Source organism: Tritonibacter litoralis (assembly GCF_009496005.1).
GTDB classification, from domain to species: domain Bacteria; phylum Pseudomonadota; class Alphaproteobacteria; order Rhodobacterales; family Rhodobacteraceae; genus Epibacterium; species Epibacterium litoralis.
Window position 1 is genome coordinate 398,725 of sequence record NZ_WIBF01000001.1, and the last position, 56,331, is coordinate 455,055.

Consider the following 56,331-nt stretch of genomic DNA (forward strand, 5'->3'; position numbering starts at 1 on the left):
AGCTCGCTGTTGTCCCAATCTTCAATGATCAGCAACCGCTGAGCTTCGGCCGCGTTGATCTCTGCTGCACTCGGGCGCTCAAAGTCAAATTCATACGACCGCTCGCCCCGGACCCGAATGCTGCCTGAACCATCAATGATATAAGCCTCACGCAGCCCGCGCTGCACCAGGGACTGACCTTGCGCCAGAACCTCACGCAATTCCGCATCGCTGATAAAGAAGCTGCGTTGGCGGCTGTTTTCCACAAACCGGGCCAAAGCAGCCGCATCATTGGTCAGGTCAGAGCGTTGCACCTCATGATAGGCCTGCGCCGCTGACAAGGAACTGCCAACCGCATCCCGGACGCGATTGGAAAACCATCCTTCCATACCCACGTTTACAGACAAAACCGCAAAAACGGCGACGATGATCGCAGGCACCAGCGCCAAAAACGCAAAGGTTCCTGTCAAACGTAGGTGCAACCGCGAGCCGGCCGATTTGGACCGGCGCGCCGCGCGCAAACGGACGATCTGGGTTAACACCAGAACCGCAATCGTCAGGATGTAAATAAGGTCCGCAAGCAAGACCAAACGCAATGACGGCGAAGCAGAGCCCAACCCCAGGGGACCGATGATCAGATAGGTCAATACCACAAGGATAGGTCCCAGAAGGACCAGGCCAAACGTGGTTAAATTCCGCGTACGTCGCAGTTTGCGCCACCTGTCCAGGGCGACAAACACGCTATACGCCGAACGAAGTTGTGACCGATACGCCACTGCTCGCCCTCATTCAAATGTGAGCCATTCTGGCCCAACCGCCATATCTTGTAGGCGCGTCTACGTTGCTCCGGTGCGCGCCCTTGTGATGTGGCGATATTACATCAGTTTGCGGCGGCGTGTCACCTCTATATCGAGATCAGTGATTTTTTTACGAAGTGTATTTCGGTTGATTCCCAAAAGTTCCGCACATCGGGCCTGATTTCCGCCGGTTGCGGCCAGGGTAATCTCGATCATCGGGGTCTCAACCTCGCGCAGAATACGCGCATAAAGGCCTGGAGGCGGCAACATGTCCCCGTGCAGGTCGAAATAACGCTGCAAATGACGTGCAACCGAATCTGCCAGTTTCTCATTCGGAACCGCACCGCCGCCGCCGGCAACGGGTTCCGCCGAGGTCTGCGGCCCCAATGCGTTGGCGACATCCGTCTTGGAGATCTCTTCGCCACGCGCGGTCAAGGCCAGGGAGCGGACGACATTTTCCAACTGGCGCACATTACCCGGCCAGGAGAAATGACGCAGCAACTCCCCCGCTTCCTCATCCAAGGTGCGATGCGGCGCGCCATCCGCCTCTGCGCGAGCCAAAAAGTGATTGGCCAGCAAGACAATATCCTCAACCCGTTCGCGCAGCGCAGGCACATGCAATTCTGTGCCAGAAATACGGTAATAGAGGTCCTGGCGCAGGCTTCCACGTTCCAGCATTTCATTCACGTTGCGCTGGCAGGTCGCCATAAACCGCGGAGCATGTTCACCCGGGTTATCAATCATCCGCACCAGACGCGCCTGAACCTCATCCGGAAGATCGGCAACCTCGTCCACCAAAATGGTCCCACCTTTGGCCTGCGTCAAAAGGCGCGACGGGCCATCGATGGCGGTCATCATGCTGGGGCTCGCGGTCACAAAGGGCAGCGTACGCCGATCCGAGAAGTCATGAATAGCGCGCGCAATCAGCGACTTACCGGTACCGCTTTCGCCGGTCACCAACAGCGGCATATCCGAATTCATGACCCGCGCAATCAACCGATACAGCGCCTGCATTACCTCGGTCCGGCCAACCAATGGCAACTCTTCGGGACGGTCATCGGATTCGATTTGGATCGCCGTTGGTGCAGAACGCTTTTCCGTCAACGCCTTTGCGGTACGCTTCATCAGCTCTGGCAAATCAAAGGGCTTTGGCAAGTAATCATAGGCGTCTGCTTCCGCCGCCTTGATCGCCGTCATAATCGTATTTTGCGCCGAGATCACAATCACGGGCAGGCCAGGGCGATCTTCTGAGATTTTTGGCAACATTTCCAGGCCATTGCCGTCGGGCATCATCACGTCCGAGATCACAACGTCGCCTTTGCCCTCGCCAACCCAACGCATCAACGTGGTCAAAGACGAGGTGGCGTGCACCTTGCACCCGGCGCGCGTCAACGCCTGGGTCAGAACCGTGCGGATCGTACGATCGTCGTCAGCAACAAGTACAGTTCCATCCATCGGCTTACTCCTTGATTTTGCGTCCGCGCGGCTCGCGCGGCAGCGACAGTCTGAATTTGGTTTCACCAGGCTCGGAATGGACAGAGATCCAGCCGTTATGGTCGGCCACGATCTTGCTCACCAAGGCGAGGCCAAGGCCCGTCCCGTTTTCTTTTCCCGAAACAAAGGGGTCGAAAATGTCATCCTTGATCTGCGGCGGCAGACCTGGACCGTTGTCGATAATTTCGATCTGCAACGGCAAGGCACCGCCCTGCCCGTCCCGGCGTCGAAGATTAAAAGAATGCTCATAAAACGTCCGAATACGAATGACGCCACCATCCCGCCCGCAGGCCTCTGATGCGTTTTTCAGAAGGTTCAGCACCACTTGCAGCAACTGATCCCCGTCCCCCCATGCGGGCGGCAACGACGGGTCATATTCTTCGACAATTGTCATATGCGCCCCAAACCCAAGGATTGCAGATCGTCTGGCTCGATCCAGAATATCGTGCACATTCACAGGTTTAAACGCGGGTTCTGTCAGGTTTCCAAACTGCTCGACTTGTTCCAGCAGTTTCACGATCCGACGACTTTCGCTGACGATCAGCTCGGTCAGCTCCAGATCTTCGGGGTTGAGGTTCATGCTCAGCAGCTGCGCGGCACCGGTGATGCCCGCCAAAGGGTTTTTGATCTCATGCGCCAGCATTTCGGCCATGCCTATCGCAGATTGCGCCGCAGATTTGGCAGATTGGTTGCGCGTCAAACGCCCAGCCAGCTCGCGCGGCGACAGCATCAAAAGCATGGTGCCAACGCTGCCCTGCAATGGCGCCACCTGCACACCACATTGCAACGGAGAGCGGTTGCGGGTTCCAACATCCAGATCATTGACAAAAAGCGTTGTGTTATTCTCTCTGGCGCGCTGAAACGCCTCCTCGATCGGCGCATCAACTGCCAAAAGCTGCCAGATCTTTTTGCCTTCCAGAACCTTTTGCGATGCGTTCATAAAGCCTTCGGCGGCGGAATTCACCTCGACCACGCAATCCTCGGAATCCACCAGGAAACTGGGGACAGGAATGGAGGACCAAACAGATGCATCTGTGGGACTCATGCGGCCTGCTCCTCTGGGCGGGTGCTGAGCGCGTCTGGCAAAAGACGCAAAACCTCTTGGGGATCGCGCGCCGTCAGAACGCGTTTACGCAACACAGCGCCCGTTCCAACCGTGTCCATATACCAGCCAAGGTGTTTTCGTGCGACGCGCACGCCAAGATCCACCCCATAGAATTCCAACATCGCGTCATAATGGCCGCAGACAAGATCGCACAGCGCCTGCCCTTCTGGAATATCCGGCGCATCGCTGCCCCAGATCGCATGGGCCACCTCAGCCAAGACCCAAGGACGCCCCTGGCTGCCCCGGCCGATCATGACCCCATCCGCTCCGGATTTTGCCAAAGCCTCTCCAGCGGTTGCAGCATCAACGATATCGCCATTGGCAATCACTGGGATGGTCACCGATTCTTTGATCGCTCGGATCGCAGCCCAGTCTGCTGAACCTTTGTAAAATTGGCACCGGGTCCGCCCGTGGATCGTCACCATCTGAATGCCCGCGTCCTCAGCCCGGCGCGCCACATCCGCAGCGTTCAGGGTTTTGCCGTCCCAACCCAGCCGTGTCTTGAGCGTCACCGGAACCGGCGATGCTTCCACCACCGCCTCAATCAGCCGCAACGCGTGATCCGGTGTCTTCAACAAGGCCGACCCAGACAGGCCATTTGTCACCTTTTTTGCGGGGCAGCCCATATTAATATCGATCAAACGCGCCCCGCTGTCAGCCACACGACGGGTGGCCTCGGCCATCCAAAAGGCGTCGCGGCCTGCAATTTGGACACTTGTGTTTTCAACATCCGCGCTCAATTCAGCGCGCTCGCGAACGCCGGGCTTTGCCTGAACCATTTCTTGGCTGGCGACCATTTCGCTCACCATCAGGCCAACCCCAAAGGAGCGGACCAGATCGCGAAACGGGCGATCCGTGATTCCAGCCATCGGCGCGAGCGCGATTGGCGGGGCAAGTGACGTGGTTCCGATGTCGAATGACAACTGCGTAATCCTTGTGCAATTGGGGCTAAAATAGCCGAAGCTCCCGCTATGCCACAATGAAAGGCAGTTTAAAAACGCTTAGCAAAACGGCTACCGCTTATTTTTTAATCATTTTCACCTGGGTCATTGCCTCCTCCTGCGCCACCTCATAAACAACAGCGACTTGCGACGGAGTATAAAATGACCATTGCTGCACTTATTGTTGCTGCGGGAACGGGCGCCCGCGCAGGCGGTGGATTGGCAAAACAATGGCGCCCTTTGTGCGGACAGCTGGTGATCGACTGGTCCATCGCGGCATTTCGCAACGCAGGTGTGTCCACGATCTATGTGGTTCTTAACCCGGATGATCCCACCGGATGGCAGCATTTCGCAAACGATGCGGCTGTTCATCTGGTTGCTGGAGCCAAAACGCGCAGCGGCTCGGTGCGCAACGGTTTGCAGGCACTATCCGCGCACGCGCCAAGCAAGGTTCTGATCCACGATGGCGCGCGCCCCTGCCTTTCACCCAAGTTGATCGCCGACATTACAGCAGCGCTTGAGCATTCCGTCGCTGCTGCCCCGGCTGTGCCAGTTACGGATGCTTTGTGGCGCGGGTCCAATGGGCAGGTCACTGGAACCCAGGACCGGAGCAACCTTTTTGCAGCCCAAACACCCCAAGGCTTTGCCTTTGAAACCATCCTGGCGGCGCATGATACGCACAGCGACACAGCCGCGGATGATGTAGAAGTGGCACGCGCCGCAGGTCACAACGTCCACATCGTCGCTGGGGACACCGACAACATCAAAATCACCCAGCCTGAGGATTTTGCCCGCGCTGAGCGGATCTTGGGCTCGCAGCAGGAGAAAAGCGCCATGGATATCAGATTGGGCAATGGCTATGACGTGCACCGGTTTGGTGACGGCGATCATGTGGTGCTCTGCGGGGTAAAGATCCCACATGATCGCGGCCTGCAGGGACATTCCGATGCGGATGTGGGCATGCATGCGGTGACCGATGCGCTGTATGGCGCACTGGCCCGCGGTGACATCGGACAGCATTTCCCCCCGTCTGACCCCCAATGGAAAGGCGCGGCATCGGATATCTTTCTGCGCCATGCGGCAGAGCTTGCGCGTGAAATGGGGTTCCAGATTAGCAATGTAGATTGCACTCTTGTCTGCGAATACCCAAAAGTCGGCCCGCATGCTTTGCAAATGCGCCAAGTGATGGCCGAAATTCTTGGGATGGATATTGATCGCGTCTCGATCAAGGCCACCACCTCTGAACGTCTGGGCTTTACCGGACGCAAAGAAGGGATTGCGGCTATCGCCACTGCAACCCTGATCAAACACAGTTAAACCCAAAGGATCCGCCCATGCGCCGCACCGCCACCTGGATTGCCACCCTCGCAGGCACCGGTTACTTGCGCCCCGCTCCTGGCACCTGGGGATCTGCGGTCTCTTTGCCCCTTGCCTATGGTCTGTTCCAGCTTGGCGGTTTCCCCTTGGTCGCTTTCAGCACCTGCGCGGCCTGTGCAATCGGATGGTGGGCCACGGCCGAAGCAACCCGGGGCGCTGCGGACCACGATCCATCCGAGATTGTGATTGATGAACTTGCGGGCCAGTGGATTGCGCTTTTGCCGCTGCTATATGCGGCTTGGGCGCATGACATACCCGCGCTTGCACTCTATCCGGGCTGGATCAGCGCGTTTGTTCTGTTCCGACTGTTTGACATCACCAAACCGGGCCCGATCGGATGGGCAGATCGGCGCGGCAATGCGCTGGGTGTCATGTTGGATGACATAATCGCGGGTATCTTTGCAGGCATCGGCACCATGATCCTGGCTGGGATCGCACATGGAGTTCTGGGATTATGACCACCGACCTCACCGCTTTGATCACTGCCGCGCGCGAAGCAGACGTGGTGATCGCAACCGCCGAAAGCTGCACCTCAGGCATGATTGCCGCGGCTCTGACCGAAGTTCCCGGCAGCTCAGCCGTCTTGGATCGCGGGTTCGTCACCTATTCAAACGCCGCCAAAATGGAGATGCTGGGCGTCCAAAGCGCGACCCTGGACCGGGTCGGCGCAGTCAGCGAAGAGGTCGCACAGGAAATGGCCGAGGGCGCCTTGCAGCATTCAAACGCCAATCTGGCGGTATCGGTCACGGGAATTGCAGGCCCCGGCGGGTCAGAGTTCAAGCCCGAAGGCCGTGTCTGTTTTGGCCTGGCTCAACGCGGCACTGACACCCAGACCAAGACCATCGATTTTGGCGCGCTCGGGCGGCAAAACGTGCGCGCTGCCACGAGGGACGAAGCGCTCGCTTTGCTTTTCAACGCCATATCCCGGTGACAGACCAATAGACCAAGCTGCGGAGGCGGCTTTTACCCTTTGGGCTGCAAATACCAGATCTGCTCGTCAGCATCGACGCCATCGGCAAATGGACCGCCAACCTTGATGCTTTTCAGCAATTCGATCGTATATTGCGCGCCATAGGCCTGCATGATCAGCTCTTGCGCCAGTGAAAACGGCGGGCCATCTGCAGCATTCTGGTCGTAATCAAACCCGATCAAAAGCTGCTGTGCGCCACCTGTCAGTTCAACAACATGCGCCGCGTAGTTCGCGCGCGTTTCTGGCTGGATCGCAACCATCGCGGCCCGATCGTATACCGCATCCACCGGCCCCAGCAGATCCGAAGTCACGGCATAGAAATCGCCTGCAAACAATGTCAATGCACCACTGCGATAACGGCGCAACGGGCCAATCTCGTCGACCTCAGGGGTCAGGTTCAACCTGGCAAAGACTTCCTCGACCGCGCCTTGGTTGAATTCCACCCCCGTCACAATAAGACCTTTGGCCAGAAGCCAGTCCAAATCAAAGGACTTACCACACAACGGGACCAAAATATGGTTTCCCGCAACTAGGTTTAGGCGCGAATAGAAACGTGCCAAAAAGTCGTTAACCGTACCTTCATGAAAGCCAATTCGACCCTCTTTCCAAAGTGTTTGCCAAAATTCTTCATTCATTACCAGATCCTCAAAAGACATTGTTTCCCAGCTTATGGCACCTCAAGCACACTTGAGGTCAAGAAGAGAGTTTATCCATAAAGCTCGGCCGCACGCCGTTCAAACGCCCGGACAATACGCTGCATGGCCTCATTGAACACGACGCCAATAATCCCCTGCAACACCGCATTCTTAAACTCAAAGTCGACAAAAAAGGACACATCACAGCCGCCCTCCTCCCGGTCTTTGAACGCCCAGCTGGATTTCATATACCGAAACGGGCCATCCAGATATTCAGTGTCGATCTCATGCAGGTTCGGGCGCAGAACCACGCGGCTGCCAAAACGTTCACGAAACACTTTGAAGGAAATCACCAGATCCGCCTCCATCACCACATGGTCCCCATGCGGCACCGAGCTGCGGATCCGCGCCGCAGCACACCAAGGTAGAAACTTGGGGTATTGTGCCACATCCGCCACCAGATCATACATTTGCTGGGCGGAATACGGCAGCGGCCGGGTTTCTGAATGGGTGGGCATAATCGTCCGCGTTTCCTTCTGTCGTTTTGCTCGCTGATGTCTTAGATAAAGAACAGAATTTCAAGAGGACAATCATGAAACAGCGTCCATATGTCATTGACGTGATGATTTCGGCCAAGGCCATTGCCGCCCGGATCGAAGAGCTGAGCCGTGAAATCACAACTGAATTCGGCGACACTGATAAACTGGTGGTCGTGGGCCTGTTGCGTGGCAGCTTTGTCTTTATCGCTGATCTGGTGCGTGAACTGGACCTGCCAATTGAGGTCGACTTCCTGGAAGCCTCCTCTTATGGCAACGCAATGGAAAGCAGCCGAGAAGTTCGCATTCTCAAAGACTTGCGCGGCGCTATTGAAGGGCGCGACGTTTTGGTCGTCGAAGACATTGTGGACACGGGTCACACGCTGGACCATGTAACCAAACTGCTCCGCAGCCGCAGCCCCGCACGGTTGAAAACAATCGCCCTGCTCGACAAACCCTCCCGTCGCGAAGCCGATTTCCGCGCCGATTGGATTGGGTTCGAAATCCCGGATGAGTTTGTGGTCGGATACGGTATCGATTTTGCCCAGCGGAACCGAAATCTACCCTATATTGGAAAAGTTCGCTTCACTCCGGAATAAACGTCATCAGTGTTACGTATTGTAGTCATGCACACGTGATAACAATGATCACCAACTTCTGGTAATCTTATTCGCGAAGATCAACTTTGGACTTTTGTCAGCAATTAGGGGCCAGCATGTCTTACATTACTAAAATCGCCAGCGTCGCAATCTCTGCCATCGTCATTTCAACGCCTGTTTTTGCTCAAGACGCAAAAGTGCTTGAAGCTGCTGTTAAGGCGCGGCAGGCGCAGATGACGCTGTATGCTTTCAACCTCGGCCTGTTGGGCGACATGGCCAAAGGCAAGGTCGAATACGACGCTCAAAAAGCCCAGGCCGCCGCATCGGGCCTGACTGCGCTGACCAAATTGGATGGCTCCCGCATGTGGCTGCCCGGTACTGACAATGAATCCCTGGAAAACACGCGCGCGCTTCCTGCAATCTGGGCCGAAGGGTCGGATGTTGGTGAAAAATCCAAAGCGCTGAAAGCCGCCGTCGCCGCAATGGACGAAGCCGCCGGCCAAGGGCTTGAGCCGCTGAAAGCCGCAATTGGCGGCCTTGGCGGCGCATGTGGCGCGTGCCACAAAGCCTACCGCGCTCCCAAAAGCTAACTAACTTTTCCCAGGAGAGCCCTGTTATGAATAAGTTTTTTAAATCTGTTCTGGGGCTCTCTTTAATTGCTAGTGCGGCGGGCTTGTGGATCACCGCGCCGCGCACCGTTCCCGCCGAAACATTTACGTCCCTGACCGGCGATGCCACACGTGGCGAACAGGTGTTTTGGACCGGCGGCTGCGCGTCCTGCCACACGGCCGAGGATGACGCCCAAGACGACAGGATCCTGCTGTCCGGCGGCAAAGCTTTTGTCACCGACTTCGGGACCTTTTATGCGCCCAATATCACGCCAGATCCTGCCCATGGGTTGGGCGGTTGGAGCGCGGTTGATTTTGCCAATGCAATGCAAGCCGGTGTGTCTCCGGATGGGAAACACTATTACCCAGCCTTCCCTTACACCTCCTATGCCCGCCTCAATCCGCAGGATGTGGTGGACCTCTGGGCCTTTATGCAGACGCTACCTCCAAGTGAGGTTGCGAATAGGCCACATGATGTGTCCTTCCCCTTTTCCATCCGCCGCGGCTTGGGGGTTTGGAAGGTGTTGTTCTCCCACCCTGAACCTGTTGTAACCGGCGATCTGACAGCAGCACAGAAGCGCGGACAGTATCTTGTGGAAGGGCCTGCGCATTGCGGCGAATGTCACAGTCCGCGCAACTCCATGGGCGGCATCGATTACACACGTTGGCTGGGCGGCGCGCCGAACCCATCCGGCAAGGGTACAATCCCCAATATTACCCCCGCCGCGCTTGATTGGTCAGAGGCGGACATTGCAGAATACCTCTCCAGCGGCTTTACGCCCGAATATGACAGCGCAGGTGGAGAGATGGCCGAAGTCATCGAGAACACCGCGCGCCTGTCGGATGAGGATCGCGCAGCAATTGCCGCATACCTCAAAGCGGTTCCCAGGATTTCGCAATAAAAAAGCCACCCTTGCATCAAGAGCGGCTTCTAAGAGCTTGATTTCAAACTTAAGCTTGGCCCAGCTTCTCATTTCGCGCGGCGCGCAGACGAGCAAAATCATCACCCGCATGATAGGATGAGCGGGTCAATGGCGTGGCCGAAACCATCAGGAAGCCTTTGCCAAATGCGGCCTTCTCATAGGTCTCAAACTCCTCAGGCGTGACAAAGCGATCCACGTGGTGGTGTTTTGGGGTCGGCTGCAGATATTGACCAATGGTCAGGAAATCCACATCCGCCGCGCGCATGTCATCCATCACCTGCTTTACTTCCACCTCTTTCTCACCCAATCCAACCATAATGCCGGATTTGGTGAAGATCGACGGATCCAGCTCTTTCACGCGCTGCAACAGACGTAGCGAATGGAAGTAACGGGCACCGGGGCGCACTTCGGTATAAAGGCCGGGCACCGTTTCCAGATTGTGGTTGAACACATCCGGTTTGGCTTCGACAACCGTTTCAAGCACCTCTGGCGCGCATTTCAAGAAGTCGGGCGTCAGGATTTCAATTGTTGTGCTGGGCGAACGGTGACGCACCGCGCGAATGGTTTGGGCAAAGTGATCCGCGCCACCATCGTTCAAATCATCGCGGTCCACCGAGGTGATCACAACGTGGTTCAACCCCAGTTTTTCCACCGCATGGGCCACGCGGCCCGGTTCAAACACATCCAGCGCATCGGGGCGACCGGTTGCAATGTTGCAGAAGGTGCAGCCGCGTGTACAGATCTCCCCCATGATCATCATGGTGGCGTGACCCTGGCTCCAGCACTCGCCAACGTTTGGGCATCCCGCCTCTTCGCAGACCGTGACCAGGTTGTTTTCCCGCATGATCTTATGCGTCTCCGCATACCCTTTGCCGCCTGGCGCTTTTACACGGATCCAGCTTGGCTTTTTCGGCTGTGCATTGTCAGGGCGATGCGCTTTTTCCGGATGGCGCTGCTCAGGGATCTTGAGGTCTCTCACGCGTGTACTCTTTCGCTTGGGCCGAACTGCAAATTTAAGGATCAGGCCGGGTTCACCGTGTAATCTAACACGGAATTTCCAAAATGACACCCGCCCAAAGCGCGAGCATTGCGCACAGCGCATGGGTGACATGCATTTCTGATACCGCAATGCGCAAAACAAACTCGCACCTGCAGAAAGGTTTTCTGCATGGTCGAAACTTCAGCACTAAGGCACTAGAAATCGTCAATTTTTACCATGCTGCGCTGCAGCAGTAACAGTTCCGCGCGTGACGGAAATCATTGATTGCGGTTGATTTAGAAACGTTATAAATCCGTCGCCGAAGCTGTTTCGTGGAACCAATGGAGATAAACATGAAAGCTGGCGTAAAGCTCCCCGACGTGACCTTTCACACCCGTGTACGCGACGAGTCGATTGAAGGCCCGAACCCGTTCCGCTGGGAAGACAAGACCACCGCTGATTACTTTGCAGGCAAGCGCGTAATCCTGTTCTCGCTGCCGGGCGCATTCACCCCGACATGCTCCACCTACCAGCTGCCAGGCTTTGAAAAAGGCTTTGGCGACTTCAAAGCAGAAGGCATCGACGCAATTTACTGCATGTCGGTCAATGACAGCTTTGTCATGAACAAATGGGCCGAATCCCAGAACCTGGAAAACGTTGGCGTTATCCCTGATGGTTCCGGCGAATTCACCCGCAAAATGGGCATGCTGGTAGCCAAGGACAATCTGGGCTTTGGCGTTCGCTCCTGGCGTTACGCCGCCATCGTCAACGACGGTGTTGTGGAAGCATGGTTCGAAGAGCCAGGCCTGTCCGACAACCACGCCGAAGATCCTTATGGCGTTTCCTCGCCCGAGACCCTGCTGAAGCACCTGAAAGAGACCACAGCAGAAGCCGTCTAAGGTTCTTTACGCATAAAAATGCAGATCAGGGCGTTCCATTGGAGCGCCCTTTTTCATCGCCTTATCAGCCAATCATCATCTGGCGTGCTGCCACTTGATCATAATGCGCCTTGAGCTGTTGCAACGCGATGCGCAAGACAACTTTTCCCGATCGCGCGGACCAGCCGAGCTGTTTTTCAGCCGTTTCCAACCCTTCCAGATAACAGCAACACCGTATGGCAATATCACTCAGACCGGGCCCAAGTGCGTTCAAAGCCTCCATCGCGCGCTGTTGCACGTCCTGCGTTGGTGGGAAACTTCCTGACGGCACCGGTTCGCACCCATCAGCAAAAGCCTGACGCGCAGCCTCCACGTGGTCGCCGATTTGCGCCAATTCAAAATCTTCTCGCAATCGCTCACCGGCCCGAACCAGATCATCCGTCAGAAACGGCGCGCCATTGCGATCGCTGAGGCGGGCCAGCATCAACAAAGGCGTGTCATTGCACTGCGCGCGCAGGCGTTTTGGTCGTTCGCGACGCCCTGCACCCGCGTGGCAGAAGCCCACGGCCGCCTCTGCAAACCCTGCCTCCTTGCGCATGCGGGCCTGGTTCTCCTGTTCCGCCATCATGCGCGACAACTCGGTGCGCCCCTCGTCCGAGATCTGATAACGTGAAATCCGTCCTGCGCTCAGACATGCGATCCAACCCCGCAGCGCAACTTCGCCCGCTACTTGCTTGTCGACACTCATCTTTTCATGCTCGCCACACACAATTACAGCGCGTTCCATCCCATGCGCATAGGCCAAAACAGCCTGTGATCGATTAAGCCAGCCCAGCACCTGCAGCAGTCGATGATGCGGTACGCTGCCGTCGGTTTGCGCATCCTGTGGCTGGCCAAAGCCAAAGCCGTCGCGCTTGGCCGACATCAGATCAGAAATCACCTCTAACGCACTGTCGATCAACGGATCATCCCGCAGTGTTTCAATTCGGCGGACCTGTCGCATCACCGTAGACGGGTGGCAGCCCGCAAGCCGGGCGATTTGCCGGATCGAACGCCCATGTTCGGTATGTTCCAAGTATCGCCGAGCATCTTCAGGCACCCAACGCGGCACCCGGGTCACGTTTATTGTTTGCATTGAACTTTGCCCCAGTTTTCTTGTGCAATCGTCACCCCAGCCCCAGCGGCAAGGCCGCCATGCCGCTCTGGCCTCCCGTCCCACGCTCGCGGTTTGTCACGAGCGTCCCAATTCTTTCCAAAACATTATCAATCAACATTAAATGCAGCGCACGCCCGCATGCGGCTCTCCGCAACACCCGTTTTAGCTGTGCTAGCTTCCCATCATTCGATCTTGAAGGGAACAAATATGCAGGATCTTCTCACGCGCATAACCGCATTAAAACGGCCGCGGCTCCTCATGAGGGCCGCACGATCTGGACAGAAGGATTACTGCGGAGTCAATGACTTATGCCGCATTCTACAGGTCACAGAGCCGCCCAAAACAACTGCGGCGATGATCCGGCTACTGGACCTGGAGAACAATCTGAATCACCATCGCACAAGCGGGACGCCCGGTTATACATACGCGCGCCACATCGACGTGCTTATTGCGCTTTTGTGTGAGTGTGAGACCTATTTGAACTCTCAACATGCAAAAATGGGCGCACTCCGATCGGAGACGCGCCCAGTTTCTTAATTCAATACAGCCTGTCGCGGATCAGCTAAAAGCGTCCGGCAGGGATGCCTTTTTGTCCGCAACATAACTGTCCAAAGCAATTTTGATCGCAGGATCCAGCGGCGGCTGTTGGTAGGTCGACAGCAATTGGTCCACCCGGTTGGTGGCCAGTGCATAGGTATCGCGCGCGCCTTCTTCTTCCCAAGTCTCAAAGGGTTTGTAATCCAACAGCTCGGATTTCCAGAAGGCAGATTTGAAGTTCGCCTGCGTATGGGCGCAGCCCAGGTAGTGGCCGCCCGGACCCACCTCGCGGATGGCATCCAGCGCCAGTGCGTCTTCATCCGCCTGAACCCCTTTGGCCAGACCATGCAGCGTGCCAAGCTGGTCTGCATCCATGACAAATTTCTCAAAATCCGCCACCAGACCGCCTTCGAGCCAGCCACAGGCGTGCAGCATGAAGTTCACACCTGCCAGCAGACCCATGTTCAAAGAATTCGCGGTCTCATATGCCGCCTGCGCATCCGGCAGTTTCGAGCCGCAGAAGGATCCGGCCGAACGGAACGGCAGGTTCAGACGCCGTGCCAGCTGCCCAGCGCCATAAGTCACCAAAGACGCCTCAGGTGTCCCAAAGGTCGGCGCGCCCGAATTCATGTCGATCGACGAGACAAAGGCCCCAAAGATCACCGGAGCCCCCGGACGGATCAGCTGGCTGTAGGCCACACCCGCCAGAACCTCGGCCAGAACCTGAGTCAACGTGCCTGCAACCGACACCGGCGCCATGGCCCCACCAACGATAAAGGGCGAAATGATACAGGCCTGGTTGTTTTCAGCATAAACCTCCAACGCGCCCATCATCACGTCGTCAAAGGTGAGCGGCGAGTTGATATTGATGAGCGAGGTCATCACGGTGTTGTCCTGCACGAATTCCTTGCCAAACAGGATTTCACACATTTCCACGCAATCCCGCGCCCGGCTCGGCTCGGTCACAGAGCCCATAAAGGGTTTGTCCGACAGCGTCATATGGGCAAGCATCATGTCCAGATGGCGTTTGGTCACCGGAACATCCGTGGGTTCACAAACGGTCCCGCCCGAGTGGTGCAACCATTGTGACATATACCCAAGCTTCACAAACTTCTGGAAATCATCCAGCGTCGCATAGCGCCGTCCACCTTTGGCATCTCGCACAAAGGGTGGTCCGTAAACAGGCGCCAGAACCAGATTGTTACCGCCGATGACCACGGATTTCTCTGGGTTGCGGGCGTGCTGGGTGAATTGGCTGGGTGCCGTTTCACACAATTTCCGGGCTAGCCCACGGGGAATACGCACCCGTTCGCCGTCCACGGACGCGCCAGCGGCGCGCCAACGATCCAGCGCCGCGGGGTTATCGGCAAAGTTTACACCGATTTCTTCCAATACGGTTTCTGCATTGGCTTCGATCGCCTGAAGCGCAGCCTCGTCCAACACCTCAAAGTTCGGAACATTGCGCTCAATGTATTTTGCGGTGTCAAACTTGACCGCCGAACGTTCCGCACGACGGGCGGCCCCTCCGCCGCCACGTGCACGCCGACGTGGCGCTTTTTCAGCTTCAGCCATGTGTTTTTCCTCAGCAAAGGTCTTGTTATTTAGAAAACACATAGACAAGCCCCTGATCCAGCCGCCGTTAATTTGCGGCGCATCGGGTTAAAAAGCGACATATTACAGCAAAGATGCCAAAATCTTAAAGTCAGTAGAGTTTGAAACTGGCCACAAAGGGCAGATGGTCCGAGACTTCATCTTTGAAGTGCTCACGCCCCATGTTCATGGTCCAATGCATCGGAAAGAGACGCAGGCTGCCCCGGATATAGTCTGTCGCATAGGTGCGCGACACCGCGAAGCCGTCCAGCAAGTTGGCTCGTCCTTTTTCAAGGATATGGGAAAATCGGTCCTGCAAATCCCAGCAACTGACAAAATCCATCAGATCATCTCCTCCCAGATGGTGAAAATTGCTGACATCTTGGCCGGGGATCATATTGAAATCACCCATCAACAGGATTGTCTTGCGCTGGGTTCCGGGTGTTTCACGCAATGTCGCGATATGCGCGCCAATAACCTTGCATTGGCTGTCCCGAAGTTGCTGTTCGTCCCTGTCCCGACCGGACTTCAAATGCACCCCAATCAGCCGAGCAGAGAATTTCCCGCATTTGACATCCACTTCTATCGCTTTGCGACCGCCGTCGTAATCCCCATTGGAGCCAGGAATAAGGTTCGGGTTTTCGACCGTGATCCCCTGTTTGTGCAAAAAGCCAATGTGTAAATCGCCTTCTTGCTGCAAAATTGTCGCGTCGTAGTTCAGACCCATCTCCCGCAGACCCTCGGCCAGGCGATGGATATAGGTCACGGGGTTTACTTCGACCAAGGTCACCAGCTCTGCATCCAGCAGCGCAAGACCTTCGACCTGTTTTGCAAAGCGTTCGCTGGAAATACCGCCAAATCCTGCAAGATTCCACACAGCAATCCGCATCAACGCATGTTCAAAATTCGGCATAGCAAAACCCTTTCAACCCAAAACAACTACACTGTAGCTTATCAACTTAAAGGTGATTTGACATTCGTGATTGCATAACTGCGCAGAAATTCCCGGCCTCCCTGCCCTTCACTCTTGCGAAAACCCCTTTTTCCGCCTATGGCCCAGCCATGACAGAGACATCCCACGACCGCCTTCTTATCATCGACTTTGGCAGCCAGGTAACGCAGCTGATTGCGCGTCGCTTGCGCGAGCTGAATGTCTATTGCGAAATTCATCCCTACCAGAATGTATCCATGGAATTTGTGCGTGATTTTGCGCCCAAAGCCGTGATCTTTTCTGGTGGGCCAGACAGTGTTACCCGCGAAGGCTCCCCGCGCGCGCCGCAGGAGATCTTTGATTATGGCGTGCCGATCCTGGGCATCTGCTATGGCCAGCAGACCATGATGACCCAGTTGGGCGGCCGCGTCGAAAGCGGTCATGGCACCGCAGAATTTGGCCGCGCCTATGTGACCCCACAAAACAGCCTTGATATCCTCGACGGTTGGTTTGCAGACGGTGACGAGCAGGTCTGGATGTCCCACGGGGACCATGTGTCGGAGATCGCACCGGGGTTTGAGGTCTATGGCACCTCCCCCAATGCGCCCTTTGCAATCACCGCCGATGTCTCGCGTCATTTTTACGCTGTGCAGTTCCACCCGGAAGTGCATCACACCCCCAATGGCGCCAAACTTTATGAAAACTTTGTCAAACTGGCAGGTTTCAAGGGCGACTGGACCATGGGTGCCTACCGCGAGCAGATGATCGAGAAGATCCGCGAGCAGGTTGGCGACAAAAAGGTGATCTGTGGCCTGTCGGGCGGCGTTGACAGTTCGGTGGCGGCTGTTCTGATCCACGAAGCGATCGGCGACCAGCTGACCTGTGTGTTTGTCGACCACGGCCTGTTGCGCAAGGGTGAGGCCGAAGAGGTCGTCACCATGTTCCGCGACAATTACAACATGCAGCTCATTCACGCCGACGAACAAGAGCTGTTCCTGGGTGAACTGGACGGCCAATCCGATCCCGAAACCAAGCGTAAGATCATCGGCAAGCTGTTCATCGACGTGTTCCAGAAACACGCCGACACCATCGAAGGTGCGGAATTCCTGGCACAGGGCACGCTTTACCCGGATGTGATCGAAAGCGTCTCCTTCTCTGGCGGACCGTCTGTCACGATCAAATCGCACCACAATGTGGGCGGCCTGCCGGAAAAGATGGGTCTGAAACTGGTCGAGCCCCTGCGTGAGCTGTTCAAGGATGAGGTCCGCGCGCTCGGTCGCGAGTTGGGCCTCCCTTCGAGTTTTATCGGCCGCCACCCCTTCCCCGGACCGGGCCTTGCAATCCGCTGCCCCGGCGAGATCACCCGCGAAAAGCTGGAGATCCTGCGCGAGGCGGATGCTGTCTATATCGACCAGATCCGCAAGCACGGTCTCTATGATGAGATCTGGCAGGCTTTTGTGGCGATCCTTCCGGTGCGCACCGTGGGCGTGATGGGCGATGGTCGCACCTATGATTATGCCTGCGCCCTGCGCGCGGTGACCTCCGTGGATGGTATGACTGCGGATTATTACCCTTTCACCCATGAGTTCCTGGGTGAAACCGCAACCCGGATCATCAACGAAGTCAAAGGCATCAACCGCTGCACCTATGACATCACCTCGAAACCTCCGGGAACGATTGAGTGGGAATAAGTCGCCGCATTTTACGGCTTACAAAGGCCGGGGTTCTCCTCGGCCTTTTGACGTATGGGGCTGTGAATACTTGGACCTATCTTTGGCCTTCCCAACGGTTTGAAGATCTGCGCCCTGCCTCTGCGATTGTTTGTTTGGCCGCTGGCCTCAAGCCCGATGGCACCATGGGACGCGTTACTGAAACCCGCGCACGGCGGTGTATTGCGGCCTATCACGCGGGGGTTGCGCCGGTTTTGGCTTTCACTGGCGGCAACTCGTCCCATGACGCCCCACCCACCGGAGCGCAGATGGCCGATTTGGCGCGCCAGCTGGGGGTTCCGGAACAGGCCATTGTGGTGGAGAACCTGTCAGAATCCACGCTTCAGAATGCCCTCTTTACTTTACCCAAGCTACCACACACGCAGGACTTGATCCTGGTCACCGACAGTTTCCACCTGCCCCGGTCTGCGTTGTCGTTCCTATGGGCAGGCGCGCACAATATACAGCTTTTGGCTGCTGATCCGGATCTGACCTGGGGAGATATTCCGCAGGGCTTACTGATCGCGGAAACCGTCAAAATCTGGGCCAATGGTATGCGCGCACCCATCTACTCAATGGCGGGTGTCTTTGGCATTCCCCCGTCGGCGCGCCATTGGATTGTAGAGTAATATAATGACGGTCACGCTGAACGGATACATCGACGTCCCACTGGACAGATTGGCTGCCGTGGAAACGGCTTTGGTCGACCACATCCGCCTGACCCGCGCAGAGCCTGGATGTTTGACTTTCGATGTTACGCCACACCCCAGCGTTCCAGGACGGTTTGAGGTTTTTGAAACCTTTGTGGACCAAGCTGCGTTTGACAATCATCAGACCAGAACAGCGCAATCACCCTGGGCCGAAGTCACCAAGGGCATTGCGCGCAACTATACGATAACCCGCTAGACCCGTTTGGAATACGCCCGTCAGTCTTCCTGCCGCATTTTGAGAAGAGTTAAACAGTTTGTGCCAAATTTTCCGGGAAAAAGCATCAAACGCCCGACACCGGGTTGGTGGTGCGACATCTGGTAGGAGGCGCAACATGCCGGTGATAAAATACAAAGACGTTCTGCTGCACTTTGCCCATATCCCAAAATGCGGCGGCACCTCGGTTGAGCGCTATGTTGCAGGCCTCAACGATGTCAGCATGGCTTTTGTCGACCAGCTGTATGTTGCCCAGCCATCCGAGCAGCATTGGAACGTCTCTTCAACCCAGCATATTGACGGCGAACCCAGCGGGCGGTTGTTTCCGCATGATTTTTTCATCGCGTTCTTAGCAATCGTGTGTCATCCGATGTCCCGGCTCGAAAGCGCCTATAAGCATCAGTGCCTACGCGAAAAGACCATCGGCGATGAAAGCATGGACACATTTGTCAAAACCAGGCTGGCTGACAATTACCTGACCAAAGGCTGGATGGATAATCACTTTTATCCGCAATCCGGCTTCTTCTATCCGGGCGCGAACTATCAGGTGTTCAAGCTGGAAGACAGCGGCACAGAACACGCCAAGGCCTTCATCGATGCGGTGCTCTTTGGCAATGCCACACGCCGGGATGTAACCCACAGCAATCGTGTAAGCAAAAGCAACGGGTTGAGCCCCGAGGATCTGAAGCTCAGCGACGAAGCGCGAACCCTAGTTTATAAGATCTACGCGATGGACTTCGACAATTTTGGGTATCACCGCGAAATTACTCATAAGGCTGACACGCAGCCGGACGTCCAACAATCAGATATGCGCGCAGCGGGTTAAACAACCACGGCACGAAAGTTCAACATTTGCCGAAAAGCACCTGACAACTATGTCCAGTCCGGCGCTTTTCTTGAGATTGCGGATGTGCTGCTTTACGGGCTACGCGACCTTGGGCATGAGGCCGAGATTCAGGTCAACAGCACAGATCCCTCTGCCCGGAACATTATGATTGGTGTTTACCTGTTGTCGGCGGATGTTGCCAGCCAGCTTCCCAGCGACACAATCATCTTGAACACCGAACAATTGGGTGGCGTCTACAGCGATTGGAACGAGAACATCTTGAACTGGTTCTCCAACGATTTCACGCTGTGGGATTACAGCGACAGCAACGTCGGCTACCTTCAGGACTTTGGTGTTAAGCGGGTGGAAAAGCTCAAACTGGGCTATCAGGAAGAACTGAACCGCATTCAGCTGCAACAGGAGAAACCTGTGGACGTGTTGTTTTACGGCTGCCTGAATGAACGCCGTAAAGCAGCGCTTCTGGAGCTTGAGGCACAAGGTCTCAAGGTCAAGTTTTTGCATGGCGTCTTTGGCAACGCGCGGGACGAATGGATCGCCCGGTCGCGTTTGGTGTTAAACCTACACTATTTTGACTCTGAGATTTTTGAGATTGTTCGAGTTTTTTATTTGATGACCAATGGGATACCCGTTGCCAGCGAATTGAATCCAACAACAAAAATGGACGATTTCTATCGCCAAGGGCTTTTATGCGCGCCATACGATCAGTTGTCGGATCAAGTTGTCGAACTGTTGGAAGACAAAGACGCGTTGACCACGCTGGGGGCCACAGCACAAGAGACCATCATGCAGCGCCCGCAGTCCGAGTTGCTGCGCGAAATCATGTAGTTCCTTTCCCGGTTTGGGCGTGTTTCATCTTGACCCTCCTTGTTTGTGAGGCTTTGGTGCGCTCCAAGGGGAGCCTGACGCGTGGACAAGACACTTCTAAAGACAATCGCCTGGATGACGGGCACGATCATCTCGTTCTCGGTTATGGCCGTGGCGGGGCGCGAAATCAGCGCGGTGCATGACACGTTTGAGATTATGGCGTTTCGCAGCATCGCAGGATTTGCGCTGGTTGCGGCCGCTTTGACGGTGACAGGGCAATGGAAAACCGTTTCCCGATCGAACTTGAGAACCCATGCCTTTCGCAATGTGTTTCACTTCACCGGTCAAAACCTTTGGTTTTTTGCAATAGCCATCGCACCACTGGCGCAGGTTTTTGCTCTGGAGTTCACCTCCCCCTTGTGGGCTATCTTTTTGGCACCTCTGTTTCTGGGGGATCGGATCACGCGGGTTCAGCTGACTTCTGCCATGATCGGTTTTGTCGGCGTCTTGATGGTGACCCGCCCTGGCGTCGGCGAAATGACCTGGGGCGTGCCGACCGCAGCGGCTTCGGCTGTTTTCTTTGCGCTCACAGGGCTTTTGACCAAACGGCTCACCCGTGTGGAAAGTGTGGCGTCGATTATGTTCTGGCTGACCTTGATGCAAATGGTGCTGGGCGCGGTTGGTGCGGGGTTTGACGGCCAGGTCACCTGGCCCACAGCTGAGACCTGGCCGTGGCTGGTGCTGATCGGCGTCGGCGGCGTTTGCGCGCATTTCTGCCTGTCCAGCGCCCTGGCCTTATCTCCGGTTGCGGTTGTGATGCCGATTGATTTTACCCGCCTGCCCGCAATCGCAGTTGTTGGCGCGTTTCTTTATGGCGAAGTCCTGGATTTCTGGATTATCTGCGGTGCTGCCGTGATTTTTGCAGGAAACTACTTGAACATTATGTCTTCGCGCCCCCAAAAGACGTAACGAAACATTTACAAAACATATCTCTTTACCTTGGGTTAGCGTTGATCGCCGCAGTTTGGTCGAAATACCTTCACGAAACGGCTCCCCAAAAGGTTGCCGTATAGGGAGGAAAACAATGAAAAAGACCATGCTCGGCGCGTTTGTGCCGACACTTCTTGTGCAGCTTGCGTCCGTCGATCCGGCCGCAGCTGCCGGGCTCGATCGCACAAACCAACCCATTGGCATCCTGTTTGAAGAAGGAAACTATGTTGAGTTTTCCTTTGGCCGCACGGATCCCACCGGCCATGGCACAGATGCCACTTTTGGTACTGACACAGGCGACACATTGGGTGGGTTCAACCTGCCGGGTGCAGGGCTGAAGCTGCAATTGACCGAACAGCTGTCGGCTGCGCTGATCTATGACAAGCCGTGGGGCGCCAATACTGCTTTTCCCGGCGTCGTCGGCAACACAACTTCAATGCTGGGTGGCACGCGGGCTTTTGCGGATTCGGACGCCATCACCGGGATCCTGCGCTATAAGTTCAACGAAAACTGGAGCGTCCACGGCGGGATCCGCTATCAAGAGATTTCAGGCGACATCACCCTCAGCGGGCTCGCCTATGGGCCGGCCAATGGCTACAGCGTCTCGCTTGACCGCGATGGCGGCACCGGTTGGCTGGTGGGTGGTGCCTATGAGCGCCCCGACATCGCCATGCGTCTGGCCGTGACCTATAACTCCGAAGTGGACCACAATTTCCAGACCACTGAACGCACCGCGCTTGGCGTTGTAAATGGCACGGTCACCCGGCCTGCCACCACGGCGCAATCGGTAAATGTGGATTTCCAAACCGGGATTGCCCCCAAAACCCTACTGCTGGCGAACGTGCGATGGGCGGATCATTCGGTCACCGATTTGGTGCCACCAGCGCTAGGCGGGGATCTGATCAACCTGGATAATTCGGTGACCTATTCCATCGGTGTGGCCCGCCGGTTCAATGAAAACTGGGTGGGGTCCTTGTCGTTTTCCTATGACAATGTGGAAGGCGACAACATTGTCTCGCCGCTCTCTCCGGTTCATGGGCATCAGGCGATTACCCTGGGTGTGCGGTATGAAAAGGACAATATGCGCATCTCTGGCGGCATCCGCTACACCAAGCTCGGCAATGCGCTGGCCGCCCCCCGCGGCGGCACGGTTCGGGCCAGTTTTGAAGACAGCGATGCTGTAAGCCTTGGCTTTAAGGTTGGGTTTTCCTTCTAAGAGCAGCGCGGGGCCAGTTGCGATTTTCAAGTGTCGCAGCTGGCCAAGCATTGACCCAAACCTCTGCGCTGGATAGCAAGTCCTGAGACCAACAGGAACGACCAGCCGATGCTTTACCCCACAGCCCAATCCTGGCGCGACGCGCCAAACAAGCGGATCTTATTCTTTGGCATGTCCGGTCTGGGCAAGACCTATGTGTCCAACGTCCTGCGCAGCGCGGGCACGTGGTTCCATTATTCCATCGATTACCGGATCGGCACCCGGTACATGGGCGAGTTTATCGCCGACAATGCCAAAGCAGAGGCGATGAAAGTGCCGTTTCTGCGCGAATTGTTGCTGTCCGACTCGATCTACATCGGTTCCAACATCAGCTTTGAAAACCTGACCCCGGTCGCGGCCTATCTGGGCAAGCCCGGCAATCCCGAACTGGGTGGTCTGCCGATGGAAGAATACGCCAAACGCCAGGAACAATTCCGGCAGGCTGAGATTCGCGCCTTGATGGATACGGAGTATTTCATCACCCGCTCGCAAACCCTGTATGACTACCCGAATTTCATTTGCGACAGCGGCGGGTCCATCTGTGAATGGGTGGATGCCACTGATCCCAATGATCCCATCCTGACAGAGCTGTCCAAACAGACGTTGATGATCTGGATCAAGGGAGATGACGCCCACACCGAAGAGCTGGTGCGTCGCTTTGACCGCGCGCCCAAACCGATGTCGTATCAGCCAGAATTTCTGGAACGGGCCTGGACCACCTATCTGGATCAACACAACCTGACCGAGGACCGCGTCAATCCGGATGATTTTATCCGCTGGACCTATGCCCAGGCGCTGGCCCATCGTCAGCCGCGGTATCAGGCCATGGCTGAAAACTGGGGCGTCACGGTTACCGCAGATGAAATAAGTCAGGTAAAAACTGCGATGGATTTCGAGAGTTTGATCGCCAAAGCTCTTGAGAGACGCGGCTAGCCTGCCTATTTTCCGGTCTCTAATCGAATCCAAAAGGACCGCATTCCCATGCCCATCAAGATCCCATCCGATCTACCTGCCTTTGACGTTCTGACGAACGAGGGCGTGATGGTCATGTCGCCGGATCAAGCGGCCCGGCAGGATATTCGCCCGATCCGGATTGCGCTTTTGAATCTGATGCCGAAAAAGATCCAGACGGAGAACCAGTTTGCCCGTCTGATCGGGGCCACCCCGTTGCAGATCGAACTGTCGCTGATCCGGATGACGGAGCATAAGACGAAAAACACTGCCGCAGCGCATATGGCCGAATTCTATCGCCCGTTCCAAGAGGTAAAAGATCAGAAGTTTGATGGTCTGATCATCACCGGCGCGCCCATTGAACATCTGCCATTTGAGGACGTTACCTATTGGGACGAACTGCGCGAAATCTTTGATTGGACCCAGACCAATGTGCATTCCACCTTTGGTGTGTGCTGGGGCGGCATGGCGATGATCAATTATTTCCACGGGGTCAAGAAGCACCTTTTGGATGCCAAATACTTTGGCTGCTATCGCCACCAGAACCTGCACCCGGCGTCGCCTTATTTGCGTGGGTTTTCAGATGATTGCGTAATTCCCGTCAGCCGCTGGACCGAGATGCGCCAGGATGAGATCAACGCCCGCCCCGGCCTGCGGACCCTGCTGGGCAGTGCCGAGGTTGGCCCCTGTCTGGTCGAAGATCCGGCGCATCGTGCGCTTTATATCTTTAACCACTTTGAATACGACAGTGACACGCTGAAACAGGAATATGACCGGGACGTTGCAAGCGGCACGCCGATTGACGTGCCGATGAACTATTACCCGGATGATGACCCGACACAGGCGCCGATGAACCGCTGGCGCAGCCATGCGCATCTGCTTTATGGCAATTGGATCAGTGAGATTTATCAGACCACGACATTTGATCTGTCCAAAATCGGCCAGGAAAGCACGGACCTGCGGGCGTAGACACCAGCCTTGACGCCGCGGGGTTTCCCTTCCTGCGCGGCTTGGTCTATGCTTGGGCCTTGAAAACAGGAGGTTTTACCATGTCCCTGCCGTTTGATGGTGCGATCAGCAACTACTACAAAAACGAAGCCCCCAAAGAGGTGCACAAGGCGATCAAAACGGCGGCAAAAGGAAAGATCCTGAACCCGTCATACCCCTATGATGAACGGATGCCCCGCAAAGCCTATGAAAAGGCGATTGAAGGCCTTCAGATCGAATTGGTCAAAATGCAGGCCTCGATCAAGGCGCGCGGGAAACGGGTTGCCATTGTGCTGGAAGGCCGCGACGCCGCCGGAAAAGGCGGTACAATCAAGCGGTTTCGCGAAAACCTGAACCCGCGTGGGGCGCGGGTTGTGGCCCTGCCCAAACCGACGGATGCAGAAAAGACGCAATGGTACTTCCAACGCTACATCGCACATCTGCCGTCAGCCGGAGAAATTACATTTTTTGACCGCAGTTGGTACAATCGCGGTGTGGTCGAAAAAGTGTTTGGCTTTTGTACCGATCAGGAACGGGAGCGCTTTTTTCACCAGGTCCGCGGTTTTGAAGAGGCGCTGGTGGATGACGGGATCAAACTGTTCAAATTCTGGCTTAATGTTGGCCGCGCTGAACAGCTACGCCGGTTCATGGACCGTGAAAACGATCTGTTGAAACAGTGGAAGCTCAGCCCCGTAGATGTAAACGGTCTGGCCAAGTGGGACGATTATACCAAAGCGATCCAGGAGACGCTGGACCGCAGCCATTCGTTGGTTGCGCCCTGGACGATTGTGCGATCAGACGACAAACGCCGTGCGCGGCTGGCAGCGATCTGCACGGTGCTGGGCCAGGTGGAATATGACAACAAGGACGAAAGCGCACTGGGGTTTTGTGATGCGCTGATCTGTGGTGGGCCGGACCTCTGGGATGGCTAAACGCGGCTACCACCACGGCAATCTGCGCCAGGCGCTGGTGGAAGCGGCGTTGCAACTGGTTGAAATCAAAGGACCAACGGGGTTCACCCTTTCTGAAGCGGCCAAGCTAGCAGGGGTGACGCCGGCAGCCGTCTATCGCCATTTCGAGGGGCGCGAGGATCTGATTGCCGAGGCCGCGCGGCAGGGCTTTGCCATGTTTGCCGATCTGATGCAGCACGCTTATGACAAGTATCAACCCTCGGCGCTGGCTGCCTTCGAAGCGACGGGGCGCGCTTATCTGGCGTTTGCACGAAAACATCCGGGCCATTACATCGCGATGTTTGAAAGCGGGATTTCAGTTAATCGCACGCCGGAACTGGCCGAGGCCGCCGCCCGTGCCCGTGCCATTCTGGAACGCGCTGCCAGTGATCTGAGCCAACATATCCCCGAAGACAAACGCCCGCCGGCTTCGATGTTTTCCGCCCATATCATGGCCATGAGCCATGGTGTGGTCGAGCTGTTTGCCCGCAACGCCCCCGGCGCAACCGCCCCTTTTGCGCCCGAGGACCTGCTGGAAAGCGGGATCGGCATTTACCTGCGCGGATTGGGATTGATCGATCCGGATCAGTGAAATCTGACCTCAGCGCGGAAAACGTGGGCGCGTGACAGGTTCGCCCAATGGTTTGACCACTTGCACCATATCCACCTGACCAAGTCCTTTTAAATCCTCAGCCCCTAACGCATCGGTGCGAAACTCATCCGCCAGCGCCTCCTCCATGGATTGCGGCGCGACAATTGTCATCGGGTCCGCGTGGACCTGCAACCGTGCGGCCAAATTCACTGCGGGACCAAAGACGTCATAGACATATTTCTGCACCCCAACCACAGAGCCCACAACCGCACCGCAGGCCAGCCCCACCCGCGCGTGCCATTTATGCGGGTGGCTCAGATTGCGCCGCTCCAGATACCGCAGGAACCGTGTCGCGCAATGTGCCACTGCGGTGGCATGGTCGGGATTTGCTTCGGGCATGCCTGAAACCGCCAAATAGGCATCCCCAATTGTCTTAATCCGCTCGCATCCAAATTGTTCGACGATACGGTCAAAGGCGGTAAAGATGTCGTTCAGCTCTCCGAGGGTCACCGTGGGATCGGTCCGCGCGGCAAAATCGGTGAAGTTGACAAAATCCAGCATCACCACTGAGACCTGCGGGTAAAGCTGTGGGGTCACCACGCCAAAGGTTTTGAACTCCTCATAGACGCAGCGGGGCATCAGGTTTAACAGCAGACGCTCCACCCGTTCCTTTTCCCGCTCCAACGCACGCGTGTTGCGTTCCACCATGGTGGAATAGCTGTCGATCATGCTTTCCAATTCACGAATGCGCGTGATGTTTTGACACTCCACCACCAACAGCGGATCACCGGCTTCGCGGGTGACAGAAATATTGATAGCAAAGACCAATGTGCGGCGTTTGCGTTTAATCTTCACCTCGGATGAGAAGCGAAGACCATTGGTATCCAAATCGCTCAGATCCGCGTCTTGCAACGCCTCGATAACTTCGGTCAGCTTTGCCGTTTCACCGGGCGTGCCGAACCATTCCGCAAAGGGTTGGTTGTGAAACACAAAGGTCAGGTCCCGCGCCCGCACCAAGGCGACACCTACCCCAATGGCGCGCAACAGCTGTTCGTTGATCGAGGCAATGCTCATGCGGCAGAGCGGGCCACGATGACTCCGCGTTTGGTTTCAACCGCTTGCAACGCGATGTCAATGTCGCCTTCATCCATCCCGTGCAGCAAAAGCGCCTCACGCAACAGCGCGCCGATCTCGTCAAACTCTGCATGGCTGATGTTGAGATGATGATGCACGGCCCGCAGCCGCTCATCTCCATACGAGGCAGGCCCGCCCAGCAGTGACGACATGAATTTGGTCTGATGATCGATCAGACGGGGCATGTCGATGTCTTCGAAATGATGCCCCACCAGGTCTGAATCAAGCACCAACTCATAAAAAGTGATGACAACGCGGCTCACCGTTTTAAAGCCGCCGTATTTTTCGTAAAGGCTAGTGGCCATCTAAAACACCGAAACTCAGGAAAAACACATAATCCGAGTATAGGGCCGTTTCACTTTATTGGATACTGACCATACGATAGCCTCACAGTGCCCGCGATCGACAAAAAAAAAAGCCCGCACGTGGCGGGCTCTTTCGAAAATCTTTGCCGTGAACGCCAGCGATTAACGCTTGGAGAACTGGAAGGAACGACGCGCTTTGCGGCGGCCGAATTTCTTACGTTCAACAACACGGCTGTCGCGTGTCAGGAAGCCAGCGGCTTTCAATGCGCCACGCAGCGAGGGTTCGTACAGCTGCAGCGCCTTGGAGATGCCGTGCTTGACCGCGCCCGCTTGGCCGGACAGACCGCCGCCTTTTACGGTTGCGTATACGTCAAACTCGCCTTCAACACCCGCAACGCCAAACGGCTGGCGTACGATCAGCTGCAGAACGGGACGGGCAAAATACTTGCTCATCTCTTTGCCGTTCACTTCGATCTTGCCGGAACCCGGCTTGATCCAAACGCGGGCCACAGCGTCTTTACGCTTGCCGGTGGCATAGGAACGGCCCAGCTCGTCACGGACCGGCTCACGCGGTGCCAGCTCTTCGACGGTGGTTTCAACGCCTGCAACGGCGCTCAGCTCTTCAAGAGTAGTGATCTGATCAGCCATTGATATTAGCTCCGGGTGTTTTTCTTGTTCATGGACTTAACGTCCAGAACTTCGGGGCTCTGTGCGTCGTGGCCGTGCTCGGTGCCGGCATAGATGCGCAGGTTGGTCATTTGCTTGCGGGACAGGCGGTTGCCTGGCAGCATGCGCTTGACCGCTTGGAACACAACGCGCTCCGGATGTGCACCTTCCAGGATCTCCTGTTTGGTGCGCGACTTGATGCCGCCCGGGTGGCCGGTGTGCCAGTAGAATTTCTCGTCACGTTTCTTGCCGGTCATTTGGATTTTGTCGGCGTTGATCACGATGACGTTGTCGCCCATATCCATATTCGGAGTAAAGGACGGCTTGTGCTTGCCACGCAGACGCATGGCGACGATCGAGGCAAGACGGCCCAGCACCACGCCCTCGGCGTCGATGATGATCCACTTCTTCTCGATGTCTGCTGGTGTAGCAGAGAAGGTTTTCATATCAGGTCAATCCTGTTTGTCGTGAAGATGCAGCGCAGCGGCCTGCACCTGAATTCGATGGAGGGGGTTTAAGGGCTCTCCCAACCTCGGTCAATGACAAAAATAATGATTTTATTGTTTGTTTTTATGTGGTTATAATTTAGGTATTATTATACCCCAGAAAATCACCCTGCTCACCCCGAATTTGGCGTAAAAACCCAAATCGCCCCGGCCGATTGCGCCAAAACGCTTGCTCGGGCCGGGACGGGCTTGTATCACAACGGAGTTTTTGTGGAGAAGCCCTTTGTCCTACCCCGCTGGCGCAGCAGTCCTGGCTTTCTGTCTTTTGGCTGCGTGTAATCCGGTTGCCCCTGTCGATACGCCGCCGGTCACCGTGGCGATCAAAAACCCAGGAATCAACAACAAACGGATCACCGGGTTTCAAGAGGTGACAATCCGATCTTATGTGCCAGGGGAAGGCGTTGAACAATTTGACCGGGCGCTTGGCCCCTCGCCAGATGAACGGGTTGAGATCAAACACGCCAAATGCGTCATAGAGACGGCTGAATTCATCCTGACATTCACCACGCCCCGCGCACTGGCCCTTCCCAAATTCACCTCACGCCCGACGCGGGGCACGTTGAAATGTGTCCAAGGGGACTTGCAGGGCGGTGTCAGCATTTCACCGGTCCCCAATACTCCGGTGTTCGGCCACCCAACGCCCACCGGATTGCTGGTCGCCGCCCTGACTGCCAGAATTGCGGCCAACCGCGATGTTTGGGTTTACTCTATTCCTCAAATCACCTTGTACCCAGACTCTGAAAGCCCCGCTGAATACGCGCCCTTTCCTACCGAAGATCCCGCGCCAGCGGCCCCTTAACCGCTGATTTGCTCCGGCGGATTGTCCAGCAAACCGCGCAGCCGCACCATTGCATCCTCAAACTTACGAATGGACACATGGGCGTTCACCGCAATACGCACCGCATGTGGCGCGCGACCATCGCGCAGGGCGAATTCGTCGGCTGAACGGATCTGAATACCTTCCGCTTCGGCCGCACGGGTAAATGGGCCCGCCCGCCAGCCCGCAGGCAAGCGCAGCCAGATAAAAGGCACATCCGGGCTCCAATTGATGTCAAACCCGCCAAGCGCATTCACGGCCACACGCACATAACGCGCCATTTCCGTGCGCACGTCGTCCATCAGCTGCGGCATGCGGGGATCCGTCAGCAAAATGCGGATAAGTTCTGCCATCGGCTGTGCCAGGCCAAAGAAACTGTATTCCGCCGCCCGGCGCAGGATATTCACACCGCCCTCCGGTGCCACAACAAACCCCGCACGCAAAGACGGGGTGAGGAGCTTGGACAAGGATGTGACATACCACCCAAGCTCGGGTGCAAGCGAACGATACGACGGCGCTTGTGCTTGACCCAGACGGTAACAATCATCTTCGATCAGTTGAACATTGTGGCGGCGGGCCACCTCGACAATTTCCAGACGGCGCTCCAACGGGGTGAACAATCCGGTCGGATTGTGCACCTCTGGGCTGGTACAAAGCACCGTTGCGCCAGTTTTCCGGATCATTAGTTCCAAAATATCGGGGCGAATGCCGTGTTCGTCCATCGCAACGCCCACAACATTGGTACGCAGCATATCCGCAGCGCGACGGAACCCGGCATAGGCGAGGTCTTCGACCATAACAACCGGGCTGGGACCGCGCAAACAGGCCTGCATTGTGATCATCAACCCGTTTTGTCCCCCATGGGTCAACACAATATCCCGCTCTCGCACCGGACCAATTGGCGCTTTGGACAGCCACTTGGCCACGGCAGTGCGCACCGGTGCATATCCATCTCGGGTCGGGTAGTTCAGCAATTTATGCGGGTCGCAATCCGCGATTTTATGCATGGCCTCGCGGATCGCCGCCACCTGCCCCATATCCGCGATCCGCGGGCTAAAAAGGCTGACGTGTTTCGGGTCCCGTTCTTCCTGAATATGCAGCTGGCGCGACCAGACATCATCCTGAAGCGCCGTCATTTTTTCAGCCACAAAGGTACCGCGACCAACCTCTGCCACCAGGATACCTTCATCCGTCAGCACACTATAGGCGCGCGCAACTGTTCCAGGCGTGATGGACAACTGATAGGCCAATTCACGCACCGGCGGCAGTTTGGTGCCAACGCTCAGCGTGCCCGCATCGATTGCGCCACGAATAGTCTCGGCCACCCTGCGGTACTTTGGACCGGATTTGGCACCAAGATCTGCACTCCACATTGTACCCATCACAATCCTTCCTTGGACTTTTATGAGAAATATATTGTACCTGATAGCCACGAGCAAGAGCTCAGTATTGTAATGGTACAAATGGAGCATCTCACCATGACATACATCGCAAAGCACCACCCGCATTTGAACTTCCTGATGGAACGTACGGCGCTGCCTATGCCTGCGCAGATGGCGATTACCTTTGCTGTTGTGGTGACGAAATGGCGACTGCGCCAACGCACACGCCAGCAACTGGGGAAGCTAGATGCTTATATTCTAAAGGATATTGGCGTTAGCGAAGACCAGGCGCGGCATGAAAGCACTCTTCCGTTCTGGCGCCCCTGATCCCCAGACGCCAGAACCACTTTAAGGCCGGAGTTTCTCCGGCCTCTTTTTTATGTCATTGCGCAAAGGCAGAACGCAAACGATACAATTGGCACAATGAATATGTTCAAAGTACCATCGTTGCAGCCGTTCCTGCGCAGGCATATGGTGCGATTGATGAAGTGCCACAGTTGGATATTGCCGCCGCATGTCGTGTCAAACACCCACATCGAAATGCTACGCTCAGGACGGTCACCATTTGATCGTAGATCTGCGAAACGGGCACGGGCTGAACGACCCAGAGCTGTTGGTGCAGGCATTTCATGCAATAATCGAAGCCTGCGGCGCAACCCTGCTGCATCATCACATTCATCCGTTTTCACCCAACGGCCTGACCGGCGTGGCCCTGCTGGCGGAAAGCCATATCTCTGCCCATACTTGGCCCGACCAGGGGTACGGCGCGTTTGATGTGTTTATGTGTGGAAAATCAGATCCTTGGGCAGCCATTCCGATCCTCAAATCGCTTTATAAAACAGACGACGTGACCGTGCGCGCCCTTCGGCGATCCGCTTTTTGACCCTGGGCTTTTTCGCGCAAAAACCAATGCAAACGGTGAAACGCCAGATTTATCGAAACTTTTAGCCTTTGTTTACCAATCCGCACATATTGTTTCCATAGCAGCTCTTTCAATTGGGGCAGCATCATGGCAAAGATCGGGCACAGGTTCAAAACCTGCCACGATTTGGGCCGCGCCTGCGGAAGGTCCCTCCACCCGGGTCTCTCACCCCGGACTGACATTCCCGCAGCGCGGCCCCAAATACCCCCTCCCAGATGACGAAAAACTTGGCAACTTCGCAGCGGCCAATCGAAGTGCTTTGCAACATTGCAATACACCATGCGTTTTCAGGAAACCGTCCCTCCCGTTGCCCCCTCCTGCCCCGCTTTTACCGTCACAACCGTTGCGCTTGAACGCCGCCTGCCCTATGTCGCAGCCATGACACAGGAATTACATATTGTTGGCGGCGGAATGGCCGGATCCGAAGCCGCCTGGCAGGCGGCGCATATGGGCGTGAATGTGGTGCTGCATGAAATGCGCCCCAAGGTGGAGACCTTTGCCCATCAGACCGGAAATCTGGGAGAGATGGTCTGCTCAAACTCCTTCCGATCAGACGATGATGAGCAAAACGCCGTGGGGCTTTTGCATTGGGAAATGCGTCAAGCCAATGGGCTGATCATGACCACAGCGGATGAACACCGCCTGCCCGCTGGTGGCGCATTGGCCGTGGACCGTGACCCGTTTGCAGAAACGGTGACCGCAAAATTGAAGGCTTTGCCCAATGTTAGAGTCTCATATGAGGAAATCACTGCCCTACCGGACGAAGGGCACTGGATCTTTGCCACCGGCCCTCTGACCTCTCCGACACTGGGCGAAGCGATCCAAAAAGAGACCGGCGCCGAGGCCCTGGCCTTCTTTGACGCGATTGCGCCAATTGTCTATGCCGAGAGCATCGACATGTCCCAGGCCTGGATGCAGTCCCGTTATGACAAGGGTGAGACCGAGGAAGAGCGGACCGCTTACCTCAACTGCCCAATGACCAAAGAGCAGTATGAGGCCTTTATCGACGCGCTTTTGGCGGCCGATAAAACTGAATTCCATGAAGGTGAAACGGCCGGCTATTTCGACGGCTGCCTGCCGATTGAGGTTATGGCGGAACGGGGACGTGAGACCCTGCGACATGGTCCGATGAAACCGGTTGGCCTCACCAATCCGCATAACCCGGATGAGAAAGCCTATGCCGTTGTGCAGCTGCGCCGCGACAATGCGCTGGGAACATTGTTTAACATCGTGGGCTTCCAGACCAAGATGAAGTATGGCGCACAAACCGATGTTTTCCGTATGATTCCCGGGTTAGAGAACGCAAGTTTTGCGCGTCTTGGTGGCATTCACCGCAATACGTTCCTGAACTCGCCAACCTTGCTGGACGCTCAAATGCGGCTGAAGTCACGGCCCAACATTCGGTTCGCCGGGCAAATCACCGGTGTCGAAGGCTATGTGGAAAGCGCGGCGATGGGCCTTTTGGCAGGTCGCCTGGCCGCCGCGGAACTGACTGATCAGCCCCTGTCGGAGGTCCCGCAGGACAGCGCCATGGGTGCCTTGATCCATCACATTACCGGCGGTGCAGAGGCCAAAACCTTCCAGCCCATGAATGTGAACTTCGGCCTGTTCCGACCGGTTGACGGGCTCAAAGGGGGACGCCGGGGCCGCAAGGACCGTTACAAAGCCTATACCGATCGGGCAAAGTCCGCCTGGACCGATTGGTTGAAACAATTCTCGTAAAGGATTGAGGGCGCGATGATTTTCCGCACACGATTTGCGCCTTCCCCCACGGGGCCCCTCCATTTGGGTCATGCCTATTCCGCCATCTTGGCGCATGACATGGCCCGCGCCGCAGGCGGTGAATTCCTGTTGCGGATGGAGGATACAGATCTTCAGCGCGCCAAACCGAAATGGGACGCGCAAGTCATCGATGACCTCACCTGGCTGGGCCTGACCTGGGACGGCCCTGTTCTGCGCCAGTCTCAACAGTTGACCAGCTATAACAAACACCTGGACGTCTTTGAAAACATGGACCTTCTTTATCCATGCTCCTGCAGTCGTGCCGACATCCGGGCCGCCATATCCGCCCCCCAAGAAGGCGTATCACACGATGTTTATCCCGGCACGTGCAAAGACCGCACAATCACGGATCGCAAACCCGGGGATGCGCTGCGGCTGCATCTGGACCGGGCCCTGTCACGTCTTGCGCACCAAGACGTGTGTTTTGAAGAAACCGGCCCCGCCGCCAAAGCCGTGCATCACCTCAATCCCGAACGCGCTCTGGCAGACATCGGCGATGTTGTTCTCTCCCGCAAAGGCGAAGACATTATCGCCTATTTCCTGGCCTCTGCGTTGGATGACGTCGCCCAAGGGATCACCCATGTAGTGCGCGGCGAGGACCTTTTTGATTTCACAATGATCCAGGTTTTGTTGCTAAGACTGCTCGACCTTCCACAGCCCATTTATCACCATCACACCCTGATCCGGGATGATGCCGGTAAGCGACTGGCCAAGCGAGATGACGCACGCGCTTTGGCCAAATTTCGCGCCGAAGGCGCCAGCCCCCAGGATATCCGCCGGATGATCGGCCTCCTTTAAACGGGCGGCGCTTTCATCTTTTTCCAAATACTTCCGCCGGAGGCAGGGCCCACAGGGCCCTTTTGCGCCAATGCTACAGCATCGGCGTCATAATCTCGACTTCTTCCCCCTCGCGCACGGCGGTGTAAAAACAGCTGCGGCGGAAGGTGTGACACGCAGGCCCTTCTTGGCGTACCAAGGCCAGCACACAGTCCTGGTCACAATCCACGCGAAAATCTACCAGCTCTTGTGTATGGCCCGAGCTTTCACCTTTGACCCAGAAGCTTTGGCGCGAGCGCGACCAATAGGTCACTTTGCGGCTTTCCAGCGTTCGTTTTACGCTTTCCGCGTTCATCCAAGCCATCATCAAGATCTCGCCGCTTGTCGCGTCCTGCGTCACACAGGGCACCAAACCGGCCTCATTGTAGCGCAATGAATTTGGATCAAAGGACATGTTAAAAACCTTTTGCATCTGCGGGTTGGGATCCTATGTAAGAGAAACCCCACAGTAGGGAAAGGCCCCATCCGGCCCCACCAGAAGGCAGAGAGCGACAATGACGCAAGAAACCGATCTCATCAAACTCTACTCGCAAAAGATCCTAGAGCTTGCCGCTGACATTCCGCACCTCGAACGTTTGCCCGCACCGGATGTAACAGCCAAAAAGCGCTCGCCTCTATGTGGTTCCACAGTCAGTGTAGACCTTAACATAGACCAAAGTCGTATATCGGCCTTTGGACAGGATGTAAAAGCTTGCGCATTGGGCCAGGCCGCAGCGGCAATTGTGGGTCACGCGATTATCGGCCGCTCTTTGGAAGATCTCGAGAAAGCGCGTAACCAATTGAAAAATATGCTGACTTCTGATGGCCCCGCGCCTGATGCGCCTTTTGATGGGCTTGAGGTTTTAATCCCCGCACGTGAGTTCAAGAACCGCCATGCCTCGATCATGTTGGCATTGGACGCCTGCCTTGAGGCGATGAGAGACCATTGTGCAACCGCTTAGGTGCAAAGGTTGTTAACACTCTGACCTCACACTCTCCGAAAGTTGATCAGGATGTGGTGTCAGTATGCGAGACATAGAAGAATATTATTCCGAGATGCCGCTGGCTGAATTGACGGCGCTTGCTCGGATCTCTTCCCAATTGGGATTTGAAGTCGTTGATGTTGCAGGGTTTCTGGACCAAACAGAAGCGCACTCCAAAGAGCAACGCAATGCAGTTTCCCAGCTTACGCAAAACTCAGGCCAGATAACACAGGCCAATTCACGTATGGCGGAGTCGATTCGCACCTTGAGTCAAACGGCCGAGGAAACATTGGTTACCGTCAGCACGTCCGCATCCAGCATGCGAGAGAACAGCGTCGAAAGCCAGAAGATCGCAAAATGGGTTCAGACCCTAGCCGTACGCACCAAACACATCGAAGAAACCCTTGTGGCGATGCAGCGTGACAATGCGCAGATCACATCCATTGCAAGTCAAGTGAACATCCTCGCCATCAACGCCAAAATCGAGGCTGGGCGCGCAGGTGCTGCCGGGCGCGGGTTTGCGGTCGTCGCCGAAGCCATTAACGAGCTTTCCAAACGCACGGGAACAGCTGCAGCCGACATTAGCGACAATATCGACACTATGGGCGATTGGCTTAAAAACCTGAGCGTCGAGGCCCGCGATATCGGTCAGTCCGCCGATGAAGTCCTCACACAGTCGCAAAGCATCGACGACTCTCTGGCCGATATCGAAGAACACGCACAAACAGTGCAAAAGCAGACAAACCGGATCGCATCCGAGTCCGACACAGCCCAGTTCGCGCTGGAAGGGTTCGGAGAGGGTTTGGCGCTGATCGACACCACATCATCGCAATCCTTGCAAGGGATCCAAACGGCACGGGCCCGCAGCGACAGTCTGATTGACTCCTCTGAGGCCCTGCTGCAAGGGATTGTCTCATTGGGCGGTCAATCCAGCGACAGCATGTTCATTGATTTTGTTCAGACCAAAGCCCAAGAGATCGGAGAGATCTTTGCCGAGGCGCTGCTTTCTTCTGACATCCGCCAAGAAGAGCTGTTTGATCGCAACTACAAACCAATCCCCAATTCCGACCCTCAGCAATTCATGGCAGGCTGTACGCGTTTGACGGATTCCACCCTGCCTCCGATCCTTGAATCCGCGTTGGAACTTGATCCGCGCGTGGTGTTCTGCGCCGCCGTCGACATAAATGGGTATCTGCCCACCCACAATCAGAAGTTCTCACAGCCGCAAGGCTCGGATCCGGTCTGGAACGCCGCAAACTGCCGCAATCGCCGAATCTTTGATGACCGGGTGGGTCTAAAAGCCGGGCAAAATCTCACCCCGTTTTTGATGCAGGTCTATCGCCGCGATATGGGCGGCGGTGAGTTCGCCATGATGAAAGACCTGTCAGCCCCAATTTACGTGAACCAACGCCATTGGGGCGGGCTGCGTCTGGCCTTTAAGATCTAGGCCACAAAAAACCGCCGCATCCCGGGGCACGGGTATGCGGCGGTCAGTCATGCGTCCGGATGCGGAACCCAGCAACACGCGGCAGATCATGAGGCGATAGCCTGGATGCCAATGGCACCCCAAAGTTCGGGACAGGAACAGGTGTTGCCGGCATCGGACGCAGGTCAGGAAAAGGGTATCGCGATCAAAGCAATGACGGCAAATGCAGGGCGGCGACCAACATCACAACAAGGGCTGCGGCGCCAAAAGCGTCCTGGAGCAGTGTGCTGTGTGTGTTCTCAACAGTTTGTTTCAACTGAGCAATCATCGGAGCCTCCTGGTCATGTTCTGCGTTCTACGTCGCTTTGTTGCCCCTTTGTTCTCATGATTCCGGAACGAAGTAAAGAACTTTATGAGAACAAAAAATCAAAAGAGAACATTTGGAGAATTTCACTTAGCCAACTGAGATCAATCGGATCGCTTCATCCTGCCGCATCAGCCACAACAACACACGGGCCGCCTGACCACGCGCAGATTGCAGTCCCGGATCCTGCGTGAGCAAGGCACGCGCGTCGCTTTGCGCGACCGCCATTAAGTCGGGCTGTTGTTCCAGATTTGCGATCTGAAACCGCGGCAGCCCGGATTGCGCCGTTCCAATCATATCGCCGGCCCCGCGCATTTGCAGATCCGTTTCGGAAATCTGGAAACCGTCCTCGCTTTCGCGCAAAACCTCCAGCCGTTTTCGGCCGTTCTCGCTGAGCGGGGCTTGATACATCAGCAAACATGTGGACTCGGCACTGCCACGCCCCACGCGCCCGCGCAGCTGATGCAGCTGCGCCAGACCAAAGGTCTCGGCCCGCTCAATCACCATAATGGTCGCATTGGGAACGTTGACCCCCACCTCGATCACCGTGGTCGCAACCAGAACCTGGGTTTCTCCTGTTTGGAAGGCCGCCATCGCCGCGTCCTTCTCGCCTGGTGGCATCTGCCCATGCACCAACCCCACAACGCCCTCCCCGAGAACGGCGCGCAGGTGTTTGAACCGTTCTTCAGCTGCAACCAGATCCACGACCTCGGACTCTTCGACCAGAGGACAGACCCAATAACATTGCCTCCCGTCTGAAATGGCCCGGCGCAGATGCCCCACCACCTCGTCCATACGCTCGGTGTTCACAACCGCCGTTTTGATCGGCTTACGTCCCGGCGGCTTTTCATCCAGAACGGACACATCCATGTCGCCATATTGCGCCAAGGCCAATGAGCGCGGGATTGGGGTTGCCGTCATCACCAAAACATCGGCACCCTGCCCTTTTTCCGCCAGCTCCAGCCGTTGACGCACGCCAAACCGATGCTGTTCATCCACAATCGCCAGGCGAAGATCCTGAAAGGCCACATCAGATTGGAACACCGCATGGGTGCCCACCAGAATATGAATATCGCCACGTGCCAGTGCTGCCAGTTTCTCAGCCCGGTCTTTACCCTTGTCGCGCCCGGTCAGGATCTCAATCACAACACCGGCGGTTTCGGCCAGGGGTTGCAATCCTTCCATGTGTTGACGCGCCAAAATCTCGGTCGGCGCCATCAAAACACCCTGCCCACCCGCTTCAACTGCGACCAGCAGGGACATGAAAGCAACCAAAGTTTTCCCAGCGCCCACATCCCCTTGTAACAGACGGTTCATCCGCAACGGCAAGGCCATATCCGCCGCAATCTCATCAATCGCCCGCGCTTGGGCATGTGTTGGTCGATACGGCAGCGCAGCCAGCACCTGCCGTTGACGGGCACCTGTGGCAACCGACACGATGCCGCGTTGCTTCCGTTCTACCTGCCGGGCCAAGGCCAAGGTCAACTGATGGGCAAACAGTTCGTCATAGGCCAGACGCGTGCGCGCCGGATCAAACGCCGCAACGGCATCCAAGGAATGTGGCGCATGTGCCGACCGTAAGGCATCCGACCACAGGGGCCAGCCCTTGCTGTTTTGCAAACCGGGATCGATCCACTCAGGAAGGTCCGGCAAAAGCTGCAAAGCGCCACGCGTGGCCTTAAAAACCGTCTTTTGCGTGATCCCCTGAGACAGGTGATAAACCGGTTCAAAGCTGGGGATGCCATCCGCCTCCTCCAGTGACAACATATGATCCGGGTGCACCATCTGGGCCGTGCCGTCGAACAGTTCAATCTTGCCAGAAACCACACGCCGCGATCCTTCGGGCAGCTGTGCTTCCAAATAGCGGCTGCGGCCATGGAAAAAAACCAGTTGAAAATCGGTTTGCGCATCCTCTACGTGGATCCGATAGGCTCCACCCCGATTGCGCGCGGGACGGTGTTTGCCGATGGTCACTTCCACGGTTGCAACTGTTGGCAAGTCCAACCCTTGGATACTGTCCCGACGCTGGCGATCCACCACAGAGTAAGGCAGTGAAAACAACAGGTCTCGCGGTGTTTCTAATCCAGATTGGACAAAGGTCTGAGCTGTTTTTGGCCCCACACCCGCCAAGGTTTCCAGACCCGCAAACAGCGGGAATAGGATTTCTGGCCGCCCGCTCATACGGTGGCAATCAGCGCCAGCCAGGCGTCCTCATCCATTGTCTGAATGCCCAGATCCGCGGCCTTCTTTGCCTTGGATCCTGCGCCGGGGCCCGCAACCAGAATATCCGTATTCTTTGACACCGAACCCGCCACCTTGGCCCCCAGTGCTTCGGCGCGGGCTTTGGCTTCGGAGCGGGTCATTTTTTCAAGCGTTCCGGTGAAAACAACCGTTTTGCCCGCCACCGGGCTGCCCGATGTATCGGCGCGCTCTGCTGCTTCAATCTGTAACTTCGACGCCAGTCGATCGATGGCGGCGCGCTCTTCAGGGATGCTGAGCGCATCTGACAACGACAGCCCTAAAACAGGCCCAATACCATCCGCATCGGTCAGGTCAGACCAGGCAGCAGTTGCCGCAGCAGGAACACTGCAGGCAGCAATTGCAGCGGCGCGGCTGTCTGCGATCTTGGGCTTGCGCCCTTCACTCGCCGCCCGATGGCGTTCTTCGTTTTCCGCAACATCCCCCGCCCGATGGGCCAATGCCGCAGGGCGGGCCGTATCCAACGCCTCATACAAGGCCTGCCAAGTTCCATAATGCAGTGCCAAGTCCCGTGCGGCCACTTCACCGGCGTGTCGTATTCCGAGAGCAAAAATGAAGCGACGTAAGGGGATTACGCGCTTTTCCTCAATCGCTGCAAAGAGGTTGTTTGCAGATTTTTCGCCCCAGCCTTCCTTGTTCTTTAACTGCTGCAATCCAGAAGAGTATTTTACTTCAAGTTCAAAGATATCCGCCGGTTCTTTAATCCACTCATCGCCGTAGAACTGCTCAACCTGTTTGGCACCGAGTCCTTCGATATCGAAGGCTCCTCGGGAAACGAAATGTTTTATTTTTTCAATCGCTTGCGCGGGACAAATCATCCCGCCGGTACAACGGCGCACGGAATCCCCCTCTTCCCGCACCGCAGGGCTGCTGCATTCAGGGCACAGCGTTGAAAATTCAAAAGGTTTCACATCGTCAGAGCGTTTGCTCAGATCCACATCTGCAACTTTGGGGATCACATCACCCGCGCGATAAATCTGCACCCAATCGCCGACGCGAATATCCTTGCCGTCGCGAATGATCTCACCTTTGGAGTCGAACCCGGCAATGTAATCCTCATTGTGGAGCGTCGCGTTAGATACCACAACGCCGCCCACAGTCACCGGTGTCAGCCGGGCAACCGGGCTTAACGCGCCGGTGCGCCCGACCTGGATGTCGATGGCCTCAAGCTGGGTCCACGCAAGTTCTGCCGGAAACTTATGGGCAATCGCCCAACGGGGCGTTGTTGCACGAAATCCCAGCCGTTCCTGCAACGCCAGATCATTAACCTTGTAAACGACACCGTCGATATCATAGCCCAGCGTCGCGCGCTGCGTTTCGATGTTTTTGTAATGGCTGATCAAAGCGTCAGTATCCGCACAGAGCTGTGTGAGCGGATTGGTTTGAAAGCCAAAGGAAGACAGTCTTTCGATGGCCCCAAACTGCGTATCCGCCAGGGCATCCGACAACTCCCCCCAGGCGTAAGCAAAGAATCGCAAAGGCCGTGCCTCGGTGATGCGCGCATCAAGCTGGCGCAGGCTGCCCGCCGCCGCGTTCCGTGGGTTGGCAAATGTCTTATCTCCCGCCTCAGCTTGGCGCGTGTTCAAAGCCGCGAAGTCTTCGTGGCTCATGTAGACTTCGCCGCGCACTTCCAGCACCTCGGGCGCGTCTTGGATCACCTGTGGAATGTCAGAGATGGTCCGGGCGTTTGCCGTGACATTCTCCCCTTCACTGCCATCCCCACGCGTCGCCGCCTGTATGAGCCGGCCGTTTTCATAGCGCAGTGAAAGGGACAGACCATCAATCTTTGGCTCTGCGGTGAAGGCGAGATTGCTCTCAGTACCAAGGCCCAGGTATTTGCGAATGCCTTTGGCAAAATCGGCAACATCCTCGTCGTCAAATGCATTGCCCAAGGACAGCATTCGGACCGCGTGTTGAATTTTTTGAAAACCACTGCTGACCGGAGCGCCGACACTGCTGCTGCGCGTCGACAAAGATCCGAGTTCGGGAAACAGATCCAGCAGTTCGGAAAACTCACGACGCAAGGAATCATAATCCGCGTCCGAGATTTCAGGCGCATCCTTCTGATGATAAGCCAAATCCGCAGCGTTTAAGCGCTCCTGAAGCTCCAAAAAACGGGTTTTGGCAACTTCTGGTAACAGATTTCCGATCTTCTGGCTCATCCGCGATCCCCTTTCGTTCTTACGAACAGGTGATAGGGCGCAAATTCAGTCAGGTCGAGTAAAAAACAAAAAGCCCGAGGTGGTCCCTCGGGCTCTTGCAATCAGGCGCTAGTGGGGCGCCGAATCCTCTTCCTTTCAGGCGCCGATCGCCATTCGGGGATCTTCAACCATCTCGTTCTCTTGCGGGTCCCGCAAAACATAGCCACGGCCCCAGACAGTTTCGATATAGTTTTCACCACCTGTTGCATTGCTCAATTTCTTGCGCAACTTGCAGATGAACACGTCGATGATCTTAAGCTCAGGCTCGTCCATGCCACCATAAAGGTGGTTCAGGAACATCTCTTTGGTCAGGGTTGTGCCCTTGCGCAGCGACAGAAGCTCGAGCATCTGGTACTCTTTGCCGGTCAGATGGACCGTCTTTCCCTCGACTTCGACCGTTTTTGCATCCAGGTTAACCGAGATTTTGCCGGTTTTAATGATCGACTGCGAGTGACCTTTTGAGCGACGAATGATCGCGTGGATCCGCGCCACCAGTTCTTCGCGGTGGAATGGTTTGGTCAGGTAATCATCGGCACCAAAACCGAACCCTTTGATTTTGTTTTCAGTGTCGTCTGCGCCAGACAGGATAAGGATCGGAGTTTCGATCCGAGCCAGGCGCAGTTGACGCAGAACCTCGTGGCCGTTCATGTCCGGCAAGCCAAGATCCAACAAGATCAAATCGTAATCATACAACTTTGCGAGGTCGATCCCCTCTTCGCCCAGATCCGTCGAATAGACGTTCAGGTTCGCATGAGTCAGCATCAGCTCAATGCTTTTTGCCGTTGTCGGATCGTCCTCGACCAGAAGAATACGCATATGAATTTCTCCGCCTGTATCTGTTTCCCTCAGGTTGAGTTAACCGTGATGGAAAAAGGTTAACGCGTCGTTACCATAATTGTTAATTCTTAAAATAGCCGCCGTACGAAGAATTTTTCTTACGATTTGCGATATTTTTTCAGCTGTGTCGTCTTCAACGCGTCTTCGCCGTGGTCTGCAACAGCTGCAATCCAGCTGCGAAACTCCTCTTCGCTCAGACCATAACGGCGCAGTGCTTCGGATTGGGGCAGCAACCCATACAGCACACCACGAACAACAGCAGCCTTGCGTGAGGCGACCCAGCGGCGCGTGGTTTCCGGCGGAAGATCCGCCCGTGTCATAATGGTCCCGTCCGGGAGCGTAACAGCGCGAGGTCCGTCGACTTTCTTTAAAAACATGGCCCTATCACCTTACGGATAATCATAGTTCTATACCGGGGGGAAGGTCACAGCTTAGATTTAACGATACATGAACCACGCCCCTTGAGAGTCGTTAGGATTTTCCTATATTCTGCGACGCCTCCCCTCTTGACCAAAAGGAGTCGCCTCATGGCGCTGGACAATGAACACCCTGTGAACCTGTTGGGGTTCCCGAAACCGCCCTCGGAAACCCGAGTGGTGGTCGCGATGTCGGGCGGTGTCGACAGCTCTGTGGTGGCCGCTTACCTTGCAGATCAAGGGTTTGACGTGGTTGGCGTCACGCTGCAGCTTTATGATCACGGCGCGGCGCTGGCGAAAAAAGGTGCCTGCTGTGCGGGGATCGACATTCATGACGCACGCCGAGTCGCCGAAGAGCGCGGCTTCCCGCATTACGTTCTGGATTATGAGAACATTTTTAAAGATGCGGTGATTGATGAGTTTGCGGACAGCTATCTGGCGGGCGCAACTCCGGTTCCCTGTATTCGTTGCAACGAACGGGTTAAGTTCAAGGATCTGCTGGAAACGGCCAAAGACCTTGAAGCGGACTGCATGGCGACAGGCCATTACATCCAGCGTATGGATGGGCCAAACGGGCCGGAACTGCATTGCGCCGAAGATGCAAACCGCGATCAAAGCTACTTCCTCTTTTCCACCACTCCGGATCAGTTGAACTTTTTGCGCTTCCCGCTGGGGCATTTGCCGTCCAAAGACGCAACCCGCGAGATGGCCGCTGAATACGGGCTGGCCGTGGCAGACAAGCCCGACAGTCAGGACATCTGTTTTGTGCCCAACGGCAACTATGCCAGCGTTATCGAGAAGCTGCGACCCGGAGCTGCTGAACCTGGGGAGATCGTACACGCCGATGGCCGCGTTTTGGGCGCGCATGAGGGTGTGATCCACTATACCATCGGTCAGCGCCGCGGGCTTGGCATTGGTGGCCTCACCGAGCCGCTCTATGTGGTGAAGCTGGATGTGGACAAGAAACAGGTGGTTGTTGGCCCCAAAGAGCTTCTGGCGACCCGCGTGGTTCCCGTGCGGGAGATCAACTGGCTGGGAGATGAGCCGTTCACATCGCGCAAGGAATGGCATCTGAAGGTCAAAGTGCGCTCAACCCGCCCCCCGCGCGAGGCGATCATTCGTCCGATCTCAGAGACCGAGGCAGAAGTAGAGCTGCTGACACCCGAGGAAGGCATCTCTCCCGGTCAGGCCTGCGTGTTCTATGCCAATGAAGGCAGCCGTATCTTTGGTGGCGGCTGGATCTGGCGCGGTTATTGATCCAGTTTACTGCGGCAGGCGGGCCAGCACCGCCTGGGCCGCTCTGAGGCCCGGAGCCTCTCTGCCCTGCCCAAGGCGCTCCATGGTCAGGGCCATCGCCTCCAGCTGGGCCTGCGGGTTTGCGGCAACAGCGTTCAGTTTTTCGGTAATCAGATCCGGTTGACACGCGGGGCCCAGACATTCGGGCACCACCCGCGTGTCGCTGACCAGATTGACAAGCGTTGCCGTGTCAATCAGCGCCATGCGCTTCATGATCTGCCAGGTCAGCCAGTTGAAGGTATAGGCGATAACCATTGGCGTTTGGGCCTGCGCAAGTTCCAGAGACACTGTACCAGAAGCCGCAAGCGCCAGATCAGCGCCTGCAAAAGCCGCGCGTTTGTGAGCCTTGGCTGTGTCCTTATCCAATGTGTTTGGATCCAAGAGAGTTGTATTCTCCGGCCAGCTTTGCAAGTTGTCCCGCACCAAATCCGCAACCGGTGCTGCGGCTGGCACAACGACACGCATGTCTGGGTGTTTCAGAACAAAATTCTGGATCGCCTCGCCAAAAATCGGTGCCAGCCTGCCAACCTCGGATCGGCGCGATCCGGGCAAGGCCAACACATAGGGCGCATCTCCCAGATCATAGGCCTCGCGAAACGCTGCAATCTCCGCTTCGGTTGCCAGGAGTTCATTCACCACCGGGTGACCAACAAAGTCGCAGTCCATCCCTGCCGCTGTCATATAGGGCGGTTCAAACGGCAATAGCGCCAGAACGTGGTCGATGCATTTGGCCATTTTCTGCGCGCGTTTTGGCCGCCAGGCCCAGACAGACGGGGCCACGTAATGCACGGTGCGCACATCACAGGCCTGTTTCACCAGTTTGGCGACGCGCAAAGAGAAGTCCGGACTGTCGATGGTGATCATCACATCCGGCTGCGTCGCAATCACCGCTTCTGCCGTCTCGCGAATGCGGCGTTTCAGGTGCCGGTATTTGGGTAAAACTTCGGCGATGCCCATGACCGACAGCTCTTCCATTGGAAAGCGCGAGGTCAGCCCCAGCTCTTGCATCAAAGGCCCACCGATACCGTCAAACGTGACATCCGGCGACAACTGCCGCAATCCAGCCATCAACGCTCCGCCCAGCCGGTCTCCCGAGGGTTCGCCCGCAAGGATAAAGACCCGAAGGCTCACGCCGCCCGCACCCAGAAGAACAGACCCAGACGGTCACAATTGGCGATGACCTCAGCCCGGTCCAGAACGATAACGCCACCCGCCTCAACCACAATGCCTGACAGTTTGGCCGCAGCTGCTGCAACAACGGTGTCGGGACCGATGGTTGGCAGATCCGCACGGCGGTCTTGGCCGGGTTTCGGTGCTTTGAACAACAGGCCCCCCTGCCCGTCGGGGCGTTCAACCAGGCTTTGCAGCATCCAATCGGTGCCAAAGGCATTTTCAACGGCAATGGCCTGGTGATTCCGCACCGCGCAGGACTGCCCCACGTCCGCAGCAGCCATCGCGGCCACCACTTGCGCCCCACGCGCGGCATCCGGTTTGTCCAGCTCTCCTGGCTGCACTTTGGTAAAGACGCCCTCAGCCATCAACAGATCCGGCGCGATCTCGTGGGCGGAGCGCACGGCAAATCCAGACTCTTCCAGAATCATGATAATGGCGCGCAGCGCCCCATCGTCACCTTTGGCCAAAGCGGTTTGCAACATGGGCACCAAGGGCAAGGTCGGCCCATCAATGGCGGCGGGATCCACAGAGGGGCGGCTGACGGCGCCCGCCATACAGATCTCGGTCACGCCGCGGTTCTTCAGCTCTGCCAAAAGGCTGCCCAGCTGTTCGATCCGGAACACCAGATCCGCTGCAACCTCATCCGGTTCGGACCCCATCATGGCACAGACTAGTGGTCGCACTGGCAAATTTGCAGTGATCTCGCGCGGTAGAGCTCCACGCCCTGCGATAAGTGCAATCATCGGTCGGCCCCTTTTGTTATCCGCCAGGCGTCAGGAAGGAACGATCGCTTTCGCCGGTGATAAAGGCGACGATCTCTTGCACGTAATCGCTGTCAGTCTCATCGCCAAGACGGCGGGCACGTTCCTGAAAAGTCCCCTCACCCTGCGCCAGCATTTGAAACGCAGCCCGCAAGGCAGTGATGTCCGAACGCTGCACACCGCGCCGTTTCAAGCCAACAAGGTTCAGACCGTCCAGCTCGCCACGCGGGGCCTGGACCAGACCAAAGGGAATGACGTCGTTGGTCACCATAGTCACAGCGCCGATGATGGCACCCCGGCCAATCCGCACCCATTGGTGAATGCCCGAAAGGCCACCAATGATCACGTCATCTTCCAGCACACAATGGCCGGCCACCGCAGCAGAGTTCACCACAATCACCCGGTCGCCGACCTGCGCATCATGCGCGATGTGGCAGCCTGCCATAAACAGACCGTCATCGCCAATCCGCGTGACGCCACCGCCACCTTCGGTGCCGGCATTCACCGTCACATGTTCGCGGATCCGGTTGCGCGCGCCAATCTCAGTTCGGGATTTCTCGCCTTTGAACTTGAGGTCCTGCGGGATCTCACCAATGACAGAGAACGGAAAAATCACAGTCTCTTCGCCGATCGTTGTGTTGCCGGTGACAACCACATGCGATTTCAATACCACCCGCTCGGCCAATTCGACCTCGGCACCAACAATACAAAACGGGCCAATCTCGCAGCCTTCGCCGATCTTGGCTCCGGGTTCGATAATTGCGCTTGGGTGGATATTGGACATTTGGATCACCCTTCCTGACGGTCGACCATCGCGGTAAATTCAGCCTCGGCCGCAACTTCACCTTCGACGCTGGCCACACCGTGGAATTTAAAGATCTTGCCGCCCGGCTTGCCACGGGTGGTGGTTACTTTCATCTCAAGCACATCGCCCGGCACCACTTTGCGGCGGAACTTACATTTGTCGATGTTCATGAAATAGATCAGCAATTCAGTGTCAATCATATCCATGCCGACACCCAGCATGACGCCCGCGGTCTGCGCCATGGCTTCGACAATTGTCACACCCGGCATAATCGGCGTGCCTGGGAAGTGGCCTTGGAAATGCGGCTCGTTCATCGTCACGTTCTTGATGCCACGCGCCGCGCTATAGCCGTCGATGTCCACAACTTTATCAACCAAAAGAAAGGGATAACGGTGCGGAAGGATCCGCTGGATCAGGTGAATATCGGCGCTTTTGAGCTCGGCAGTCATAAGGAATGCGTCCTGTTTTTATTGGTTACTTAGGGTTCTGGGTAGCAAGCGCAGGCCGGTTGAGCAAGCAGAGAGACAGGTTATTTCCCGTCATCGCTGGCGCTCTGCCCGTCGCCTAAAACGGCGTCAATCCGTTGGATCGCCAATTCGGTGATATCCGCAGCTTCGGCGCTGAGGAATACCGACGATTTCTCAAGGATCGCACCAGCGCCCGCTTCGCGCATGATTTCCTGCAGGATGGGCAGGGATACGGTCAGGAATTCACGACGCGCGTCCTCGCGCATCTTGTTGATCTCTTCCAGCTTTGCGTCTTGGACCCGGCGGATTTCCTGGACCTTTTGATCAAAGGCATCCGCCAACCTGCGGAAATCATCCGGCGCCATGGTTTGGCGTCGTTCCGTCAGCTGCTGTTCCTCGTCGCGCAGCTCCCCTTCGATCCGGCGGTTTTCCGCGGTCAAAACCGCGCCTTCCGCATCGACTTCCTGTGTGACACGCCGGCCAAAGGCGCTTTCATTGAAAAACACATCCGTGCGCAGGGTCAAAACCCCGCTGAGCGGGACACCAAAACTGCGCGTGTTTTCTGAAAATGTCGATGAAGACAGCGGCGGTGTCTGTGCCAAAGCAAAATCAGAGGCGGTCCCCAAAAGGGCCGCCCCTGTCATCACATAGGCTGTGACTTTGGTGAGCATAAGACTGTTAGAACCGCGCTTGCAGCGTCAGGTCAAAGTTACGCTCTTCGTCGAAATCCTCGCTGGAAATCGGTTTGGAGAAGTTGAAACGCAGGGGACCCAGCGCAGTGGTCCACAACAGTGAGAAGCCAACCACTTGACGGTAGGAACCATTGCCGCCGCCAACGATATTGGCACCGGCTGTATCTACGTTATCCAGACCCCAAACGTTACCGATGTCATAGAAAAGCGCGCCGCGCAGGCCGATTTCTTCGGGCAGACCCAGCGGGAATTCCGCATCCAGACGGGCAACGGCGAAATAGTTGCCGCCCAAAGCGTCGGAATAGGTGGTACCGCCAACCGAGGATACGTCACGTGGGCCAATGCCGCCCGGGTCAAAGCCACGCAGCTGATCTGGCCCCAAGAGGTAGCGATCTGTCGTGCGGCTGAACCCGCCGCCTTGCCACTGGAACGCACCGGCTTCGACGGTGGCACGCAGGGTGACCTCTTCGTTGAAAATCTTCTTTTGCGCGACAATCCGTGCCGACGTGCGCAAGAATTCGGAATCCCCGCCAAGACCCGCATATTCCGCACCAACTTCGAACAAGAAACTGCGGGTTGGGTCGATCTCTTCCAGACGGCTGTCAAAGGTATAGGTAAAACCAACTGAGCTTGCAGTCTGTGCGCCCTGAGCAATCTCGCTGGAGATCACGGGGCCGGAAACCGGGTTGCCCAAGCTGTCGACGCCACGCGATTGCAGCTCTGTGTCGTCCCATCTGTAGCGCAGCGACAGGCGGGAATATTCATTCAGCGCGAATGTGACGGCCGGGCTAAAGAACAGGCGTTCGGTATCATAAGACGCAAAGCTTGAATCCGAGGTCGCCAAGCCGAAATCCAGATCCAACTGCAGCTCGCGGCCCAGCAGACGGGGTTCGGTGAAGCGCAGCGAATATTCCTGGTTTTCTTCCGCGGTCGACAGGTTCAAAGACAAGCGCTGCCCCCGACCCAAGAAGTTGTTTTCGCTGAGGCCCAGAACCACACCAATCCCGTCTTCGGCGGAGAAGGCACCACCAATAGACAGTGAGCCGGTTGGTTGTTCGGTCACATCCACATCGACGATCACCTGATCATCGCTGGAGCCCTCACGCACATCCACATTCGCTTCGGAGAAAAAGCCCAAAGCGCGGATCCGATCCGCAGATTCACGGATTTCACGCGGGTTATAGGGGTCACCTTCAACGGTCCGGAAACGTTGGCGGATCACGCGGTCCAGGGTTGTTGTATTGCCCTCGATGTCGATGCGTTCCACAAAGATACGCGGACCACGGACCAGAGCAAACTCCAGATCCAGGGACAGATCGCGGTCGTTGCGCACGATGCGCGGTTCAACCCGGACAAAATCAATGCCCTGACGAACCGCAAGCCGCTCCAGCTTGGTCATCTCAGCGTCGACCAGTGCAGGGTTGTAGACAACGCCCGGCTTCACCCGCAACACGCGTTGATAGGCATCGGCATCCGCTTCGGGGATCTCGCTTACGACCGAGACATTGCCGAATTTGAACTGCTGGCCTTCGGTCACGTCAACAACCAAGAACACACCATCACGTTCCGGCGTCAATTCCGCATTGGCACTGTTGACGCGGAAATCGACATAACCACGGGACTGATAGAAATCGCGCAGAACTTGTTTGTCGAATTCCAAGCGGTCTTGCACAAGCGTGTCGCGGTTGATGAACGTGCGCAAAAAGTTCGCTTGTTTGGTTTCCAGAACCCGGCGCAAACGGCGGTCCGAGAATTGGCGGTTGCCAACAAACGAAACCCGTTCCACCTCGGTTGTGTCACCTTCGGAGATCTCAAACACCAGATCAACGCGGTTGTCGCTGCGGCGGATGATGCGTGGCGTCACCTGCGAGGCGATCCGGCCGCGGGCAGAATAAAGCTCCGCAATCAGGTTTGCGTCACGTTCGGCGGTTTCAGGATTGAACACGCGGCGCGGAGACGATTCGACGATGTCGCGCAGGGCGTCGTCTTTGATGCGGCGATTACCTTCAAAGGCGATCTGGCTGATCGTCGGGAATTCGGTGACTTTGATCACCAGTGTATTGCCGCTTGGAACCAGATCCACGGTCTCAAAAACACCGCTGTCCAAAATGCGCTGATAAGCATCGTTCAGCTCGCCGGCCGATACCGCCTTACCCTGCTCCAGCCCGGTATATGACACGATGGTCGAGGTCTGAATCCGTTGGTTCCCCTCAACTCTGACGTTATCAAACTGGAAGCTTTGCGCTGATACAAAGTTCGGAAAACTTGCCAAACCAAGCGCCACTGACAGCGCCACAGCTGATACGTTACGGAACAAAATATTGGAGCGCTTCGCTCCCCCCATACAGGATGTTCCCGCCGAAAAACCCCTAGCCATCTGTCCAACCCAATTATTCACTGCTTTTAAGAAGTGCGTAATAGGTTTGATAACGGATGTCAAAACTAACCAAACATTAACCCGCAATCGCGGGTCACTTGTTTCTCAATTGCGCCATCGGCACATTTGTTTGCGGGGTGATACCCCCAGTTCGGCCCAGGCTTAGGCTGCGAAGTAGGTGGCGATCATCAGACAAATCGCGATCGTGAGAATCCAAACAAACCGATCAAGGTTGAGGCGCAGCAGAAGGTCCACACCCCGATAAGACAGCGTTGCGTTGCTCATGACATCCCCCGATTCCTGATGTTCCGTAAACAATTGAGGAAAAGTTAATCGAGGAATGGGGCGAGAGTGAGGCGGCGCGCTGGCGGCCTCACTCTAATGCAACGTTTGGTTAACAGAAGATATCATTGCCCAGGGCAAAGAGCATCATCGTCAATACCAAGGCAATACCCAAAGTCATCAACAACTGCAGCGCGCGATCATGCGGCGGGCGGCCCACAACCGCCTCATAGGCGTAAAAGACCAAATGCCCCCCATCCAGCGCGGGAACCGGGAAAAGGTTCATCAAGCCCACGGCCGTTGAAATCACAGCGATAAACCGCAAAAAGCTCTCACCGCCCTGGCGGGCCATCGACGACGAGGTCTCAGCAATGCCAATGGGGCCCGACAGGTTACAGGTGCTGATCGCCCCGGTGATCATGTGTTTGAGGCCAGACAAGGACATCTCGATCACCGCAGCCACCTGGCGCACACCACCCCAGGCGGCTTCACCCAGGCCCATCGTCTCGGTCCCTGGGTCAAAGGCCATGCCGCCCACAATGCCGATCCGCCACTGTGTGGCAAAGCCGCCATCAGGCTGCGGCTCATCCGTGGCACGCGGCGCCAAAGCAAACTCGAGAGTCTGACCATCACGCCAGATGTCGAGCAAAAGCACCTTGCCCTCACCGCTTTCGACCAGATCTTTCAGCTCGGAAAAGGCAAAGATCGGCTGCCCGTCCACGGCCGTAATCACATCCCCTTGGGCGATCCCAATATCGGATGCCGCACTGCGCGGTGCCACCGAACGCACCAGTGGCGGCGACAGGATCGGGCCGGTCACCTGCTGCACTTCACCGGCGCGCTCCACGGTATAGGTCAGATCCTGCGCAATCGGCAGGGCCTCGGTAAAGTCGCTCCAGGCGTCGCGGTCGCTGAAATCGGGCACATCACTGCCAGCGATGGCCAGAATTTCGTCACCCTCACGCAATTGGTTTTCCACACCAGGCAAAGGCATCACAGAGCCAACGGTCAGGGGTTCGCGAATGGTGCCTTCGGCCATCAAAATGGCGCAGAAGATCACAGCCGACAGGATGAAATTGAACACCGGCCCCGCGGCCACCGTTGCAGACCGCGCCCACAAAGGAGCCCCATGCATCGTGCGCCGCAGAGCCTTGGCATCGCCTTCCGCGGCGGCCATCGCATCCGCATCCTTGCCTGAAGCCGCATTGGAATCGCCCAGGAATTTCACAAATCCCCCAAAGGGCAGCGCGGCGATTTGCCAGCGGGTTCCACGTTTGTCGACACGGCTCCACAGCACCGGCCCAAAACCAAGCGAGAACACTTCAGCATGGATGCCGGACCAGCGCCCCACGATGTAGTGGCCATATTCATGCACAGCCACGATCACCGACAACACGGCCACAAAAGTTATGATCGTGAAGGCAAGGCCGCCCACCTGGGGTAAAAGTGAAATGACGTCCAAAGTCTTATCCTATCCGTTCCATAACGAGATCATCTGCTGCTTGTCGTGCGAGATGGTCCGCGTGCAGCACGTTATCAAGGGTCATTGGGGCATCAATGAGGCCCGCGGACCGATCCAGCTGCTCCATCACACCTGAAACGATATGTGTCATATCCAAAAAACCGAGCTTTCTGGCGATAAAGTGATCCAATGCCCGCTCCTTGGCTGCGTTGAAAACAGCGCCCATCAGACCGCCGCGCGCCATAACATCATAGGCCAGCCCCAAGGCCGGGTAACGCGCCGCCTCTGGTGCTTTGAAGGTCAGGCTTGCGATTTTGGCCAGATCCAGACGTTCAACCGGCAGATCCAGCCGTTCCGGCCAATGCAGCGCATAGCCAATCGCGTGGCGCATATCCGGCGCGCCCAAGTGGGCCATCATCGCCCCGTCGCGGAAACAGACGATGGAATGCACCATGGACTCGGGATGCACGATCACTTCGATCTGGGCGGGGTCGACGCCAAAGAATTCACGGGTTTCGATAACTTCCAAGGCCTTGTTGAACATCGACGCGCTGTCGATGGTGATCCGCTGTCCCATGTTCCAATTGGGATGCGACGACGCCTGTTCCACCGTTGCGGTCGCCAATTGCTCCAGCGGCCAGTCGCGAAACGCCCCGCCTGAGGCCGTGATAATGATCCGCTCAACAGCGGCCATATCTTCGCCAACAAGCCCTTGGAAAATTGCGGAATGTTCGCTGTCGACGGGCAAGACCCTCGCATTGTTCGCACGCGCTGTCTCCATCAACAGCTTGCCCGCACAGACCAGCGATTCCTTATTGGCCAAGGCCAGGGTTGCGCCCTGCTCTAACGCGGCCAAACCGGGTTTCAGCCCTGCTGACCCCACTATGGCAGACATCACCCAATCTGCGGGACGTTGTGCGGCCTCGACCAGCGCGGCCTCGCCGGCGGCAGCTGCGACCCCGGATCCGGCCAAGGCCTCTTGCAAGGTAGAAAGCTGTTCAGGATAGGCCGTGACCGCCACATCCGCGCGCAGCTCTATGGCGTCCTTGGCAAGCTGCGCCACATTCGCCCCACCGCTGAGCGCCACCACATCATAGGCGTCCGGCTGACGCCGGATCAGGTCGATTGTGTTTTGCCCAATCGATCCCGTCGCGCCAAAAATCGAAAGTTTCCGCATCGTGATGCTCCGCCTTGTGAGCCAATTTACATGCTAAAAAGCGCGATCAGCAGCAAAAACAAGGCCGCCGCGCCTAGCATCCCATCAAACCGGTCAAACAATCCACCGTGGCCTGGGATGATTGCACTGGAATCCTTGACCCCGCGCCGCCGTTTCAACGCGCTTTCGGCGATGTCACCGGCTTGGCTGGCCATGGAGATCAGCACCGACAGAACCACAAGGGCAAACCCATGATCCAAGGTTGCCGTGAAGAAAACCCCAACCACAGCGGCCGCGATCCAGCCAGCTGATGTGCCGGCCCAGGTTTTCTTGGGACTGATCCGTGGCCAGAACTTGCGCCCGCCGATGATCTTACCCGCAAAGTAACCCGCCACATCAGTGGCAACCACAACCGCAATCAGCCACAACAGCCAGTCCACGTTCAACGCATTGCGCAGCCAGACAAAGCCAAAGCCCGCAGCCATGATCCACAGGCCAAAAGGCACGACTTCTCTGGCGCGGCGTCCCTTATCCTCGATCGCCAACAGCGCGACCGGTGCCAGCAGAACCAAGACCGCAAGCGCGGTTGGCAGCAAACTGGCCGCAAAGAACGCAACCGCTGCTGCGCCCCCCAGTTTCAGGGCCCGCATGCCCTGCCCCGGCCAGAACATCGCCGCCAGTTCCCAAAAGATGCCACCCACGACCATGGTGATGATCGCATTGAACAAAAGCCCACCACTCCAGATCGCAAGACCGGCAATGGCCAGCATAACAATGGCCGAAGCCACCCGTGGCCCCAGATCGGCCCAACGTGAAGAGGTCGTCATGTTTTCACCGCACCAAATCGCCGGTCGCGTTTGCCATAGCTTGCGCACAGACGCCCCAGCTCTTCGCCGGTGAAATCCGGCCACAGCGTGTCGATGAACTCATATTCCGCATAGGCTGATTGCCACAGAAGAAAGTTCGAAATCCGGGCTTCGCCACTGGTGCGCACCACAAGGTCAGGATCCGGCAGGACATGCGTATCGAGATATTTGGGCAGGGTTTCCTGGTCGACCTTGTCGGGATCCAGTTTCCCCGCGGCCACATCCTGGGCCAGACGTCTGGTGGCACGCGCCACCTCGTCCCGCCCGCCATAGTTCAGCGCGATGGTCAGGTGAGTGCCGTCGTTGCCTTCGGTTTTGGCCTCCAGCTTGTCCATCAAGGCAATCAATTTCTCGTCCAAGCGCACCCGGTCACCAATAAACCGCACCCGCACGTTCTGCGCCGCCAGCGCATTCATCTCTTTGGAAATATACCTGCGAAACAAACTCATGAGGCCTGCGACCTCAACCTGTGTCCGTTTCCAGTTCTCTGTCGAAAATGCAAAAATAGTCAGATATTTGACGCCCAAATTGGGGCAGCACTCAACAATTTCTCGGACGCGTTTGGCACCTGCATGATGTCCAAACAGACGGGGACGTCCCCGTGCCTGCGCCCATCGACCGTTGCCATCCATAATAATGGCAACATGGCGCGGGCCCGGCCTGGTGCCGGACGCCGCATCTGGTTCGCTTACAGCCATGCTCTGGTCTCAGACCTGCATGATTTCAGCTTGTTTGGTCTCCAGCGCGTCATCGACAACTTTGATCATCTTGTCGGTGAGCTCTTGAACCTCGCTTTCCCAGAACTTCTGGTCATCCTCGGACATGCCGTCGGATTTGGCCTTCTTGATCTGGTCCATCCCATCCCGGCGCACGTTACGGATCGCAACACGAGCGTGTTCGGCATATTGGCCGGCAACCTTACCCAATTCACGGCGACGCTCTTCGTTCAGCTCCGGGATCGGCAGCATGATGATGGTGCCATTGAGCTGCGGGTTGATCCCCAGACCAGATTCGCGGATCGCTTTTTCGACCTTACCGACCAATGCCTTATCCCAGACATTTACGGTAACCATGCGCGGCTCAGGCACGTTCACGGTGCCCACCTGGTTGATCGGAGTATTCGACCCATAGGCATCCACCATGATCGGCTCCAGCATAGAGGCCGAAGCACGCCCGGTCCGCAGACTTGCAAACTCGGTCTTTAGGTTCGCCATCGCGCCATCCATACGGCGTTTCAGGTCATCGGTATCCAGTTCAAATTCGTCAGACATTCTGCTCTCCCCTTCTTTGAGGCGGTCTGTTCAAGCCTCTTAAGCCACCGGACCACAAATGTATAGCGATCATGCGCCCAAAGCGGTGGCCTCGAAATAGAAAACACGCCCGAAATGGGCGTGTTCGCACGTTGCGTAAAACCAGCGTTGTTAGCCGTGTACGGTTGTGTAGGTGCCTTCACCCGCCAGGATCCCTTTGAACCCGCCCGGTTCGTCCAACGGAAACACAATAAGCGGAAGATTGTTGTCACGCGCCAGCGCAATCGCAGAGGCATCCATAACCTTCAACCGCTTGGCCAGCACATCGTCATAAGAGACATGATCATAGCGCACAGCGTCCGCGTGTTCCTTGGGGTCTTTGTCGTAAACCCCATCAACCCCGTTTTTACCCATAAAGATCGCCTCGCACGCCATTTCATTGGCCCGCAGGGTCGCAGCAGTATCTGTGGTGAAATAGGGGTTGCCGGTGCCGGCCGCAAAGATACAAACCCGCTTCTTCTCCAGGTGGCGCACCGCACGACGGCGAATATAGGGCTCTGCCACCTCATCCATGCGGATGGCGGAAATCACACGGGTAAAGACCCCCAGATCTTCCAGCGCGGATTGCATACCCAAGGCATTCATCACGGTGGCCAACATGCCCATATAGTCTGCCGTTGTGCGCTCCATCCCCTGAGCCGATCCCGACAGACCACGGAAAATGTTCCCGCCGCCGATCACCATACAGATTTCAACCCCCATATCGTGGACAGTCTTAACCTCTTTGGCAATGCGCTGCACGGTGGGCGGGTGCAGACCAAACCCCTGGTCGCCCATCAGCGCCTCACCCGAAATCTTCAACATGACGCGGTTATATTTAACGG

General features: G+C 56.5%; 60 protein-coding genes (2 of these 60 cut by a window edge). 27 read left to right on the top strand and 33 right to left on the bottom strand.

Annotated features, from left to right (window positions below; all coding sequences use genetic code 11):
* The 4 genes from GFB49_RS01890 to dusB all read right to left on the bottom strand — a co-directional run.
* Positions 1 to 755 carry the beginning of a sensor histidine kinase NtrY-like gene (locus GFB49_RS01890; RefSeq protein ID WP_343032437.1) on the bottom strand. 1,525 nt of this gene lie to the left of the window's left edge, so the window shows 755 of its 2,280 coding nt (coding positions 1–755); its start codon is at positions 753 to 755; its stop codon lies off the left edge, out of view.
* 99 nt (positions 756 to 854) lie between these two features.
* A complete protein-coding gene (locus GFB49_RS01895) occupies positions 855 to 2,231 on the bottom strand; it encodes a response regulator (RefSeq protein WP_153214101.1) in 1,377 nt (458 codons plus the stop codon).
* A 4-nt stretch (positions 2,232 to 2,235) separates the two neighbouring features.
* Positions 2,236 to 3,315, bottom strand: a complete 1,080-nt coding sequence (locus GFB49_RS01900; protein WP_153214102.1) for a two-component system sensor histidine kinase NtrB — start codon at positions 3,313 to 3,315, stop codon at positions 2,236 to 2,238.
* Positions 3,312 to 4,298, bottom strand: coding sequence for a tRNA dihydrouridine synthase DusB (dusB, locus tag GFB49_RS01905; protein WP_153214103.1), 987 nt, complete (start codon positions 4,296 to 4,298; stop codon positions 3,312 to 3,314). Before dusB ends, GFB49_RS01900 begins: the two co-directional genes overlap by 4 nt.
* 180 nt (positions 4,299 to 4,478) lie before the next feature.
* On the opposite strand from dusB, the gene GFB49_RS01910 reads away from it, so the two are divergent.
* The 3 genes from GFB49_RS01910 to GFB49_RS01920 are packed head-to-tail and all read left to right on the top strand — an operon-like array spanning position 4,479 to position 6,624.
* A complete protein-coding gene (locus GFB49_RS01910; RefSeq protein ID WP_153214104.1) occupies positions 4,479 to 5,633 on the top strand; it encodes a bifunctional 2-C-methyl-D-erythritol 4-phosphate cytidylyltransferase/2-C-methyl-D-erythritol 2,4-cyclodiphosphate synthase in 1,155 nt (384 codons plus the stop codon).
* 17 nt (positions 5,634 to 5,650) lie between these two features.
* Positions 5,651 to 6,151, top strand: a complete 501-nt coding sequence (locus tag GFB49_RS01915) for a phosphatidylglycerophosphatase A family protein (protein WP_153214105.1) — start codon at positions 5,651 to 5,653, stop codon at positions 6,149 to 6,151.
* Positions 6,148 to 6,624 carry a CinA family protein gene (locus tag GFB49_RS01920; RefSeq protein WP_153214106.1) on the top strand — a complete coding sequence of 159 codons (477 nt, stop codon included), beginning with the start codon at positions 6,148 to 6,150 and terminating at the stop codon, positions 6,622 to 6,624. Before GFB49_RS01915 ends, GFB49_RS01920 begins: the two co-directional genes overlap by 4 nt.
* Positions 6,625 to 6,656: 32 nt before the next feature.
* Here the strand turns inward: GFB49_RS01920 and GFB49_RS01925 are convergent, their stop codons facing one another.
* Together GFB49_RS01925 and GFB49_RS01930 are read right to left on the bottom strand one after the other, a co-directional pair.
* Entirely contained in the window at positions 6,657 to 7,298 is a 642-nt protein-coding gene (locus GFB49_RS01925) for a class I SAM-dependent methyltransferase (protein ID WP_194269243.1), read from the bottom strand.
* 71 nt (positions 7,299 to 7,369) lie between these two features.
* Complete coding sequence (locus GFB49_RS01930) at positions 7,370 to 7,816, bottom strand: type II toxin-antitoxin system RatA family toxin (protein WP_153214108.1); 447 nt, start codon at positions 7,814 to 7,816, stop codon at positions 7,370 to 7,372.
* A 74-nt stretch (positions 7,817 to 7,890) separates the two neighbouring features.
* On the opposite strand from GFB49_RS01930, the gene hpt reads away from it, so the two are divergent.
* The 3 genes from hpt to GFB49_RS01945 all read left to right on the top strand — a co-directional run bounded on the left by hpt (position 7,891) and on the right by GFB49_RS01945 (position 9,943).
* Positions 7,891 to 8,433: a hypoxanthine phosphoribosyltransferase gene (gene hpt / locus GFB49_RS01935; RefSeq protein WP_153214109.1), complete on the top strand. Its 543-nt coding sequence runs from the start codon at positions 7,891 to 7,893 to the stop codon at positions 8,431 to 8,433.
* Between the two features lie 116 nt (positions 8,434 to 8,549).
* Entirely contained in the window at positions 8,550 to 9,023 is a 474-nt protein-coding gene (locus tag GFB49_RS01940) for a c-type cytochrome (RefSeq protein WP_153214110.1), read from the top strand.
* A 26-nt stretch (positions 9,024 to 9,049) separates the two neighbouring features.
* On the top strand, positions 9,050 to 9,943 hold the full coding sequence (locus tag GFB49_RS01945; protein ID WP_153214111.1) for a cytochrome c: 894 nt from the start codon (positions 9,050 to 9,052) through the stop codon (positions 9,941 to 9,943).
* Between the two features lie 49 nt (positions 9,944 to 9,992).
* On the opposite strand, the gene lipA is transcribed toward GFB49_RS01945, so the two are convergent.
* A complete protein-coding gene (gene lipA, locus GFB49_RS01950) occupies positions 9,993 to 10,943 on the bottom strand; it encodes a lipoyl synthase (protein WP_343032438.1) in 951 nt (316 codons plus the stop codon).
* Between the two features lie 353 nt (positions 10,944 to 11,296).
* Between lipA and GFB49_RS01955 the strand changes: the two genes are divergently transcribed.
* Complete coding sequence (locus GFB49_RS01955; protein WP_153214112.1) at positions 11,297 to 11,842, top strand: peroxiredoxin; 546 nt, start codon at positions 11,297 to 11,299, stop codon at positions 11,840 to 11,842.
* 64 nt (positions 11,843 to 11,906) lie between these two features.
* Here GFB49_RS01955 and GFB49_RS01960 read toward each other — a convergent pair whose 3' ends face one another.
* Complete coding sequence (locus GFB49_RS01960) at positions 11,907 to 12,956, bottom strand: DUF6456 domain-containing protein (protein ID WP_153214113.1); 1,050 nt, start codon at positions 12,954 to 12,956, stop codon at positions 11,907 to 11,909.
* A 228-nt stretch (positions 12,957 to 13,184) separates the two neighbouring features.
* Here GFB49_RS01960 and GFB49_RS21155 point away from each other — a divergent pair, with 228 nt between their 5' ends.
* Positions 13,185 to 13,514, top strand: coding sequence for a DUF6477 family protein (locus GFB49_RS21155; protein WP_281347131.1), 330 nt, complete (start codon positions 13,185 to 13,187; stop codon positions 13,512 to 13,514).
* Between the two features lie 21 nt (positions 13,515 to 13,535).
* On the opposite strand, the gene GFB49_RS01965 is transcribed toward GFB49_RS21155, so the two are convergent.
* The gene (locus tag GFB49_RS01965; RefSeq protein WP_153214114.1) at positions 13,536 to 15,086 is read right to left on the bottom strand and encodes a trimethylamine methyltransferase family protein; all 1,551 of its coding nucleotides are present in this window, start codon (positions 15,084 to 15,086) and stop codon (positions 13,536 to 13,538) included.
* A gap of 130 nt (positions 15,087 to 15,216) precedes the next feature.
* The gene (locus GFB49_RS01970; protein WP_153214115.1) at positions 15,217 to 16,017 is read right to left on the bottom strand and encodes an endonuclease/exonuclease/phosphatase family protein; all 801 of its coding nucleotides are present in this window, start codon (positions 16,015 to 16,017) and stop codon (positions 15,217 to 15,219) included.
* A gap of 149 nt (positions 16,018 to 16,166) precedes the next feature.
* Here GFB49_RS01970 and guaA point away from each other — a divergent pair, with 149 nt between their 5' ends.
* The 11 genes from guaA to GFB49_RS02025 all read left to right on the top strand — a co-directional run bounded on the left by guaA (position 16,167) and on the right by GFB49_RS02025 (position 26,044).
* Entirely contained in the window at positions 16,167 to 17,726 is a 1,560-nt protein-coding gene (guaA, locus tag GFB49_RS01975) for a glutamine-hydrolyzing GMP synthase (protein ID WP_153214116.1), read from the top strand.
* Between the two features lie 62 nt (positions 17,727 to 17,788).
* Positions 17,789 to 18,373 carry an ElyC/SanA/YdcF family protein gene (locus GFB49_RS01980; RefSeq protein ID WP_153214117.1) on the top strand — a complete coding sequence of 195 codons (585 nt, stop codon included), beginning with the start codon at positions 17,789 to 17,791 and terminating at the stop codon, positions 18,371 to 18,373.
* Positions 18,374 to 18,377: 4 nt separating this feature from the next.
* Positions 18,378 to 18,650, top strand: a complete 273-nt coding sequence (locus tag GFB49_RS01985; protein ID WP_153214118.1) for a putative quinol monooxygenase — start codon at positions 18,378 to 18,380, stop codon at positions 18,648 to 18,650.
* Positions 18,651 to 18,786: 136 nt separating this feature from the next.
* On the top strand, positions 18,787 to 19,494 hold the full coding sequence (locus tag GFB49_RS01990; protein ID WP_153214119.1) for a sulfotransferase family 2 domain-containing protein: 708 nt from the start codon (positions 18,787 to 18,789) through the stop codon (positions 19,492 to 19,494).
* Between the two features lie 84 nt (positions 19,495 to 19,578).
* Positions 19,579 to 20,340 (top strand): glycosyltransferase family 1 protein, encoded by a 762-nt coding sequence (locus GFB49_RS01995; protein ID WP_343032439.1) that lies wholly within the window; start codon positions 19,579 to 19,581, stop codon positions 20,338 to 20,340.
* Between the two features lie 81 nt (positions 20,341 to 20,421).
* On the top strand, positions 20,422 to 21,288 hold the full coding sequence (locus GFB49_RS02000; RefSeq protein ID WP_343032440.1) for a DMT family transporter: 867 nt from the start codon (positions 20,422 to 20,424) through the stop codon (positions 21,286 to 21,288).
* A 115-nt stretch (positions 21,289 to 21,403) separates the two neighbouring features.
* Complete coding sequence (locus GFB49_RS02005; protein ID WP_246149570.1) at positions 21,404 to 22,525, top strand: OmpP1/FadL family transporter; 1,122 nt, start codon at positions 21,404 to 21,406, stop codon at positions 22,523 to 22,525.
* Between the two features lie 108 nt (positions 22,526 to 22,633).
* A complete protein-coding gene (locus tag GFB49_RS02010) occupies positions 22,634 to 23,497 on the top strand; it encodes an ATPase (protein ID WP_153214120.1) in 864 nt (287 codons plus the stop codon).
* A 48-nt stretch (positions 23,498 to 23,545) separates the two neighbouring features.
* Positions 23,546 to 24,484 (top strand): homoserine O-acetyltransferase MetA, encoded by a 939-nt coding sequence (gene metA / locus GFB49_RS02015; protein WP_153214121.1) that lies wholly within the window; start codon positions 23,546 to 23,548, stop codon positions 24,482 to 24,484.
* Positions 24,485 to 24,564: 80 nt separating this feature from the next.
* Positions 24,565 to 25,434, top strand: coding sequence for a polyphosphate kinase 2 (gene ppk2, locus GFB49_RS02020; protein ID WP_153214122.1), 870 nt, complete (start codon positions 24,565 to 24,567; stop codon positions 25,432 to 25,434).
* On the top strand, positions 25,427 to 26,044 hold the full coding sequence (locus GFB49_RS02025; protein WP_153214123.1) for a TetR/AcrR family transcriptional regulator: 618 nt from the start codon (positions 25,427 to 25,429) through the stop codon (positions 26,042 to 26,044). Before ppk2 ends, GFB49_RS02025 begins: the two co-directional genes overlap by 8 nt.
* A 9-nt stretch (positions 26,045 to 26,053) precedes the next feature.
* Here GFB49_RS02025 and GFB49_RS02030 read toward each other — a convergent pair whose 3' ends face one another.
* The 4 genes from GFB49_RS02030 to rplM form a co-directional block, all read right to left on the bottom strand.
* On the bottom strand, positions 26,054 to 27,118 hold the full coding sequence (locus GFB49_RS02030; RefSeq protein WP_153214124.1) for an adenylate/guanylate cyclase domain-containing protein: 1,065 nt from the start codon (positions 27,116 to 27,118) through the stop codon (positions 26,054 to 26,056).
* Positions 27,115 to 27,483, bottom strand: coding sequence for a group I truncated hemoglobin (locus GFB49_RS02035; protein WP_153214125.1), 369 nt, complete (start codon positions 27,481 to 27,483; stop codon positions 27,115 to 27,117). The genes GFB49_RS02030 and GFB49_RS02035 overlap by 4 nt, the downstream gene beginning before the upstream one ends.
* A 162-nt stretch (positions 27,484 to 27,645) precedes the next feature.
* A complete protein-coding gene (gene rpsI / locus GFB49_RS02040) occupies positions 27,646 to 28,131 on the bottom strand; it encodes a 30S ribosomal protein S9 (protein ID WP_153214126.1) in 486 nt (161 codons plus the stop codon).
* Between the two features lie 5 nt (positions 28,132 to 28,136).
* The gene (gene rplM / locus GFB49_RS02045; protein ID WP_153214127.1) at positions 28,137 to 28,595 is read right to left on the bottom strand and encodes a 50S ribosomal protein L13; all 459 of its coding nucleotides are present in this window, start codon (positions 28,593 to 28,595) and stop codon (positions 28,137 to 28,139) included.
* A gap of 283 nt (positions 28,596 to 28,878) precedes the next feature.
* Between rplM and GFB49_RS02050 the strand changes: the two genes are divergently transcribed.
* Positions 28,879 to 29,454, top strand: a complete 576-nt coding sequence (locus tag GFB49_RS02050) for a hypothetical protein (RefSeq protein ID WP_153214128.1) — start codon at positions 28,879 to 28,881, stop codon at positions 29,452 to 29,454.
* On the opposite strand, the gene GFB49_RS02055 is transcribed toward GFB49_RS02050, so the two are convergent.
* On the bottom strand, positions 29,451 to 30,854 hold the full coding sequence (locus GFB49_RS02055; protein ID WP_153214129.1) for an aminotransferase-like domain-containing protein: 1,404 nt from the start codon (positions 30,852 to 30,854) through the stop codon (positions 29,451 to 29,453). The genes GFB49_RS02050 and GFB49_RS02055 overlap by 4 nt on opposite strands.
* A gap of 96 nt (positions 30,855 to 30,950) precedes the next feature.
* Between GFB49_RS02055 and GFB49_RS02060 the strand changes: the two genes are divergently transcribed.
* The 4 genes from GFB49_RS02060 to gluQRS all read left to right on the top strand — a co-directional run bounded on the left by GFB49_RS02060 (position 30,951) and on the right by gluQRS (position 34,356).
* Positions 30,951 to 31,181: a DUF1127 domain-containing protein gene (locus tag GFB49_RS02060; RefSeq protein ID WP_153214541.1), complete on the top strand. Its 231-nt coding sequence runs from the start codon at positions 30,951 to 30,953 to the stop codon at positions 31,179 to 31,181.
* Between the two features lie 187 nt (positions 31,182 to 31,368).
* Complete coding sequence (gene speD, locus GFB49_RS02065) at positions 31,369 to 31,737, top strand: adenosylmethionine decarboxylase (protein ID WP_153214130.1); 369 nt, start codon at positions 31,369 to 31,371, stop codon at positions 31,735 to 31,737.
* A gap of 417 nt (positions 31,738 to 32,154) precedes the next feature.
* Positions 32,155 to 33,498: a methylenetetrahydrofolate--tRNA-(uracil(54)-C(5))-methyltransferase (FADH(2)-oxidizing) TrmFO gene (trmFO, locus tag GFB49_RS02070; protein ID WP_153214542.1), complete on the top strand. Its 1,344-nt coding sequence runs from the start codon at positions 32,155 to 32,157 to the stop codon at positions 33,496 to 33,498.
* Positions 33,499 to 33,513: 15 nt separating this feature from the next.
* Entirely contained in the window at positions 33,514 to 34,356 is an 843-nt protein-coding gene (gene gluQRS, locus GFB49_RS02075; protein WP_153214131.1) for a tRNA glutamyl-Q(34) synthetase GluQRS, read from the top strand.
* Positions 34,357 to 34,429: 73 nt separating this feature from the next.
* Here gluQRS and hisI read toward each other — a convergent pair whose 3' ends face one another.
* A complete protein-coding gene (gene hisI / locus GFB49_RS02080) occupies positions 34,430 to 34,807 on the bottom strand; it encodes a phosphoribosyl-AMP cyclohydrolase (RefSeq protein WP_153214132.1) in 378 nt (125 codons plus the stop codon).
* Between the two features lie 82 nt (positions 34,808 to 34,889).
* On the opposite strand from hisI, the gene GFB49_RS02085 reads away from it, so the two are divergent.
* Together GFB49_RS02085 and GFB49_RS02090 are read left to right on the top strand one after the other, a co-directional pair.
* Complete coding sequence (locus GFB49_RS02085) at positions 34,890 to 35,336, top strand: iron-sulfur cluster assembly scaffold protein (RefSeq protein WP_153214133.1); 447 nt, start codon at positions 34,890 to 34,892, stop codon at positions 35,334 to 35,336.
* Between the two features lie 64 nt (positions 35,337 to 35,400).
* Positions 35,401 to 36,804 (top strand): methyl-accepting chemotaxis protein, encoded by a 1,404-nt coding sequence (locus tag GFB49_RS02090; protein ID WP_153214134.1) that lies wholly within the window; start codon positions 35,401 to 35,403, stop codon positions 36,802 to 36,804.
* 433 nt (positions 36,805 to 37,237) lie between these two features.
* On the opposite strand, the gene recG is transcribed toward GFB49_RS02090, so the two are convergent.
* The 4 genes from recG to sciP all read right to left on the bottom strand — a co-directional run bounded on the left by recG (position 37,238) and on the right by sciP (position 42,821).
* A complete protein-coding gene (gene recG, locus GFB49_RS02095) occupies positions 37,238 to 39,328 on the bottom strand; it encodes an ATP-dependent DNA helicase RecG (protein ID WP_153214135.1) in 2,091 nt (696 codons plus the stop codon).
* A complete protein-coding gene (gene ligA, locus GFB49_RS02100; protein ID WP_153214136.1) occupies positions 39,325 to 41,568 on the bottom strand; it encodes an NAD-dependent DNA ligase LigA in 2,244 nt (747 codons plus the stop codon). The genes recG and ligA overlap by 4 nt, the downstream gene beginning before the upstream one ends.
* Positions 41,569 to 41,703: 135 nt before the next feature.
* Positions 41,704 to 42,423: a response regulator transcription factor CtrA gene (gene ctrA / locus GFB49_RS02105; RefSeq protein ID WP_153214137.1), complete on the bottom strand. Its 720-nt coding sequence runs from the start codon at positions 42,421 to 42,423 to the stop codon at positions 41,704 to 41,706.
* Between the two features lie 119 nt (positions 42,424 to 42,542).
* Positions 42,543 to 42,821, bottom strand: a complete 279-nt coding sequence (gene sciP, locus GFB49_RS02110; RefSeq protein ID WP_153214138.1) for a CtrA inhibitor SciP — start codon at positions 42,819 to 42,821, stop codon at positions 42,543 to 42,545.
* A 150-nt stretch (positions 42,822 to 42,971) separates the two neighbouring features.
* Between sciP and mnmA the strand changes: the two genes are divergently transcribed.
* Positions 42,972 to 44,117 carry a tRNA 2-thiouridine(34) synthase MnmA gene (gene mnmA / locus GFB49_RS02115; protein WP_153214139.1) on the top strand — a complete coding sequence of 382 codons (1,146 nt, stop codon included), beginning with the start codon at positions 42,972 to 42,974 and terminating at the stop codon, positions 44,115 to 44,117.
* A gap of 6 nt (positions 44,118 to 44,123) precedes the next feature.
* Here mnmA and lpxB read toward each other — a convergent pair whose 3' ends face one another.
* The 13 genes from lpxB to pyrH form a co-directional block, all read right to left on the bottom strand.
* Positions 44,124 to 45,287: a lipid-A-disaccharide synthase gene (lpxB, locus tag GFB49_RS02120; protein WP_343032441.1), complete on the bottom strand. Its 1,164-nt coding sequence runs from the start codon at positions 45,285 to 45,287 to the stop codon at positions 44,124 to 44,126.
* Positions 45,284 to 46,072, bottom strand: a complete 789-nt coding sequence (locus GFB49_RS02125; RefSeq protein ID WP_153214141.1) for an LpxI family protein — start codon at positions 46,070 to 46,072, stop codon at positions 45,284 to 45,286. The genes lpxB and GFB49_RS02125 overlap by 4 nt, the downstream gene beginning before the upstream one ends.
* 16 nt (positions 46,073 to 46,088) lie before the next feature.
* On the bottom strand, positions 46,089 to 46,874 hold the full coding sequence (gene lpxA, locus GFB49_RS02130) for an acyl-ACP--UDP-N-acetylglucosamine O-acyltransferase (RefSeq protein WP_153214142.1): 786 nt from the start codon (positions 46,872 to 46,874) through the stop codon (positions 46,089 to 46,091).
* Between the two features lie 5 nt (positions 46,875 to 46,879).
* Complete coding sequence (gene fabZ, locus GFB49_RS02135) at positions 46,880 to 47,344, bottom strand: 3-hydroxyacyl-ACP dehydratase FabZ (protein ID WP_153214143.1); 465 nt, start codon at positions 47,342 to 47,344, stop codon at positions 46,880 to 46,882.
* An 80-nt stretch (positions 47,345 to 47,424) separates the two neighbouring features.
* Entirely contained in the window at positions 47,425 to 48,033 is a 609-nt protein-coding gene (locus GFB49_RS02140; RefSeq protein ID WP_153214144.1) for an OmpH/Skp family outer membrane protein, read from the bottom strand.
* 7 nt (positions 48,034 to 48,040) lie between these two features.
* Positions 48,041 to 50,431 (bottom strand): outer membrane protein assembly factor BamA, encoded by a 2,391-nt coding sequence (gene bamA / locus GFB49_RS02145; RefSeq protein WP_153214145.1) that lies wholly within the window; start codon positions 50,429 to 50,431, stop codon positions 48,041 to 48,043.
* 162 nt (positions 50,432 to 50,593) lie between these two features.
* Positions 50,594 to 50,716: a hypothetical protein gene (locus GFB49_RS21335; RefSeq protein ID WP_281347132.1), complete on the bottom strand. Its 123-nt coding sequence runs from the start codon at positions 50,714 to 50,716 to the stop codon at positions 50,594 to 50,596.
* Between the two features lie 109 nt (positions 50,717 to 50,825).
* Positions 50,826 to 52,175 carry an RIP metalloprotease RseP gene (rseP, locus tag GFB49_RS02150; RefSeq protein WP_153214146.1) on the bottom strand — a complete coding sequence of 450 codons (1,350 nt, stop codon included), beginning with the start codon at positions 52,173 to 52,175 and terminating at the stop codon, positions 50,826 to 50,828.
* Positions 52,176 to 52,179: 4 nt separating this feature from the next.
* Complete coding sequence (dxr, locus tag GFB49_RS02155) at positions 52,180 to 53,352, bottom strand: 1-deoxy-D-xylulose-5-phosphate reductoisomerase (protein WP_153214147.1); 1,173 nt, start codon at positions 53,350 to 53,352, stop codon at positions 52,180 to 52,182.
* Positions 53,353 to 53,378: 26 nt separating this feature from the next.
* Positions 53,379 to 54,158 (bottom strand): phosphatidate cytidylyltransferase, encoded by a 780-nt coding sequence (locus tag GFB49_RS02160; protein ID WP_153214148.1) that lies wholly within the window; start codon positions 54,156 to 54,158, stop codon positions 53,379 to 53,381.
* Positions 54,155 to 54,895: an undecaprenyl pyrophosphate synthase gene (gene uppS, locus GFB49_RS02165; protein WP_153214149.1), complete on the bottom strand. Its 741-nt coding sequence runs from the start codon at positions 54,893 to 54,895 to the stop codon at positions 54,155 to 54,157. The genes GFB49_RS02160 and uppS overlap by 4 nt, the downstream gene beginning before the upstream one ends.
* Positions 54,896 to 54,904: 9 nt before the next feature.
* Positions 54,905 to 55,468: a ribosome recycling factor gene (gene frr, locus GFB49_RS02170; protein ID WP_153214150.1), complete on the bottom strand. Its 564-nt coding sequence runs from the start codon at positions 55,466 to 55,468 to the stop codon at positions 54,905 to 54,907.
* Positions 55,469 to 55,618: 150 nt separating this feature from the next.
* On the bottom strand, positions 55,619 to 56,331 hold the 3' portion of the coding sequence (pyrH, locus tag GFB49_RS02175) for a UMP kinase (RefSeq protein WP_153214151.1). The gene runs 37 nt beyond the window's last position; the window shows 713 of its 750 coding nt (coding positions 38–750); the start codon falls outside the window, past its right edge; its stop codon occupies positions 55,619 to 55,621.

Coding starts and splice junctions, on each gene's coding strand:
- GFB49_RS01895 (WP_153214101.1), bottom strand. CDS start 2,231: ATGGATGGAACTGTACTTGTTGCTGACGACGATCGTACGATCCGCACG.
- GFB49_RS01900 (WP_153214102.1), bottom strand. CDS start 3,315: ATGAGTCCCACAGATGCATCTGTTTGGTCCTCCATTCCTGTCCCCAGT.
- GFB49_RS01910 (WP_153214104.1), top strand. CDS start 4,479: ATGACCATTGCTGCACTTATTGTTGCTGCGGGAACGGGCGCCCGCGCA.
- GFB49_RS01915 (WP_153214105.1), top strand. CDS start 5,651: ATGCGCCGCACCGCCACCTGGATTGCCACCCTCGCAGGCACCGGTTAC.
- GFB49_RS01920 (WP_153214106.1), top strand. CDS start 6,148: ATGACCACCGACCTCACCGCTTTGATCACTGCCGCGCGCGAAGCAGAC.
- GFB49_RS01925 (WP_194269243.1), bottom strand. CDS start 7,298: ATGAATGAAGAATTTTGGCAAACACTTTGGAAAGAGGGTCGAATTGGC.
- GFB49_RS01930 (WP_153214108.1), bottom strand. CDS start 7,816: ATGCCCACCCATTCAGAAACCCGGCCGCTGCCGTATTCCGCCCAGCAA.
- hpt (WP_153214109.1), top strand. CDS start 7,891: ATGAAACAGCGTCCATATGTCATTGACGTGATGATTTCGGCCAAGGCC.
- GFB49_RS01940 (WP_153214110.1), top strand. CDS start 8,550: ATGTCTTACATTACTAAAATCGCCAGCGTCGCAATCTCTGCCATCGTC.
- GFB49_RS01945 (WP_153214111.1), top strand. CDS start 9,050: ATGAATAAGTTTTTTAAATCTGTTCTGGGGCTCTCTTTAATTGCTAGT.
- GFB49_RS01955 (WP_153214112.1), top strand. CDS start 11,297: ATGAAAGCTGGCGTAAAGCTCCCCGACGTGACCTTTCACACCCGTGTA.
- GFB49_RS01960 (WP_153214113.1), bottom strand. CDS start 12,956: ATGCAAACAATAAACGTGACCCGGGTGCCGCGTTGGGTGCCTGAAGAT.
- GFB49_RS21155 (WP_281347131.1), top strand. CDS start 13,185: ATGCAGGATCTTCTCACGCGCATAACCGCATTAAAACGGCCGCGGCTC.
- GFB49_RS01965 (WP_153214114.1), bottom strand. CDS start 15,086: ATGGCTGAAGCTGAAAAAGCGCCACGTCGGCGTGCACGTGGCGGCGGA.
- GFB49_RS01970 (WP_153214115.1), bottom strand. CDS start 16,017: ATGCCGAATTTTGAACATGCGTTGATGCGGATTGCTGTGTGGAATCTT.
- guaA (WP_153214116.1), top strand. CDS start 16,167: ATGACAGAGACATCCCACGACCGCCTTCTTATCATCGACTTTGGCAGC.
- GFB49_RS01985 (WP_153214118.1), top strand. CDS start 18,378: ATGACGGTCACGCTGAACGGATACATCGACGTCCCACTGGACAGATTG.
- GFB49_RS01990 (WP_153214119.1), top strand. CDS start 18,787: ATGCCGGTGATAAAATACAAAGACGTTCTGCTGCACTTTGCCCATATC.
- GFB49_RS02005 (WP_246149570.1), top strand. CDS start 21,404: ATGAAAAAGACCATGCTCGGCGCGTTTGTGCCGACACTTCTTGTGCAG.
- GFB49_RS02010 (WP_153214120.1), top strand. CDS start 22,634: ATGCTTTACCCCACAGCCCAATCCTGGCGCGACGCGCCAAACAAGCGG.
- metA (WP_153214121.1), top strand. CDS start 23,546: ATGCCCATCAAGATCCCATCCGATCTACCTGCCTTTGACGTTCTGACG.
- ppk2 (WP_153214122.1), top strand. CDS start 24,565: ATGTCCCTGCCGTTTGATGGTGCGATCAGCAACTACTACAAAAACGAA.
- GFB49_RS02025 (WP_153214123.1), top strand. CDS start 25,427: ATGGCTAAACGCGGCTACCACCACGGCAATCTGCGCCAGGCGCTGGTG.
- GFB49_RS02030 (WP_153214124.1), bottom strand. CDS start 27,118: ATGAGCATTGCCTCGATCAACGAACAGCTGTTGCGCGCCATTGGGGTA.
- GFB49_RS02035 (WP_153214125.1), bottom strand. CDS start 27,483: ATGGCCACTAGCCTTTACGAAAAATACGGCGGCTTTAAAACGGTGAGC.
- rpsI (WP_153214126.1), bottom strand. CDS start 28,131: ATGGCTGATCAGATCACTACTCTTGAAGAGCTGAGCGCCGTTGCAGGC.
- rplM (WP_153214127.1), bottom strand. CDS start 28,595: ATGAAAACCTTCTCTGCTACACCAGCAGACATCGAGAAGAAGTGGATC.
- GFB49_RS02055 (WP_153214129.1), bottom strand. CDS start 30,854: ATGGGTACAATGTGGAGTGCAGATCTTGGTGCCAAATCCGGTCCAAAG.
- GFB49_RS02060 (WP_153214541.1), top strand. CDS start 30,951: ATGACATACATCGCAAAGCACCACCCGCATTTGAACTTCCTGATGGAA.
- speD (WP_153214130.1), top strand. CDS start 31,369: ATGTCGTGTCAAACACCCACATCGAAATGCTACGCTCAGGACGGTCAC.
- trmFO (WP_153214542.1), top strand. CDS start 32,155: ATGACACAGGAATTACATATTGTTGGCGGCGGAATGGCCGGATCCGAA.
- gluQRS (WP_153214131.1), top strand. CDS start 33,514: ATGATTTTCCGCACACGATTTGCGCCTTCCCCCACGGGGCCCCTCCAT.
- hisI (WP_153214132.1), bottom strand. CDS start 34,807: ATGCAAAAGGTTTTTAACATGTCCTTTGATCCAAATTCATTGCGCTAC.
- GFB49_RS02085 (WP_153214133.1), top strand. CDS start 34,890: ATGACGCAAGAAACCGATCTCATCAAACTCTACTCGCAAAAGATCCTA.
- GFB49_RS02090 (WP_153214134.1), top strand. CDS start 35,401: ATGCGAGACATAGAAGAATATTATTCCGAGATGCCGCTGGCTGAATTG.
- recG (WP_153214135.1), bottom strand. CDS start 39,328: ATGAGCGGGCGGCCAGAAATCCTATTCCCGCTGTTTGCGGGTCTGGAA.
- ligA (WP_153214136.1), bottom strand. CDS start 41,568: ATGAGCCAGAAGATCGGAAATCTGTTACCAGAAGTTGCCAAAACCCGT.
- ctrA (WP_153214137.1), bottom strand. CDS start 42,423: ATGCGTATTCTTCTGGTCGAGGACGATCCGACAACGGCAAAAAGCATT.
- sciP (WP_153214138.1), bottom strand. CDS start 42,821: ATGTTTTTAAAGAAAGTCGACGGACCTCGCGCTGTTACGCTCCCGGAC.
- mnmA (WP_153214139.1), top strand. CDS start 42,972: ATGGCGCTGGACAATGAACACCCTGTGAACCTGTTGGGGTTCCCGAAA.
- GFB49_RS02125 (WP_153214141.1), bottom strand. CDS start 46,072: ATGATTGCACTTATCGCAGGGCGTGGAGCTCTACCGCGCGAGATCACT.
- lpxA (WP_153214142.1), bottom strand. CDS start 46,874: ATGTCCAATATCCACCCAAGCGCAATTATCGAACCCGGAGCCAAGATC.
- fabZ (WP_153214143.1), bottom strand. CDS start 47,344: ATGACTGCCGAGCTCAAAAGCGCCGATATTCACCTGATCCAGCGGATC.
- GFB49_RS02140 (WP_153214144.1), bottom strand. CDS start 48,033: ATGCTCACCAAAGTCACAGCCTATGTGATGACAGGGGCGGCCCTTTTG.
- bamA (WP_153214145.1), bottom strand. CDS start 50,431: ATGGCTAGGGGTTTTTCGGCGGGAACATCCTGTATGGGGGGAGCGAAG.
- GFB49_RS21335 (WP_281347132.1), bottom strand. CDS start 50,716: ATGAGCAACGCAACGCTGTCTTATCGGGGTGTGGACCTTCTGCTGCGC.
- dxr (WP_153214147.1), bottom strand. CDS start 53,352: ATGCGGAAACTTTCGATTTTTGGCGCGACGGGATCGATTGGGCAAAAC.
- GFB49_RS02160 (WP_153214148.1), bottom strand. CDS start 54,158: ATGACGACCTCTTCACGTTGGGCCGATCTGGGGCCACGGGTGGCTTCG.
- uppS (WP_153214149.1), bottom strand. CDS start 54,895: ATGGCTGTAAGCGAACCAGATGCGGCGTCCGGCACCAGGCCGGGCCCG.
- frr (WP_153214150.1), bottom strand. CDS start 55,468: ATGTCTGACGAATTTGAACTGGATACCGATGACCTGAAACGCCGTATG.